Origin of the sequence: Streptomyces glomeratus (assembly GCF_021462825.1) — a bacterium.
Lineage (GTDB): Bacteria > Actinomycetota > Actinomycetes > Streptomycetales > Streptomycetaceae > Streptomyces > Streptomyces glomeratus.
In genome coordinates this window covers 115,344-173,014 of sequence record NZ_JAKEEB010000003.1, presented here as the reverse complement: position 1 = coordinate 173,014, position 57,671 = coordinate 115,344, and the positions used below count along the sequence as shown (strand labels likewise).

Annotated in this window: 44 protein-coding genes and 3 tRNA genes (1 of these 47 only partly in view); 25 read left to right on the top strand and 22 right to left on the bottom strand. The window is 71.8% G+C overall.

The features are described from left to right. Positions 1 to 115: 115 nt before the first annotated feature. A complete protein-coding gene (locus tag LZ604_RS04585) occupies positions 116 to 721 on the top strand; it encodes a hypothetical protein (protein ID WP_234512807.1) in 606 nt (201 codons plus the stop codon). A 9-nt stretch (positions 722 to 730) separates the two neighbouring features. Here the strand turns inward: LZ604_RS04585 and LZ604_RS04580 are convergent, their stop codons facing one another. Next, positions 731 to 1,597, bottom strand: a complete 867-nt coding sequence (locus tag LZ604_RS04580) for a GNAT family N-acetyltransferase (protein WP_234512806.1) — start codon at positions 1,595 to 1,597, stop codon at positions 731 to 733. Between the two features lie 140 nt (positions 1,598 to 1,737). Continuing rightward, positions 1,738 to 2,625: an ATP-grasp domain-containing protein gene (locus tag LZ604_RS04575; RefSeq protein ID WP_234512805.1), complete on the bottom strand. Its 888-nt coding sequence runs from the start codon at positions 2,623 to 2,625 to the stop codon at positions 1,738 to 1,740. Between the two features lie 193 nt (positions 2,626 to 2,818). Between LZ604_RS04575 and LZ604_RS04570 the strand changes: the two genes are divergently transcribed. From LZ604_RS04570 to LZ604_RS04555, 4 genes are all read left to right on the top strand, one after another. Beyond that, complete coding sequence (locus LZ604_RS04570; RefSeq protein WP_234512804.1) at positions 2,819 to 4,270, top strand: acyl-CoA synthetase; 1,452 nt, start codon at positions 2,819 to 2,821, stop codon at positions 4,268 to 4,270. Further along, complete coding sequence (locus tag LZ604_RS04565) at positions 4,263 to 5,621, top strand: carboxyl transferase domain-containing protein (protein WP_234512803.1); 1,359 nt, start codon at positions 4,263 to 4,265, stop codon at positions 5,619 to 5,621. The genes LZ604_RS04570 and LZ604_RS04565 overlap by 8 nt, the downstream gene beginning before the upstream one ends. A 233-nt stretch (positions 5,622 to 5,854) precedes the next feature. Then, entirely contained in the window at positions 5,855 to 6,889 is a 1,035-nt protein-coding gene (locus LZ604_RS04560) for a rod shape-determining protein (RefSeq protein WP_234512802.1), read from the top strand. A gap of 165 nt (positions 6,890 to 7,054) precedes the next feature. After that, the gene (locus LZ604_RS04555; protein WP_234512801.1) at positions 7,055 to 8,197 is read left to right on the top strand and encodes a sialidase family protein; all 1,143 of its coding nucleotides are present in this window, start codon (positions 7,055 to 7,057) and stop codon (positions 8,195 to 8,197) included. 253 nt (positions 8,198 to 8,450) lie between these two features. On the opposite strand, the gene LZ604_RS04550 is transcribed toward LZ604_RS04555, so the two are convergent. From LZ604_RS04550 to LZ604_RS04540, 3 genes are all read right to left on the bottom strand, one after another. Continuing rightward, a tRNA-Ile gene (locus LZ604_RS04550) sits at positions 8,451 to 8,524 on the bottom strand. A 167-nt stretch (positions 8,525 to 8,691) separates the two neighbouring features. After that, positions 8,692 to 8,764, bottom strand: a tRNA-Asn gene (locus LZ604_RS04545). A 5-nt stretch (positions 8,765 to 8,769) separates the two neighbouring features. Next, a tRNA-Asn gene (locus LZ604_RS04540) sits at positions 8,770 to 8,842 on the bottom strand. A 164-nt stretch (positions 8,843 to 9,006) separates the two neighbouring features. Here LZ604_RS04540 and LZ604_RS04535 point away from each other — a divergent pair. The 4 genes from LZ604_RS04535 to LZ604_RS04520 all read left to right on the top strand — a co-directional run bounded on the left by LZ604_RS04535 (position 9,007) and on the right by LZ604_RS04520 (position 14,713). After that, entirely contained in the window at positions 9,007 to 9,312 is a 306-nt protein-coding gene (locus LZ604_RS04535) for a YtxH domain-containing protein (RefSeq protein WP_234512800.1), read from the top strand. A 125-nt stretch (positions 9,313 to 9,437) separates the two neighbouring features. Then, complete coding sequence (locus LZ604_RS04530) at positions 9,438 to 10,892, top strand: xylulokinase (RefSeq protein WP_234512798.1); 1,455 nt, start codon at positions 9,438 to 9,440, stop codon at positions 10,890 to 10,892. A 159-nt stretch (positions 10,893 to 11,051) separates the two neighbouring features. Next, positions 11,052 to 12,785, top strand: coding sequence for an ABC transporter ATP-binding protein (locus LZ604_RS04525; protein WP_234512796.1), 1,734 nt, complete (start codon positions 11,052 to 11,054; stop codon positions 12,783 to 12,785). Further along, positions 12,785 to 14,713, top strand: coding sequence for an ABC transporter ATP-binding protein (locus LZ604_RS04520; RefSeq protein WP_234512794.1), 1,929 nt, complete (start codon positions 12,785 to 12,787; stop codon positions 14,711 to 14,713). Before LZ604_RS04525 ends, LZ604_RS04520 begins: the two co-directional genes overlap by 1 nt. 33 nt (positions 14,714 to 14,746) lie before the next feature. On the opposite strand, the gene LZ604_RS04515 is transcribed toward LZ604_RS04520, so the two are convergent. The 5 genes from LZ604_RS04515 to LZ604_RS04495 form a co-directional block, all read right to left on the bottom strand. Continuing rightward, positions 14,747 to 15,880: an RNA polymerase sigma factor gene (locus tag LZ604_RS04515; RefSeq protein ID WP_234512792.1), complete on the bottom strand. Its 1,134-nt coding sequence runs from the start codon at positions 15,878 to 15,880 to the stop codon at positions 14,747 to 14,749. A 314-nt stretch (positions 15,881 to 16,194) separates the two neighbouring features. Then, complete coding sequence (dnaG, locus tag LZ604_RS04510; protein ID WP_234512791.1) at positions 16,195 to 18,102, bottom strand: DNA primase; 1,908 nt, start codon at positions 18,100 to 18,102, stop codon at positions 16,195 to 16,197. Between the two features lie 47 nt (positions 18,103 to 18,149). Beyond that, on the bottom strand, positions 18,150 to 19,415 hold the full coding sequence (locus LZ604_RS04505; RefSeq protein ID WP_234512790.1) for an NAD(P)/FAD-dependent oxidoreductase: 1,266 nt from the start codon (positions 19,413 to 19,415) through the stop codon (positions 18,150 to 18,152). A 192-nt stretch (positions 19,416 to 19,607) separates the two neighbouring features. After that, positions 19,608 to 20,945 carry a deoxyguanosinetriphosphate triphosphohydrolase gene (locus tag LZ604_RS04500; RefSeq protein ID WP_234512789.1) on the bottom strand — a complete coding sequence of 446 codons (1,338 nt, stop codon included), beginning with the start codon at positions 20,943 to 20,945 and terminating at the stop codon, positions 19,608 to 19,610. 99 nt (positions 20,946 to 21,044) lie between these two features. Further along, positions 21,045 to 21,947, bottom strand: coding sequence for a sirohydrochlorin chelatase (locus LZ604_RS04495; RefSeq protein WP_234512788.1), 903 nt, complete (start codon positions 21,945 to 21,947; stop codon positions 21,045 to 21,047). 199 nt (positions 21,948 to 22,146) lie between these two features. Here LZ604_RS04495 and LZ604_RS04490 point away from each other — a divergent pair, with 199 nt between their 5' ends. Next, entirely contained in the window at positions 22,147 to 22,842 is a 696-nt protein-coding gene (locus tag LZ604_RS04490; RefSeq protein ID WP_234512787.1) for a SanA/YdcF family protein, read from the top strand. Between the two features lie 52 nt (positions 22,843 to 22,894). Here LZ604_RS04490 and LZ604_RS04485 read toward each other — a convergent pair whose 3' ends face one another. Together LZ604_RS04485 and LZ604_RS04480 are read right to left on the bottom strand one after the other, a co-directional pair. Beyond that, positions 22,895 to 23,797, bottom strand: a complete 903-nt coding sequence (locus LZ604_RS04485; RefSeq protein ID WP_234512786.1) for a peptidase associated/transthyretin-like domain-containing protein — start codon at positions 23,795 to 23,797, stop codon at positions 22,895 to 22,897. Positions 23,798 to 23,910: 113 nt separating this feature from the next. Beyond that, positions 23,911 to 24,378, bottom strand: coding sequence for a gamma-glutamylcyclotransferase family protein (locus tag LZ604_RS04480; RefSeq protein WP_234512785.1), 468 nt, complete (start codon positions 24,376 to 24,378; stop codon positions 23,911 to 23,913). A 178-nt stretch (positions 24,379 to 24,556) separates the two neighbouring features. Between LZ604_RS04480 and LZ604_RS04475 the strand changes: the two genes are divergently transcribed. From LZ604_RS04475 to LZ604_RS04465, 3 genes are all read left to right on the top strand, one after another. Next, the gene (locus LZ604_RS04475) at positions 24,557 to 26,206 is read left to right on the top strand and encodes a M4 family metallopeptidase (RefSeq protein WP_234512784.1); all 1,650 of its coding nucleotides are present in this window, start codon (positions 24,557 to 24,559) and stop codon (positions 26,204 to 26,206) included. 393 nt (positions 26,207 to 26,599) lie between these two features. Continuing rightward, on the top strand, positions 26,600 to 27,124 hold the full coding sequence (locus LZ604_RS04470) for a GVDTG sorting domain-containing protein (RefSeq protein ID WP_234512783.1): 525 nt from the start codon (positions 26,600 to 26,602) through the stop codon (positions 27,122 to 27,124). Between the two features lie 181 nt (positions 27,125 to 27,305). Further along, positions 27,306 to 27,893: a class F sortase gene (locus LZ604_RS04465; protein ID WP_234513099.1), complete on the top strand. Its 588-nt coding sequence runs from the start codon at positions 27,306 to 27,308 to the stop codon at positions 27,891 to 27,893. Positions 27,894 to 27,923: 30 nt separating this feature from the next. On the opposite strand, the gene nirD is transcribed toward LZ604_RS04465, so the two are convergent. The 4 genes from nirD to LZ604_RS04445 all read right to left on the bottom strand — a co-directional run bounded on the left by nirD (position 27,924) and on the right by LZ604_RS04445 (position 35,987). Beyond that, entirely contained in the window at positions 27,924 to 28,274 is a 351-nt protein-coding gene (gene nirD, locus LZ604_RS04460; RefSeq protein WP_234512782.1) for a nitrite reductase small subunit NirD, read from the bottom strand. Beyond that, entirely contained in the window at positions 28,271 to 30,880 is a 2,610-nt protein-coding gene (gene nirB, locus LZ604_RS04455) for a nitrite reductase large subunit NirB (RefSeq protein ID WP_234512781.1), read from the bottom strand. Before nirB ends, nirD begins: the two co-directional genes overlap by 4 nt. Positions 30,881 to 31,576: 696 nt before the next feature. Then, the gene (ppdK, locus tag LZ604_RS04450) at positions 31,577 to 34,318 is read right to left on the bottom strand and encodes a pyruvate, phosphate dikinase (protein WP_372482088.1); all 2,742 of its coding nucleotides are present in this window, start codon (positions 34,316 to 34,318) and stop codon (positions 31,577 to 31,579) included. Positions 34,319 to 34,766: 448 nt separating this feature from the next. Further along, complete coding sequence (locus tag LZ604_RS04445) at positions 34,767 to 35,987, bottom strand: ROK family protein (RefSeq protein ID WP_234512779.1); 1,221 nt, start codon at positions 35,985 to 35,987, stop codon at positions 34,767 to 34,769. A gap of 214 nt (positions 35,988 to 36,201) precedes the next feature. Here LZ604_RS04445 and LZ604_RS04440 point away from each other — a divergent pair, with 214 nt between their 5' ends. The 3 genes from LZ604_RS04440 (at position 36,202) to LZ604_RS04430 (ending at position 42,218) form a co-directional block, all read left to right on the top strand. Continuing rightward, positions 36,202 to 37,893 (top strand): MGH1-like glycoside hydrolase domain-containing protein, encoded by a 1,692-nt coding sequence (locus tag LZ604_RS04440; protein WP_372482093.1) that lies wholly within the window; start codon positions 36,202 to 36,204, stop codon positions 37,891 to 37,893. Continuing rightward, on the top strand, positions 37,890 to 39,827 hold the full coding sequence (locus tag LZ604_RS04435; protein ID WP_234512778.1) for an amylo-alpha-1,6-glucosidase: 1,938 nt from the start codon (positions 37,890 to 37,892) through the stop codon (positions 39,825 to 39,827). Before LZ604_RS04440 ends, LZ604_RS04435 begins: the two co-directional genes overlap by 4 nt. Positions 39,828 to 40,655: 828 nt before the next feature. Then, complete coding sequence (locus LZ604_RS04430; RefSeq protein WP_372482092.1) at positions 40,656 to 42,218, top strand: sulfatase-like hydrolase/transferase; 1,563 nt, start codon at positions 40,656 to 40,658, stop codon at positions 42,216 to 42,218. A gap of 51 nt (positions 42,219 to 42,269) precedes the next feature. Here the strand turns inward: LZ604_RS04430 and dusB are convergent, their stop codons facing one another. Further along, on the bottom strand, positions 42,270 to 43,427 hold the full coding sequence (gene dusB, locus LZ604_RS04425) for a tRNA dihydrouridine synthase DusB (protein WP_234513094.1): 1,158 nt from the start codon (positions 43,425 to 43,427) through the stop codon (positions 42,270 to 42,272). Between the two features lie 119 nt (positions 43,428 to 43,546). On the opposite strand from dusB, the gene LZ604_RS04420 reads away from it, so the two are divergent. Beyond that, on the top strand, positions 43,547 to 44,992 hold the full coding sequence (locus LZ604_RS04420; protein WP_234512777.1) for an MFS transporter: 1,446 nt from the start codon (positions 43,547 to 43,549) through the stop codon (positions 44,990 to 44,992). Positions 44,993 to 45,095: 103 nt separating this feature from the next. Here LZ604_RS04420 and LZ604_RS04415 read toward each other — a convergent pair whose 3' ends face one another. Further along, positions 45,096 to 46,070, bottom strand: a complete 975-nt coding sequence (locus tag LZ604_RS04415) for an MmyB family transcriptional regulator (protein ID WP_372482087.1) — start codon at positions 46,068 to 46,070, stop codon at positions 45,096 to 45,098. Positions 46,071 to 46,171: 101 nt separating this feature from the next. Between LZ604_RS04415 and LZ604_RS04410 the strand changes: the two genes are divergently transcribed. The 3 genes from LZ604_RS04410 to LZ604_RS04400 all read left to right on the top strand — a co-directional run bounded on the left by LZ604_RS04410 (position 46,172) and on the right by LZ604_RS04400 (position 48,359). Beyond that, positions 46,172 to 47,605 carry an MFS transporter gene (locus LZ604_RS04410; RefSeq protein WP_234512776.1) on the top strand — a complete coding sequence of 478 codons (1,434 nt, stop codon included), beginning with the start codon at positions 46,172 to 46,174 and terminating at the stop codon, positions 47,603 to 47,605. 84 nt (positions 47,606 to 47,689) lie between these two features. Then, complete coding sequence (locus LZ604_RS04405) at positions 47,690 to 47,890, top strand: hypothetical protein (protein ID WP_234512775.1); 201 nt, start codon at positions 47,690 to 47,692, stop codon at positions 47,888 to 47,890. A gap of 10 nt (positions 47,891 to 47,900) precedes the next feature. Beyond that, positions 47,901 to 48,359 carry a VOC family protein gene (locus tag LZ604_RS04400; RefSeq protein ID WP_234512773.1) on the top strand — a complete coding sequence of 153 codons (459 nt, stop codon included), beginning with the start codon at positions 47,901 to 47,903 and terminating at the stop codon, positions 48,357 to 48,359. A 173-nt stretch (positions 48,360 to 48,532) separates the two neighbouring features. On the opposite strand, the gene LZ604_RS04395 is transcribed toward LZ604_RS04400, so the two are convergent. After that, positions 48,533 to 49,141, bottom strand: coding sequence for a TetR/AcrR family transcriptional regulator (locus tag LZ604_RS04395; protein ID WP_234512771.1), 609 nt, complete (start codon positions 49,139 to 49,141; stop codon positions 48,533 to 48,535). Between the two features lie 26 nt (positions 49,142 to 49,167). Continuing rightward, complete coding sequence (locus LZ604_RS04390; RefSeq protein WP_234512769.1) at positions 49,168 to 50,172, bottom strand: aldo/keto reductase; 1,005 nt, start codon at positions 50,170 to 50,172, stop codon at positions 49,168 to 49,170. Between the two features lie 279 nt (positions 50,173 to 50,451). Here LZ604_RS04390 and LZ604_RS04385 point away from each other — a divergent pair, with 279 nt between their 5' ends. Next, on the top strand, positions 50,452 to 51,504 hold the full coding sequence (locus LZ604_RS04385) for a chitinase (RefSeq protein ID WP_234512767.1): 1,053 nt from the start codon (positions 50,452 to 50,454) through the stop codon (positions 51,502 to 51,504). A 118-nt stretch (positions 51,505 to 51,622) separates the two neighbouring features. Here the strand turns inward: LZ604_RS04385 and LZ604_RS04380 are convergent, their stop codons facing one another. Continuing rightward, on the bottom strand, positions 51,623 to 53,005 hold the full coding sequence (locus LZ604_RS04380) for a glycine--tRNA ligase (protein ID WP_234512766.1): 1,383 nt from the start codon (positions 53,003 to 53,005) through the stop codon (positions 51,623 to 51,625). A 197-nt stretch (positions 53,006 to 53,202) separates the two neighbouring features. On the opposite strand from LZ604_RS04380, the gene LZ604_RS04375 reads away from it, so the two are divergent. The 4 genes from LZ604_RS04375 to LZ604_RS04360 all read left to right on the top strand — a co-directional run bounded on the left by LZ604_RS04375 (position 53,203) and on the right by LZ604_RS04360 (position 56,359). Then, positions 53,203 to 54,159 (top strand): metal ABC transporter substrate-binding protein, encoded by a 957-nt coding sequence (locus tag LZ604_RS04375; RefSeq protein ID WP_234512765.1) that lies wholly within the window; start codon positions 53,203 to 53,205, stop codon positions 54,157 to 54,159. A 17-nt stretch (positions 54,160 to 54,176) separates the two neighbouring features. After that, positions 54,177 to 54,944, top strand: coding sequence for a metal ABC transporter ATP-binding protein (locus LZ604_RS04370; protein ID WP_234512764.1), 768 nt, complete (start codon positions 54,177 to 54,179; stop codon positions 54,942 to 54,944). Then, the gene (locus LZ604_RS04365) at positions 54,944 to 55,846 is read left to right on the top strand and encodes a metal ABC transporter permease (protein WP_234512763.1); all 903 of its coding nucleotides are present in this window, start codon (positions 54,944 to 54,946) and stop codon (positions 55,844 to 55,846) included. The genes LZ604_RS04370 and LZ604_RS04365 overlap by 1 nt, the downstream gene beginning before the upstream one ends. A 102-nt stretch (positions 55,847 to 55,948) precedes the next feature. Next, positions 55,949 to 56,359 carry a Fur family transcriptional regulator gene (locus LZ604_RS04360; RefSeq protein WP_234512762.1) on the top strand — a complete coding sequence of 137 codons (411 nt, stop codon included), beginning with the start codon at positions 55,949 to 55,951 and terminating at the stop codon, positions 56,357 to 56,359. Positions 56,360 to 56,485: 126 nt separating this feature from the next. On the opposite strand, the gene LZ604_RS04355 is transcribed toward LZ604_RS04360, so the two are convergent. After that, positions 56,486 to 57,671, bottom strand: the 3' portion of a protein-coding gene (locus tag LZ604_RS04355; protein ID WP_234512760.1) for a histidine-type phosphatase. Its footprint extends 140 nt past the window's final position; only the last 1,186 of its 1,326 coding nucleotides appear in the window; its start codon lies off the right edge, out of view — the gene reads right to left on this strand; it ends in the stop codon at positions 56,486 to 56,488.

Here is a 57,671-nt window from a genome sequence, read left to right as displayed (position 1 = left end):
CAACCCGAGAGCCGACACTTCCCTCAGTGTCCGCTGTTTCCGGCGTGACCGGCCGGCGGGCAGTACGGTGGGGCGCGCAGACCCCCGTCGAGACCCAAGGCTGTCGACAGCGCCCGTGAACCGGAACCCGCAACACCCCTTCCGCGCCCCGGACTTCCAGCTGGTCCTGCTGCGCCGTATGGCCGACCACAACCCTCACCTGGTGGAGGACGCCCGCCGCACACTGGGCGTGTCCGTCGCCGACATGCGCGAGGCCAACAAGCGGTGGCAGGCGATGCTCCGGTCGCCGCGCGCCCGGTCGGCCGCCTCCCTCTTCCGCTCGGTGCTCGGCGAGCCCGAGTCGACGGCCCCGCGCCGGATCGGCGATCTGGACTGTGAGGCCCGGCTGTGGCCCGTCCCGCTCTGGCCCGACCTGCGCTTCGAGGTGCTGGCCGGGCCGGACGGGCAGATCTGGAACGAGTGGCTGGTCCGCGCCCCCGGCGCGCCGGCCCCGAAGCTGGAGACCGTCGACGATCTGGCCCCTTGGTCCTGCACGGTCGACGAGGTGGCCCGCGCCTTCGCCCCGGCCCGCCCCCTGGAGGGCACGGCCCCCACCCGCTGGGGCCTCGCCTTCACCGCCCCCGACGCGAAGGGCGTACCGCGGGAGGTGGTCGCCGAGTTCACATGGGGGCTGTTGCAGCGGGTGGCCGTCCGCGACGCGCAGCCGCCACCTCGGGGTTGACGACACGCCCTACGCGTCCCGGCGCCGGTCCCGGATCTCAGGGCGTTGCCGGAAGCCGGCCGACCTGTAGGTGGCGACTGCGCCGGCATGGGAGCTCGGGGTGCAGACGATCGCGCTCGACGAGCCCAGCTCCCGGAGTGCGGCCGCCGCGGCGACGGTGATCGCCTTGCCGTAGCCGTGACCGCGATGTTCCCGGTCCACGCCCATCGGCTCCAGCAGCCCGGGCTTCCCCGGACCGGCCGACCACACCGTGACCGCCGCCACCGCGTTGCCCCGGTCGTCGTACGCGACCAGACACCGGGCGTCGGCGTACGGCAATCCGGCCGCCATCGCGTGCCAGCGCTCTTCCGTGAACGTCGACCTGTCGAACGATGCCCGCTGTACGGCGGTCCGCACATGCGCCTGGTCCGGCCCGATCACCTCGATCCGCACGCCCGGGTCCTCCACCGGCTCGGTGAGGTCGCGGCGCAGCGGCGTCCACGGCTCACCGGCGTTCCAGCCGTCCTCGAACAGCAGATCCTGGACCAGCGCGCCCGGGGGCGCCTCGACGTACACCTCCCCCTCCATCAGTACGCCGCGCGCCGGTTCGGTCACGTCCTCGGCCAGCTGCTGCGCCAGCTCCTCGTCCCGCCGGGCGTCCGGCGCGATCGTCAGCCGCAACAGCTCGGGACCGTCCAGCAGCCCGACGGCGAGAATCCGTCCGTCCCGGCTCCAGGTCCGGACCGCCGCGGCCGTCGTCTCTGCACCGAACCGCCAGAACCAGCCCAGGTCCCCCGGATGCAGCTGCATCGGCGCCCCGTCGTACTGCCACTCCCGCAGCACGCCCACAACCTCGCTCAACCCGTCGGCGCCCGGCGTGCCCAGCAGAATCGGCATCCCCCGATCACACACCATCGCGCCGACGGCCCGCACCCGGTTTCCGGCCGGCCGGCGTGATGGGGATCGGGGAAGGGAGCACGAGGCGGCCTGCCGGGCCGCCGGCGGTCTTCGTGAAGAAGCCCGGCGGACCGCCGGGGTCACCGGCCCGCGGCCGCCAGGACGGCGTCCACCACCTTCGGCACCGACCCGGGGTGCAGGGAGAGGAACAGGTTCGGCTCGACCAGCTCCAGTTCCATCACGCACGGCTGCCCGTCCGCGCCGTCCACGAGGTCGACACGGGCGTACAGCAGTTCCGGGGCCCCCGGTACGGCGGCCAGGGCGCGCTCGGCCACGGCCAGTTCGGCCGGGGTCGGCACCCAGGGCTCCAGGCCGGGGTGGGCCACCTTCGGCTCGTCGTAGGGAGTGCCGGGCGCGAGGACGGCCCCCTTCCGGCTGGCGTGCAGCAGCCGCCCGCCGAAGAACTGCAACGCCCGCTCGCCGGCCACCTCGACGCCCCGCACGTAGGGCTGCACCATCGCCGTGAACCCCTCCGCGTGCATCCGCGCGAGATGCCGTACGGCGGTGTCGCGCTCCCCGGGCGTGTACCGGGCGGCGAACCGGGCGCCCGCGCCCGAGGTGGGCTTGACGACGTACTCGTGGTCGCGGGGAAGGTCGACGGGGTCACCCGGGGCCAGATACCGGGTGGGGACGGCGGGGACGCCCGCCGAGGCCAGTTCCCCGAGGTAGCGCTTGTCGGTGTTCCAGCGCACGACGGGCGCCGGATTGGCCAGCCGCGTGGCCTTCCCGCACCGCTCCGCCCAGGCGGTGAACTCCGCGGCCCGCCAGCTGTAGTCCCAGGTGGAGCGGATCACGGCCAGGTCGTACGCGGCCCAGTCGACGTCCGGGTCGTCCCAGTGCACGGCATCGGCGTCGGCCCCGGCCGCCCGTACCTCCCGTACGAGGACCGGAAGGTCGCCGTCAGCCGCCACCTCGGGTCCGGGGCGGCAGGTGACCAGCGCGACGCGGACGGCGGGGGTGCGGAACACGTCTGAACTCCTGTTCGTGGGACAGCACGTGCGCGCAGGCTAACAACGGCCCGGGGAACAACGGGACCCGTGCACGTCGGCCCGGGAGGAGTGAGGTCTCCGTCACGGCGGAGGCGGGTTTCGCCGGCTCTGGTGTAGGAACGGATTCGATGTCCGTACTACGTCACGTCCGCTTCGACGCGAGGAGTCCCGCGTGTCCTCCCTCTTTCCGGCCCTGACCGATCCCGGGGCGGCGCGGCGGCCCGCGCTGCGGTTCGGGGAGCGGGCGCTGACCTATGGCGAGCTGGCCGCGGCGGCCGGAGCGCTCGCCGGACGACTGGGCGGGGCTCCGGGGCGGGTGGCCCTGTGGGCCACGCCCTCCCTGGAGACCGCCGTCGCGGTGGTGGCCGCGCTGACCGCCGGCGTGCCCGTCGTCCCGCTCAACCCGAAGTCCGGCGAGCGCGAGCTGGGGCACATCCTGGCGGACAGCGCGCCGTCACTGCTGCTGGTGGCCCCCGGCGACGAACTGCCCGAAGCCGTACGGGGGCTGGAGCGCGTCGACGTCGACGTGCGCGGCACGGGAGCGTACGCGCCCGCCGAGGTGGACGGCGAGAGCGCCGCCCTCGTCGTCTACACCTCCGGGACCACCGGCCCGCCCAAGGGCGCCCTCATCCCCCGACGGGCCGTGGCCGCCACACTCGACGCGCTCGCGGACGCCTGGCAGTGGACCGCGGACGACGTCCTGGTGCACGGCCTTCCGCTGTTCCATGTGCACGGGCTGGTGCTCGGCACCGTGGGGCCGCTGCGGCGCGGCGGCTCCGTGCGGCACCTGGGACGCTTCGGCACGGACGGCGTGGCCCGCGAACTGGGCGACGGGGCGACCATGCTGTTCGGGGTGCCCACGATGTACCACCGCATCGCGGAGGCGCTGCCCGGCGACCCGGAGCTGGCCAAGGCGCTGGGCGGGGCCCGGCTGCTGGTCTCCGGGTCCGCCGCGCTGCCGGTGCACGACCACGAGCGGATCGCCGCCGCCACCGGGCGCCGGGTCATCGAGCGGTACGGCATGACCGAGACGCTGATGAACACGAGCGTCCGCGCGGACGGGGAGCCGCGCGCGGGGACGGTGGGTGTGCCGCTGCCGGGTGTGGACCTGCGGCTCGTCGAGGAGGACGGCACCCCGATCGTGGCGTACGACGGGGAGACGGTCGGCGAGATCCAGGTGCGCGGCCCGAACCTGTTCACCGGGTACCTCAACCGGCCCGACGCCACCGCCGCCGCGTTCACCGCCGACGGCTGGTTCCGCACCGGGGACATGGCGGTGCGTGAGCCGGACGGTTATGTGCGCATCGTGGGCCGCAAGGCCACCGACCTCATCAAGAGCGGCGGGTACAAGATCGGGGCGGGTGAGATCGAGAACGCGCTGCTGGAACACCCGGGGGTGCGGGAGGCCGCCGTCACCGGCGAACCCGACGACGACCTGGGCGAGCGGATCGTCGCCTGGGTGGTGCCGGCCGACCCTGCGGCCCGGCCCGGCGCCGAAGAGCTGGCCGACCATGTGGCCCGGCGGCTCGCCCCGCACAAGCGGCCCCGCACGGTGCGGTACCTCGACGCCCTGCCCCGCAACGACATGGGGAAGATCATGAAGCGGGCCCTGGGCGATGCCTGAACGCCCGTCCGCACGGGAGGCGCTCGCCCTCGTCACCGACGACTTCACGGAACTGCCGGGCCCGCCACGGCGGTCCGTCCCGGACGGCCCGCTGGCCTGGGCGGGCTACGACGCCTCGCGCGCCCGCGCCGCCGCACGCACCGGCGAGGAGGAGTCCGTGGTCTGGGGGCGCGCGACCGTCGGCTCCACCCCGGCCGTGCTGATCGCCTTCGAGTTCGGCTTTCTGGGCGGCTCGCTCGGCGAACGCACCGGCGACCGGCTGGAGGCGGCGCACATCCACGCCCGCGCCCAGCGGCTGCCGGTCGTCTCGCTGGTCGCGACGGGCGGCAGCCGGATGCAGGAGGGCATGCTCGCGCTGACCCAGCTCCAACGGGTGGCCCGGCAGTCGGCGCTCACCCGCGCGGCCGGGCTGCCGCAGCTCGCGGTCCTGCGCGACCCGACCACCGGCGGCGGCTGGGCCACGCTGGGCGCCGGCGCCGACGTGGTGCTGGCCCTGCCGGGCGCCCAGGTGGGCTTCGCGGGCTCCCGGGTGCGACCGCCGGATGCGGACCCGGCGGCGTACACCGCGGAGGCGCAGCTGACGGCGGGCACGGTCGACGCGGTCGTACCGCCCACGGAGCTGCGGGCGGCGGTGGGCCTGTGGCTGGGGCTGCTGACGGCACCCTCGACGGAGCCGGCTCCGGTTCCCCGGCCGCTGGGCCCGGTGGATCTCCCGGCGACCGGCTGGGACGCCGTACAGCGCGCCCGCGACCCGGGGCGGCCGCGTGCCCGGGCCTACCTGGACGCATACTTCACCCGCCGGGCGGCGCTCGGCGGCGACCGCAGCGGTGGCAGGGACCCGGACGGCATGCTGTGCGGCTTCGGCACCCACGGCGGCCGTACGATCGCGTACGCCGCCCAGACCGGCACCGCGACCCGCCCCGCCGGATACCGGACGGCCGCCCGGCTGATCCGGCTGGCGGACGCCCTGTCCGTACCCGTGCTGACGCTGGTGGACACGCCGGGCGCCGCCAACGACGCGGAGGCCGAGAGGCAGGGGGTGGGCGCCGCCATCGCGGATCTGTTCACCGCCGTGGCGACGGCCCGTACGCCGCTGACCACGCTGGTGATCGGGGAGGGCGGATCGGGCGGGGCGCTGGCCCTGGCCGCCCCGGACAACACTTGGGTCACCCCGGACAGCTACTTCTCGGTGATCGCTCCGGAGCTCGCCGCCGCGATACTCAAGCGCCCGGCCGACCGGGTGCGGGCGACGGCGGGCCAGCTCCGCGTCCGTCCCCAGGACCTGGTGGCCCTGGGGGTGGTAAAGGGCATCGCGGGTGGTGAGGTCACCCAGGCCCCGCCATCCGGGTGAGCCGCGGAGCACCGGCGCGCGCGGGAACGCGGGGGCACCGCTGCGGGCGGGGGCGGGGCGCCGCGGGAAGGCGCGTGCCCGGTTCCCGGGACGCGACGCGCACCCGGTTCACCCGCCCGGGTGAACCCGCCCGGCCCTTCTCAAGGGGCGAGGTCCTTCGGTCCGGCGCACGATGCTGAAGGAGAGGCCCGCCGACCGGCGGCCGCCCGCGGTCCGTTCTCGGGAGGTACCGCATGACCGTCAGCCTGGACCAGCTGCGCCGTTGCCATTTCGCTGTCGACCTCGGCGCGGCCAGGACCCGTGTGTACGTCAAGGGCTCGGGGCTGGTGGTCGACCAGCCGAGCGCCGCGGCGGTGAACACGCGGACCGGTGCGCTGATAGCGGTCGGCGAGCTGGCCGAGAAGATGACGGGACGGACACCCTCCTACATCCGTGTGATGCGGCCGGTGTCCGGCGGCACCGTCATCGACATCGAGATGGCCCAGCGCATGCTGCGCCATCTGCTCGGCGAGAAACTGCGCCGCACCCTGCGCCGCAAGCCCCGGCTGCGGGCCGCCGCCTGCACCCCGCACGACGCCGACCCGCTGGCCCAGCGCGCGGCGGTCGAGACGCTCGTCGGCCTGGGGGCACGCAGGGTGGAGCTGGTCGACACGCTGGTCGCCGCGGCCGTGGGCTGCGGGCTGCCCGTCGAGCAGCCCGAGGCCTCCATGATCATGGTGTGCGGGTTCGCCGCCACCCAGATCGCCGTTCTGTCGCTGGGGAACATCGTGACCGCGGAACGGATCCCGGTGGGCGGTGAGGCCGTCGACCACGCGATCGTGCAGCACCTGCGCCACGAGCACGCGTTGATGCTGCCGAGCCAGTCCGTACGCCCCCTGCGGCTCGCCCTCTCCGGCAACGGGGCCACCCCGAACGGTCCCGCCACCGAGATCCTCGGACGGGACGTGGCGACCGGGCTGGCGCGCTCGGTGAAGGTCGACACGGCGGCGGTGCGGGAGGCGATCGAGACCCCGCTGATCGCCGTGCTCGACGGCATCGGCAAGGTGCTGCGGGACTGCCCGCCCGATCTGGTGGCCGACCTCGCCGACCGCGGCATCATGATGGTCGGCGGCAGCGCCCTGCTGCCGGGCCTCGACCAGATGCTGCGCCAGTGGACCGGCATGCCGGTACGCATCGCCGAACGCCCCGACATCTGCGCCGTGCAGGGCCTGGGCGCCATGATGGAGGGCCGGATCAAGCCCCTGACCTTCAACCCGCTGGCGGCGTGATCGGGAACCACCGTGCGACAGGCGCCCGCAGTCCACACGCGGACTCGGGCGCCCGCCGGTAGCTCCACGCTCCCCCGACCGGTCGCCGGTCGAGTGGTGCGCCTGATTGCCCGTCAGCATGGGTCGCTATGCTCCCGCCGAGTCACACTGACCACCGGGGGGAACATGCGCCACGTTCGCGTGCTCACCGCTGCCATGGCCACGCTCGCCGCAGCGCTCGCCGTCACCGTCCACCAGCAGGCCGCCACCGCCGCGCCGGGCTGCGTCTCCTCGACGCCCTTCACGTCCGGTACCGGCGGCTACCACACGGTCCGCATCCCGGCCCTGGTCTCCGCCCGCGGCGTCCTGGTGGCGTTCGCCGAGGGACGCAGGGCCGGCGGCGCCGACAACGGAGACATCGAGGTCGTCTCCCGCCGGTCCACCGACGGCGGCTGCACGTGGGGCCCGGTCCGGCGTGTCGCCGACAACGGGTACGACACCGTCGGCAACCCGGCGCCGGTGTTCGATCCCGAGACGGGCCGCATCGTGCTCCTGACGGTCCGCCAGTCCGGCAAGGTCACCCAGGCCGACATCCAGGCCGGCCGCGTCAGCGCGGCCGCCGGACGCCGCGTCTATGTGCAGACCAGCTCCGACAACGGCGCCACCTGGACCACACCGAGGGAGATCACCAGCGCCACCAAGAAGAGCTCCTGGCGGTGGTACGCCACCGGGCCCGGACACGGCATCGCCCTTGCCTCCGGCCGGCTTGTGATCCCCGCCGACCACACCGGCGCAGGACTTCTGCGCGGCTCCCACCTGCTGCTGTCCGACGACCACGGCCGGACCTGGCGCATCGGGGCCGTCGACGACCACACCGACGGCCGCGTCAACCCCGACGAGACCGCCGTGGCACAGCTGCCCGACGGCCGGCTCTACCTCAACGCCCGCGACGAGGGCGGCACCGATCCCGCCACGCGGGCCTTCACCTACAGCCTGACCAACGGCAGTACGTTCTCCGCCCCGTTCCGGCCGATCCCCGCCCTCGTCGCGCCCGTCGTCAAGGGCACCCTGCTGCAGGACACCGGCACCAGCTGCAAGCCGCTGCTGTTCTCCGCCCCGCAGGATCCGACGCAGCGGCGGAACCTGACCGTGCGCCGCAGCACGGACGCCGGCCGGACGTGGCGCACCGAGCTGGTCGTCACCCCGGGCCCGGCCGCCTACTCCGACCTCGCCAAGCTCGACCGGACCACGGCGGGAGTGCTCTACGAGACCGGCGCCGCCGGACCGTATGAGCAGATCCGGTTCCGGCCCTTCACGGTCGGCTGCTGACCGGGAACGGCCCACAGGCGTGGCCACCGGGCTCCCGCGGTGACCGCGGTGACCGTCCGCCCCCGGTCACCTACCGAGCGGGGGCGACATCGGCGATCACCGGCAACGTCCTCTGGTCCTTCCCGGTGGTCGCCCGGCATTCGGGCCGGCAGCGGCCCGGCCAACGATCTCCCAGTACGCAGAAGCCCCCTTCGTAGGAAGGGGGCTGGCCCTGCCCCGCAGGTGAAAACGTTCCTGCACCGACAGGCCCCGGTGGGGCGGGTGGGACTCGAACCCACGGCCGACGGATTATGAGTCCGCTGCTCTAACCGGCTGAGCTACCGCCCCGTCACGGCGCGTCGCGTACATCTGTGCGCGCCGTCTGCCGCAGCATAGCCGCTCATACGATCTCCTGCTTCGGATGGTCGGCTACACATGACCTCGAGGACTCCGCCGTGGGCGTGACGGTTCCGACGGACATGAAAAAGGACCCCTGAGGGGTCCTCGTTCAGACGCTCCCCCGACTGGACTCGAACCAGTAACCTGCCGGTTAACAGCCGGCTGCTCTGCCAATTGAGCTACGGAGGATCGAGCTCCCCCGACTGGACTCGAACCAGTAACCTGCCGGTTAACAGCCGGCTGCTCTGCCAATTGAGCTACGGAGGAATGCCTCGTTGCATCGAACGTACCTACCTGGGTATCCGCCAGGGGGCGCGCGCTCGCTGCGACACATACATTAGCGCAAGCAGGGGGGTGCTCCGCCAATCGGTACCCGCCGCGCCGAAAGCCCACCCGAGGGACGACGCAGACGCAAGGGAAGGATGGCCGTCATGCGCTATCGGCTCACATTCGTCGCCGGGCTTGTCCTGGGATATGTGCTCGGCACACGAGCCGGACGCGAGCGTTACGAGCAGCTGAAGAAATCCGCCCGCCAGGTCGCGCAGAACCCCGCCGTGCGCAACACCGCCGAGACGGCGGCCCAGCAGGGGCGCGAGATCGCGGGCAAGGCGTTCCACGCGGTGAGCGACAAGGTCGGCGACCACATGCCCGACTCCGTCGCCGGCCGGGTGCGCTCGCTGCGGGAGCGGAACGCCAACGGCAGCGGGGCGGACGACTGGGGCACCAGCAACACCTGAGCCCGGCCTCACCGGCAGGGCGCGATCGCAGCAGCGGCACCCGCCACTCCCGTCACGGGCGCCACTCTGCGAACAGCCTCCCAGGACGACACGCCCACCCCCCTCCGTACGGCAGAATTTCCGCCATGGGGATAGTCGCCGGGTTGGACAGTTCACCCGATTTCACTCGTATCGTCGTCTGCGACGCGGACACCGGAGCCGTGCTCCGGCAGGGATATGCGCCGCATCCGGTGGAAAGCCCCGAGGGTGGAGGCCGTCCCTCCGACGTCGATCCGCAGGCCTGGTTGCTGTCCCTCGGGGAGGCGGCCGGCGGCGGACTCCTGGAGGGCGTGCAGGCCATCGGTGTCTCCGCGCAGCAGAACGCGCTGATCCCGCTCGACGCCCAGGGCTCCACCGTGCGGCCCGCGCTGGTCGGCGGGGACAAGCGGGCGCAGGTCGCGGCGGCCGACCTCATCGACGCCCTCGGCGGACGGCAGGCCTGGGCAGAGGCGGTCGGCTGCGTTCCGCAGGCCGCACAGCCGGTGACCAAGCTGCGCTGGCTCACCAGGGCCGAACCCGACAACGCCCGGCGCACCGCCGTGCTGCTCCAGGCCCACGACTGGCTCGTATGGCAGCTGCTCGGGCGACCCCTGAGAAGAACCACCGACCGCGGCGGGGCCTCCGGGACCGGGTACTGGTCGGCGGCGACCGGCGCCTACCGCACCGACCTCGTCGAGCTGGCGCTCGGCCACCAGGCCGCGCTCCCGGAGGTGCTCGGCCCCTCGGAGGCGGCGGGTACGACACCGGAGGGGCTGCTGATCTCCGCGGGCACCGGCGAGACCATGGCCGCCGCCCTCGGCCTCGGCATCGGGCTCGGGGACGCGGTCGTCTCGCTCGGCGCGTCCGGATCCGTGATGGCCGTGCACCCCGAGGCGCTCGTCGACTCCGCCGGGATGATCACCTCGCTCGCGGACGCGACGGGCATGCACCTGCCCGTGGTGACCACGCTCAACGCGGTACGCACCCTGCGCGGCACCGCCGAACTCCTCGGCCTGCCCGACCTGGAGTCGCTGTCCGATCTGGCCATGAAGTCGACGCCCGGCTCCCACGGACTGGTGCTCCTGCCCTATCTGGAGGGCGAGCGGACCCCGAACCTGCCGCACACCGCGGGCACCCTGGCCGGGCTGCGGCGCGAGTCGATGAAGGCCGAGCACCTGGCGCGGGCCGCGTTCGAGGGGATGCTGTGCGGGCTCGCGGACGCGCTGGACGTGCTGCGCGGACGAGGGGTCGAGGTGCGGCGGATCTTCCTGCTCGGTGCCGCCGCGGAGCTGCCCGCCGTACAGGCGGCGGCTCCCGCGCTGTTCGGTGTGCAGGTCGTGGTGCCCCAGCCCGCCGACTACGCGGCGATCGGCGCGGCCCGGCAGGCGGCCTGGTCGCTCGGCGTGTCGCAGGGCACCCTCGACCCCCGTACCCCGCCCGCCTGGCAGGGCGCGGTGGCGCAGGTCCTGGAGCCCGGCGACGAACTGGCCGTAGGCCAGGCCGTACGCCAGCAGTACGTGTCCGTACGCGAGCAGACGCATCCGGGGGCGTTCCGGTCGTAGGCAGGCACGCGAACTGACTCGTCCTCAGCCTGGGAGCGAGCGCACCGGCGCCGCCGACGGCTTAATCGGTTGAGGTAACACGGGTGGAGTGCCCGACGATAGGGGGATGGTGCATCACCGCCCGCCCCGCCGTCCGTCTGCGACTCCGAGAGACCTCGCGTGCTCATACGACTTCTGAGGGCCCATTTGGCCCCGTACAGGAAACCGATCGCCCTGCTGGTGCTGCTGCAGTTCCTGCAGACCTGCGCCACGCTCTACCTGCCCACCCTCAACGCGCACATCATCGACCACGGCGTCGTGAAGGGGGACACGGGCTACATCCTCACCTTCGGCGGCCTGATGATCGCGGTCTCGCTCGGTCAGGTCGTCTGCAACATGGGCGCCGTCTACTTCGGCGCCCGTACCGCGTCGGCCGTCGGCCGGGACATGCGGGCCGCCGTCTTCGGCCGGGTGCAGTCGTTCTCCTCGCGTGAGATGGCCCACTTCGGGGCGCCTTCGCTGATCACCCGCACCACGAACGACGTGCAGCAGGTGCAGATGCTCACCCTGATGACGTTCACCCTGATGGTGTCGGCGCCGATCATGTGCGTGGGCGGCATCGTCATGGCGCTCGGTCTGGACGTGCCGCTGTCCGGCGTCCTGGTGGCCGTGGTGCCCGTGCTCGGCATCTCCGTGACGCTGATCGTGCGCCGGCTGCGGCCGCTGTTCCGCAGCATGCAGGTCCGCCTCGACACGGTGAACCGGGTGCTGCGCGAGCAGATCTCGGGCAACCGGGTGATCCGCGCCTTCGTCCGCGACGACTACGAGAAGGACCGCTTCCGGGGCGCCAACACGGAGCTGACCGAGGTGTCCCTGGGCACCGGCCGCACGCTGGCGCTGATGTTCCCCCTGGTGATGACCGTGGTGAACCTCTCGTCGATCGCCGTGGTCTGGTTCGGCGCGCACCGCATCGCCAGCGGCGGTATGCAGATCGGCGACCTGACCGCGTTCCTCGCCTACCTGATGCAGATCGTGATGTCCGTGATGATGGCGACCTTCATGTTCATGATGGTGCCCCGCGCGGAGGTGTGCGCCGAGCGCATCCAGGAGGTGCTCGGCACCGAGTCGAGCGTCGTGCCGCCCACCGCGCCGGTGGTCGAGCTCCGGCGCCACGGACATCTGGAGATCCGCAGCGCCGGTTTCCGCTACCCGGGTGCCGAGGAGCCGGTCCTCAAGGGCATCGACCTGGTGGCGCGGCCGGGTGAGGTGACGGCCGTCATCGGGTCCACCGGCAGCGGCAAGTCCACCCTGCTCGGGCTGATCCCCCGCCTGTTCGACGCCACCGAGGGCGAGGTGCTCGTGGACGGCGTGGACGTCCAGGAGGTCGAGCCGGCGCTGCTCGCGAAGACGGTCGGACTCGTCCCGCAGAAGCCGTATCTGTTCGCCGGAACGGTCGCCACCAACCTGCGGTACGGCAACCCCGACGCCACCGACGAGGAACTGTGGCACGCGCTGGAGGTGGCACAGGCCAAGGAGTTCGTGTCCAAGCTGGAGAACGGCCTGGACTCCCCCATCGCACAGGGCGGGACGAATGTCTCGGGCGGCCAGCGGCAGCGCCTCGCCATCGCCCGCACCCTGGTGCAGCGCCCCGAGATCTACCTCTTCGACGACTCGTTCTCCGCGCTCGACTACGCGACCGACGCGGCCCTGCGCGCGGCGCTCGCGCGGGAGACCGCCGAGGCGACCGTCGTCATCGTCGCCCAGCGTGTGGCGACCATCCGGGACGCCGACCGGATCGTGGTCCTCGACGAGGGCCGGGTCGTCGGCACCGGTCGCCACCACGAGCTGATGGCGGACAACGAGACCTACCGGGAGATCGTGCTCTCCCAGCTGACGGAAGCGGAGGCTGCCTGATGGCCGGGCCCATGGGACGCATGATGGGCGGGGGCGGCCCCGATCAGCGCTCGATGGACTTCAAGGGGTCCGGAAAACGGCTCCTCGCCCAGTTCAAACCCGAACGCGCCACCATGGTCGCAATGCTGGCCTGCGGTGTGCTGAGCGTAGGGCTGTCCGTGGTCGGGCCGAAGATCCTCGGCAAGGCCACCGACCTGGTCTTCGCCGGGATCATCGGCCGTCAGATGCCCTCCGGGCCGAGCAAGGAACAGGTGCTCGCGTCCATGCGCAAGCGGGGCGAGGGCGGCATCGCGGACATGCTCTCCGGCACGGACTTCACCCCGGGCAAGGGCATCGACTTCGGTGCCGTCGGAAACGTCCTGCTGCTCGCGCTGGGGACGTTCCTGGTGGCCGGCCTGTTGATGGCGGTCTCCACCCGGCTGTCCAACCGGGCCATCAACAAGACCGTCTACCGTCTGCGTGAGGAGGTGCAGGCGAAGCTGTCGCGTCTTCCGCTGTCGTACTTCGACAAGCGGCAGCGCGGTGAGGTGCTCAGCCGCGCCACCAACGACATCGACAACATCGGGCAGACGCTCCAGCAGTCGATGGGTCAGCTCATCAACTCGCTGCTGACGATCGTGGGCGTGCTCGCGATGATGTTCTGGGTGTCGTGGCTGCTGGCGCTGGTCGCGCTGGCGACCGTGCCGCTCTCCTTCGTGGTGGCCACGCGGGTCGGCAAGCGGTCCCAGCCGCACTTCGTGCAGCAGTGGCGCACCACCGGCATGCTGAACGCGCACATCGAGGAGATGTACACCGGGCACACCCTGGTGAAGGTGTTCGGGCGCCAGGAGGAGTCGGCGCGGCAGTTCGCCGAGCAGAACGAGCAGCTGTACGAGGCCGGGTTCAGGGCGCAGTTCAACAGCGGCGTCATGCAGCCGCTGATGATGTTCGTGTCGAACCTCAACTATGTGCTGGTGGCCGTGGTGGGCGGTCTGCGGGTGGCGTCCGGTTCGCTGTCCATCGGTGACGTGCAGGCGTTCATCCAGTACTCGCGGCAGTTCTCGATGCCGCTGACGCAGGTCGCGTCGATGGCGAACCTCGTGCAGTCCGGCGTTGCCTCGGCGGAGCGGATCTTCGAGCTGCTGGACGCGGAGGAGCAGGGGTCGGACCCGGTGCCCGGTGTGCGTCCCGAGGAGCTGCGCGGACGGGTCGCGCTGGAGAACGTGTCGTTCCGCTACGACCCGGAGAAGCCGCTCATCGAGAACCTGTCGCTGGCGGTGGAGCCGGGGCACACGGTCGCGATCGTCGGCCCGACGGGAGCCGGGAAGACGACGCTCGTGAACCTGCTGATGCGGTTCTACGACGTCACCGGCGGCCGGATCACCCTCGACGGGGTCGACATCGCGAAGATGTCCCGCGACGAACTGCGGGCCGGGATCGGGATGGTGCTCCAGGACACCTGGCTGTTCGGGGGGACCATCGCGGAGAACATCGCGTACGGGGCCGCACGCAAGGTGACGCGCGGGGAGATCGAGGATGCGGCGCGGGCGGCGCACGCGGACCGGTTCATCCGGACGCTGCCGGACGGCTACGACACCGTGATCGACGACGAGGGCACGGGCGTCAGCGCGGGCGAGAAACAGCTCATCACCATCGCGCGGGCGTTCCTGTCGGACCCGGTGATCCTCGTCCTCGACGAGGCGACGAGTTCCGTCGACACCCGGACCGAGGTGCTGATCCAGAAGGCCATGGCGAAGCTGGCGCACGGACGGACGTCCTTCGTCATCGCGCACCGGCTGTCGACGATCCGGGACGCGGACACGATCCTCGTGATGGAGAACGGCTCCATCGTGGAACAGGGCTCACACCAGGAGCTGCTGGAGGCCGACGGGGCCTACGCGCGGCTGTACAAGGCGCAGTTCGCGCAGGCGGTGGCGGAGGTCGACTGAGTCCCGGGGGCCGCTCCTCGTGAGCGGCCCCTCTCAGTCGAGGTAGCCCCTCAACTGGTCCGCGAACGCGTGGTCCCGGAGCTTGTTCAGAGTCTTGGACTCGATCTGGCGGATGCGTTCGCGGGTCACGCCGAAGATGCGGCCTATCTCCTCGAGGGTACGGGGACGGCCGTCGACGAGACCGTAGCGCAGCTGTACGACCTTGCGTTCGCGCTCGCCGAGGGTGGAGAGCACCGCCTCCAGGTGCTCCCGCAGCAGCATGAACGCGGCGGACTCGACCGGGCTCGCGGCGTCCCCGTCCTCGATGAGGTCGCCGAGGGCCACGTCGTCCTCCTCGCCGACGGGGGCGTGCAGCGAGACGGGCTCCTGGGCCAGCCGCAGCACCTCGACGACCCGTTCGGCGGACAGCTCCAGGTGCGCGGCGACCTCTTCCGGTGTCGGTTCGTAGCCGCGTTCCTGGAGCATACGGCGCTGGACGCGGACGACACGGTTGATGAGTTCGACGACGTGCACCGGGACGCGGATGGTGCGGGCCTGGTCGGCCAGGGCGCGGGACATGGCCTGGCGGATCCACCAGGTCGCATACGTCGAGAACTTGTAGCCGCGGGCGTAGTCGAACTTCTCGACGGCCCTGATCAGGCCGAGGTTTCCCTCCTGGACGAGGTCCAGCATGGTCAGCCCGCGGCCGACGTACCGCTTGGCGACGGAGACGACGAGCCGGAGGTTGGCCTCGATCAGCCGCCGCTTGGCCATCCGTCCCAGGACCACCAGCCGGTCCAGGTCCAGGGCGAGTTGGGTGTCGAGGTCGGGGGTGTGGACGAGCTTCTCCTCGGCGAACAGGCCGGCCTCGACGCGGCGGGCGAGTTCGACCTCCTCGGCGGCCGTGAGCAGGGGGATGCGGCCGATCTCGCGGAGGTACTGGCGGAACAGGTCCGAGGAGGGGCCGCCGGTGTCGGTGTGCCCGCGAAGCGGTTCGACGGGCTCGGTGGCCGCGAGGGCGTCGGAGGGCTCCGGGGGTTCCTCCGTCTCGGGCGGGCCCGGCGGTTCGGTATCCGTCCCGGGGTGGTGGGCGAGCCGGCTCTGCGAAGGCACCGCCGGGAGGCCGTCGCTGTCGGCGTCCGGCTCGTCGTGGGCGATCTCGGTCTCTACCAGGGTCTGGGTCTGCACGGGGGGCGACCTCCAGGAATGTCGCTGCCGAGCGGTGCGGCAGCGGTACGTCGGGGATGGGACCGGTGGTCGCCCGCCGGCCATCCCGAAGTCGTTGAGCGGAACGGCGGGGGTGTCGGACCCGTCGTGGACGGGCCGGCCGCGCTCCGGGGACTCAGGCACCGCACCCCAGTGTGGAGTACGACACATCCCTGCCACGAGGGGCGTGCGACCACTTTTTGAGTCCGGTGCGTGACCGGGCGGTTACTCGGCTCGATTGACCTCGGGATCGCGCCGCCCGGGGAGCCCTGGCGAGGCGTAGCCCCCGGCACCGCTCAGAGCGCCGCCGCCCCCCGCTCCCGCAACGCCTGGTCGTACTGCTGCAGGACCCACAGTTCGTTCTGCACGGCGGCGAGTTGAGCCGGGTCTGCGTGGGCGCCGAGGCGGGTCAGGGTGCTCTGGACGTCACGGACGCGGCGTTCGACCGCCCGGCGGCGGACCGTGACCAGCTGGGCGCCCGCATAGGCCTCGTCCACCTCCTTGCGGAGCATGATCGCCTCGACCGCCAGCTCTGTGACCATGGCGCGGACCGTGTCGTCGGGCGCCGCCTCGCGGACGCGGACCAGATACTCCTGCGGGTCCTGCCCCCCGTACTCCACGCCCCCCGCATCCATGATCGCCTGGCGGACGGCCGCGTACGGCGCCGCCGTGAACTCGTCGATCCCGTAGGCGTCGAACGCCGGGGAGACCAGCTCCGGCCGCTGGAGCGCCAGTTTGAGCAGCTCCCGCTCGGTCGCGTAGACCGGGTTGCGGAGGTTGAGCGCCGGTCCGGAGGCGGTCGGGCGGGGAGCCGCCTGGTACGGCCCCGGGGTGCGCTGCCCGGCCGGCGCCGGTCCCCTGCCGCCCCGGTCACGTGCCCAGCGGGCCAGCTGGGCCACCCTCTTGACCACGAACTGGGTGTCGAGGATGCCGAGCATGCCCGCGAGCTGGACCGCCACCTCGTGCTGGGCGCCGCTGTTCTTGATCCGGGCGACCACCGGCGCCGCCTCGTCCAGCGCGGCGGCGCGGCCCGCCGGGGTGTCCAGGTCGTAGCGGCCGACGATCTGGCGGAGCGCGAACTCGAAGAGCGGCGTGCGGGGTTCGACCAGATCGGCGACCGCCTCATCGCCCTTGGCGAGCCGCAGCTCGCAGGGGTCCATACCGTCCGGCGCGATCGCGATGTAGGTCTCGGCGGCGAACTTCTGGTCGTCCTCGAAGGCCCGCAGGGCCGCCTTCTGACCGGCCGCGTCACCGTCGAAGGTGAAGATCACCCGCGCCGAGCCGTTGTCCATCAGCAGCCGCCGCAGGATCTTGATGTGCTCGCCGCCGAAGGCCGTGCCGCAGGTCGCGATGGCCGTGGTGACGCCCGCGAGGTGGCAGGCCATGACGTCGGTGTAGCCCTCGACCACGACGGCCCGGCTCGCCTTGGCGATCTCCTTCTTGGCCAGGTCGATGCCGTAGAGCACCTGCGACTTCCTGTAGATGGCCGTGTCGGGCGTGTTCAGGTACTTGGGTCCGGTGTCCGCCTCGTAGAGCTTCCTCGCGCCGAAGCCGACCACGTCCCCGCCGATGTCGCGGATCGGCCACATCAGCCGGCCGCGGAAGCGGTCGATGGGGCCGCGGCGGCCTTCCTGGGAGAGACCGGAGAGGATCAGTTCCTTGTCGCTGAAGCCCTTGCCGCGCAGATAGCGGGTGAGGTGGTCCCATCCCTGGGGGCTGTAGCCCACGCCGAAGTGGACGGCTGCGGCCTGGTCGAAGCCCCGCTCGGCCAGGAACGAGCGTCCGGCGCCGGCTTCGGGGCTGGTGTCGAGCTGCCCGGCGTACCACTCGGCGGCGAGCCGGTGGGCCTCGACCAGGCGGATGCGCTCGCCGCGCTGGTGGGTGGGGTTGTACCCGCCCTCCTCGTAGCGCAGTGTGATGCCCGCGCGGGCGGCCAGGCGCTCGACCGCCTCGGAGAACGAGAGGTGGTCGACCTTCATCACGAATGTGAGGGTGTCGCCGCCCTCCTGGCAGCCGAAGCAGTGGAACAGGCCCTTGCTCGGGCTGACCTGGAAGGACGGGGACTTCTCGTCGTGGAACGGGCACAGGCCCTTGAGGTTGCCGCCGCCCGCGTTGCGCAGCTGGAGGTACTCGGACACGACGGAGTCGATCGGGACCGCGTCCCTGACCGCCTTCACGTCCTCGTCGTTGATCCGTCCTGCCACGAGGAGATTCTACGGTGAGGCTGTGACAGCGGACGGCGCGCGTGACGTCATGAGAGCAGGCTCTCCAGCGGCACGCCGGGGTCCGCCAGCGCCTCCTGGTCCACCACCGTCCGGGCCCGGATCAGGGACTGGATCCGCTCTGTGACGTCCCACACGTTCACATTCATCCCGGCCAGCACCCTGCCCTCCTTCAGCCAGAACGCGATGAAGTGCCGCTTGCCCACGTCGCCGCGCAGCACCACCTCGTCGTACGACCCGGGCGGCGCCCACCCCGAGTACTCCATGCCCACGTCGTACTGGTCCGAGAAGAAGTACGGCACCCGGTCGTACGTCACCTCGCGCCCGAGCATCGCGCGGGCGGCCGCCGGACCGCCGTTCAGCGCGTTCGCCCAGTGCTCCACACGCAGCCGGGTGCCGAAGAGCGGGTGATGGGAGGAGGCGATGTCGCCCGCCGCGTAGATGTCGGGGTCGGATGTCCGCAGCCGCTCGTCGACCACCACGCCGCCGCCGTGCGCACGGTCGGCGATCTCCAGGCCGGCGGCCTCGGCCAGCCCGGTGCGCGGCGCCGCGCCGATCGCGGCGAGCACGTCGTGCGCGGGGTGCTCCTCGCCGTCGTCGGTGCGGGCGGCCAGCACCACTCCGTCCTGGCCGACGATCTCGGTGAGCCGCACCCCGAAGCGGAAGCGGACGCCGTGCTCGCTGTGCAGTTCGGCGAAGAGGCTGCCCAGCTCGGGGCCGAGGATCGCGTGCAGCGGCGTCGGCTCGGGTTCGATGACGGTGACCTCCGCGCCGTACTCGCGGGCCGCGGCGGCGACCTCCAGGCCGATCCAGCCGGCGCCCGCGATCACGAGGTGGCCGTTGTCCCGGCCGAGGGAGGCGAGGACGCCCTTGAGGCGCTCGGCGTGCGCGAGACGGCGCAGATGGTGGACGCCGACGAGGTCGGTGCCGGGGACGGCGAGGCGGCGGGGCTCGGCGCCGGTGACCAGCAGCAGCTTGTCGTAGCGCACGAGGGTGCCGTCGTCGCCGAAGCGGACCGTCCTCGCCTCGCGGTCGATGGCGTCGACGGTCTGGCCGAGGTGCAGCTCGATGTCGTTGCGCGCGTACCAGGACGGTTCGTGGACGAAGATGCTGTCGCGTTCCTCCTTGCCGAGCAGGAAGCCCTTGGAGAGGGGAGGCCGCTCGTAGGGGTGGTCGCGTTCGTCGCAGATCAGTATGACGCGGCCGGTGAAGCCCTCCGCGCGGAGCGTCTCGGCCGCCTTCGCGCCCGCGAGACCCCCTCCGACGATGACGAATGTCTGATCCGCGTCGACCACTTGATGCCTCCTCGTAAGGATGTCGCCACATGGGAGCGTCCCGCACACCGTGTGCCGCGGGAAGAGGGGGTGGCCCGATCAGGCCACTCAGGGTCACCACCAGACCCGTGTGTCCCGGCCGTCTCGGTGTGTCCGGATCTCGCGGTCGCGATCACGCAGTCGCGTCACGGAGTCCGGGTCACGATGTCCGGATCAGCCGTGCCCCGTCAGCCGCACGTGCAGGGACCCCGCCGAGGCGTCGGTGAGCGAGGCGATCTGGTCCACGATCACCCGCTTGCGGGCGCGGTCGTCGGGCGCCTCCCGGAACAGCGCGCGGAACTGCGGATCCAGCCCCTCGGGCGCGCGGGCGGTGAGCGCCTCGGCCAGTTCGGCCACGACGATCCGCTGGTCGGCGCGGAGCCGCTCCTGCTCGGCTCGCTGCATCACATACCGGTCGGCGACCGCCTTGAGGACCGCGCACTCCATGCGGGTGCTTCTCGGGACGACGAGTTCGGCGGCGTACCGCGTGAGGGGGCCGCTGCCCCATGCCGCCCTGGTCGCGCCCTCCGCGGCCAGACAGAAGCGGCCGATGAGCTGGCTGGTGGCGTCCTTCAGACGGCCCTGGGCGACCGCGGAGCCGTCGTAGCCGCGCGGCCACCACTCCTGGCCCAGCAGCCGGTCGAGGGCCTCCGCCAGTTCCTGGGGGTCGGTGTCCGCGGGGACATACCGCCCGAGGGCCACGGCGAAGACCGCCTGCCGCTCGGGGTCGGAGTGCAGGCAGCCCGGGTCGATGTGGCCGGCGTGCAGACCGTCCTCGAAGTCGTGAACCGAGTAGGCCACGTCGTCGGACCAGTCCATGACCTGGGCCTCGAAGCAGGTGCGGTCGTCGGGGGCGCCCTTGCGGAACCAGTCGAAGACGGGGCGGTCGTCCTCGTAGACCCCGAATTTCGGGGACGTGGGGTCGGTGGGGTGGGAGCCGCGCGGCCAGGGGTACTTGGTGGCGGCGTCGAGGGCGGCGCGGGTGAGGTTCAGCCCCACGCTGACGAATTCGCCGGTCGCCGCGCTCCGCACGAACCGCTTGGGCTCGATACGGGCGAGCAGGCGCAGGGACTGGGCGTTGCCCTCGAAGCCGCCGCAGTCCTCGGCGAACTCGTTGAGCGCCTGTTCGCCGTTGTGCCCGAAGGGCGGGTGGCCGAGGTCGTGGGAGAGGCAGGCGGCCTCGACGAGGTCCGGGTCGCAGCCGAGGGCCGCGCCCAGCTCCCGGCCGACCTGGGCGCACTCCAGGGAGTGGGTGAGCCGGGTGCGGGGGCTCGCGTCCCAGGCGGCGCTTGCGGTACCCGGGGTGACGACCTGGGTCTTGCCCGCCAGACGGCGCAGTGCGGCCGAGTGCAGCACGCGGGCGCGGTCGCGCTGGAAGGCGGTGCGGCCCGGGCGCTTGTCCGGCTCGGCCGCCCAGCGCTCGGCGTCCGTGTCGTCGTAGGGGGTGCCGGTCGCCGGGCCGTTGTCATACCGCGTCGAGGTCTCGTGGGCCTTGGGTGCAGTCCCGTCCATGACCCGACAGTAAACGCAGCCGGTGACAATCGGGGTGTCGGCGTCCGCTTCACGCCGGGCCGTGACCCGCGCGGGCCCGTCGGCGCAGGGCGTGTCCGGTCAGGCCGATGCCAGCGTGTGCGCGGCGGACGGCTCGGGAGCCGCGACGGCCTGGTCGTACCGGTGCAGGACCAGACGGGCCACGGCCGGGTGCGCGCCCAGGGGGTCCGCCGCGATCCACGGGGCCGCCGCGGCGCACTCGGCGGCGAAACGGCCCGGCGCGGCGAAGTACGAGGCGACGGCGATCCGGTGGTGGCCGCGGGCGGTGAGCGTGCGTATGGCCGCGGACACGGTGGGCGTGGCGGCGGAGGCGTAGGCGGGAACGACGGTCACGCCGAGGCGCTCGGCGAGCAGCTGGGCGGCGCGGCGGGTGTCGGCGGCGGAGTCGGGGTCCCGGGAACCGGCGGCGGCGAGCACGACCGCGCTCGCCCGGCGCCGCGCGTCGCTCATCCGGGAGGGCCAGCCGGCCTCGACGAGCCGGGCGTAGAGCGTCTCCACGAGCAGGGGGTGCGGGCCCAGCGGGGCGGCCACACGGGTGTCGGCGCGGGCCGCGCCGGCCGTCTCGGGGATGTCCCGCTTGACGTGGTGGCCGCGGCTGAGGAGCAGCGGTACGAGCACGGCCCGGTCCTCGCCGAGGGAGGCGAGTGTGTCGGGGAGCAGGGGCTCGTTCAGCTCGATGTGGCCGAGACGCACCGGCAGCCGTGGGCGCAGATCGCGCACCCGTTCCATAAGGGCGCGCACGGTGGACAGGGCTTCCGGGTCGCGGCTGCCGTGCGCGACGAGTACGAGCGCGGGCGGGGCCGGGTGCAGGGTGCCGTTCTGGGAGACAACGCTGAGCCGGCTTCCGAGCCGGCTGCCGATGCGGGTCAGGAGCTGCGCCGCGCTGCCGAGGTCGGCATCGTGCGGCGGCCGGCCGGCGGGGCGGGGGTGGGACTCGTCGTGGGAGGGGTTCGACGCCGTCATGGACCGATCCTGGCGGCAGCAGATTGCCACGCCGTTGCGTGACCGTGACGGGTGTTTTCCGGTGTTTCACAAGGGAGGGCCAGGTGGTGTGAGGGGGCACGCCGGCTCTGGACGCGCCCGGCGCGTCCGCGCGCGAACCGGATCACCGTCCGCTGCGTCCCCCCTGACGACGACCACCGACCCCGGGGGACACATTTCGATGGGCCTGCCACGCCTGAGGATCCGCAGACCGAGGCTGCCGCGTACCCGCGCCGGGCAGCGGCGCACCGTGCAGGGCCTGATGCTGCTGTGCGTCCTCGCACTGCTGCCCATGACATGGCTGTTCCTCTCCACGGGCGACCGGCTGCGCACGACCGCGGACGTGCCGCGCACGGAGGTCGCCGTCGTCTTCGGCGCGGGCCTGTGGGACGGCGAGCCGTCGCCGTACCTCGCCCGCCGTCTGGACGCGGCGGCGCAGCTGTACCGGGCGGGCCGTGTCAGGGTCGTGCTCGTCACCGGTGACAACAGCCGTACGGACTACGACGAGCCGGACGCGATGCGCTCCTACCTGACGCGGCACGGCGTGCCGGACGAACGGATCGTCAGCGACTACGCGGGTTTCGACACCTGGGACTCCTGCGTCCGTACCCGGAAGATCTTCGGCGTGGACCGGGCGGTCCTGATCAGCCAGGGCTTCCACATCCGCCGCGCGGTCGCCCTGTGCCAGGCGGCGGGCGTCACCTCGTACGGCGTCGGCGTCGACGACAAGCACGACATGACGTGGTACTACGGCGGCACCCGGGAGGTCTTCGCCGCGGGCAAGGCGGCCCTGGACGCACTGTTCCGCCCGGACCCGCGGTTCCTCGGCCCGCGGGAGCCCGGGGTTGCGATGGCCCTGGCGGCGGCACGGAGATGAGGACCCCGGCGCTTCGGCCTCGAGGAGGCGCCGGACGGAAGGCGCGGCGGTCTCAGGGAGTCGGGGGGTTCGCCGGGCGGGAGGCGCTCGCGGCGCTGTCCGGTGCCGGTGTCCTCCCGGCGCGCGGAACGCCCGTCGCGGCCTGCGAGGGCTCCCGCGCCGGGTCGATGCCGATGGTCAGGACCCCGACGAGCCCCGTGTCCACGCCCCCCGTGACGCTCAGCAGTCCGTCCCTCCCGCCGCCCGCGCGGTACACCGGGTCCTGCGCGAGCGGTGTGCGGTCGCCCTTGTGCCGTGCGTACGGGGACTTCGCGTACACCGCGTCGGTGTACCGGTCGGGGAAGAACAGCTGTCCGGTCCAGTTCACCCTGCCGCCCTGGTAGCCCCGGCCGGTCCTGGTGCCGCCGGTGCGGACCCTGACGTTGATGTGCGGGGCCCGCTTTGCGCTCCGGCCGGGGAAGACCGTGGCGAACTCGGCGAGGCCCGCGGCGTCGGTCGTCTGGCAGCCGCGAAGGAACGTCGCGGAGCCGGCGCGCCCGCCCGCGGCGGGCCCGCCGCCCGCAGGCGCGTCGGGATGGCCGGAGTAGTGGCCCGAGGCGTCGCAGTGCCAGATCTCCACGTCGGCGCCCGCAAGGAGGGCGCAGGCGTGCGTATGGTCGCGCACGGTCAGCCGCAGCCTCAGCAAGACGCCCTGCCTGTCCTCGGTGACGTCCTTGCGCAGGGGTGCGCCGTCCAGGGGGTAAGGGCCCGGCGCCACACTCCGGTTGAGCACGCACAGCTCGGCATCCGGTGCGGTGCCGGGTACCCCGTCGCGACCGGATCCGGCCCCCTCCCGTCCCGGCACAGGGGGGTCGTCGTCCGGGAAGAAGGAGAAGAGCCCGAATCCGAGGACGGCACCCGCGGCGGCGCCGCCCAGCGTGAGCGCCCGCCGCCGGGTGAGGTCGCTATCGGTCATGGGCCGGACCCTAGGGCCGGGCGGGGCTGCGGCGGGAGGGGACGCACAGTGCGGTCGCCCGCACGAGCGACGTGCGCGAGGAGGGACGGGGCGACGCCGGGCCGGGCGCGGGTTCAGGGTCGCCGGGCGCGCCAGTCCCCGCCCCGGACCGGACTGCCGTGCGCCCGCAGCCGTGCCGCGACGGCGGGTGCGGCGACGTACACCCAGGCCCGTACGGTCCTGCCGTCCCGCGCCGTCACCTCCCGCGCCACCCGCTCGTAGAGGCTGCGCGGGTCCCCCGGCACACAGTCCTCGAGCCGGTCGAGGGCGACGAGGAGCGCGCCGTACTCCCCGGGCAGCGCGGTGACAATGTCGCCGCTGACCGTGCCGCCGTCCGCCTCGACGGCGTACGGGTATCCGGGGCCGTGGTACAGCACGGCCCCGGACAGCAGCCCCGGTTCCTCGGACCGGGTGCGGCCGCGCAGGAAGAGGTCGTGGTTGCGCTCACCGGGGCGCAGGGTCCCGTACACGAAGAACGGCAGTCTCACGTGCCCGGCGGCCTCCCGGGTGCCCCCGCGGGCCGGCCCGTCGGCCGCGACCATGGCCGGTCTCCTTCCGTGCTTCTACCGAAGCGTTGCAGGAACGATTCTGACCCCTCACACACCTCCGCGAACAAGCTATGGACATGACATGTCATGAACCTTTAAATCGGAGCACACGTCAGGGCTCCCCGCCCCTGGCCCCCCACATGCGCCCCCAGGCGCCTTCCCTAGGAGACCGATGAGTCGGATACGGCACATCCGAGGTTCCCGTATCGCCGCGGCCGGCACCGCCGCGACCACCGCGGCCCTGCTGGCCGCCGCCCTCGCACCCGCGCCCGCCGCCGGCGCGGCCGGCAGACCCAGCCGCGCCACCGCGATCGACCACGCCACGGCGGCGCTGGTGCGCCAGGCCTCGCGCCTGGGCCTCACCGACGCGGAGGGTACCAGCGTCCGGGACGTCGTGGTCGACGCGGACGGCAGCCAGCATGTGCGCTACGACCGGACGTACCGTCACCTCCCCGTCCTCGGCGGCGACTTCGTGGTCCACCTCGCGCCCAACGGCTCGTACCGCGGTGCGGACCAGGCCACACGGCGCACCGTCTCGCTGCCCACCGTCACCCCCTCGGTGCAGGCCCCCAAGGCCGCCGACCTGGCCGCCGCCGCACTGCGCGCCGCCAACGCCGGGGAGCTGCTGAAGAACGTGAAGGCCAAGCCGCAGCTCGTCGTCGACGCGCTGCACGGCGCGCCCCGGCTGGCCTGGCGCACCAACGCGATCGGCCAGGACTCGCTCGGCAACCCGGTCGCCCGTACGGTCCTCACGGACGCCCGCACCGGCAGGCAGATCGACGCGTGGGACAGCATCGAGACCGCGAGCGGCGACGGCAAGTCCCTCTACAGCGGCACGGTCGCGCTGGAGACGACGCAGTCCGGGTCGACGTACCAGCTCAAGGACCCCACGCGCGGCAACACCTACACGGGTGACGCCGCGAACAAGACGGACCTGTGCTTCTTCGGGATCTGCTTCAGCCGCGCCCCCGCCACGCTGTTCACCGACGCCGACAACCACTGGGGCACGGGCACGACGTCCGACCGCTCCTCGGCGGCGGTGGACGCGCAGTACGGCACCAACGAGACCTGGGACTACTACAAGAACGTCCACGGACGGACCGGCATCGCGGGCGACGGCAAGGGCTCGTACAACCGCGTGCACTACGGCAACAACTACAACAACGCGTTCTGGGACGACAGCTGCTTCTGCATGACGTACGGCGACGGCGACGGGACGACCTTCGGGCCGCTGGTGGCGCTGGACGTGGCGGGCCACGAGATGTCGCACGGCGTGACGTCGAAGACGGCGGCGCTGACGTACTCCGGCGAGTCGGGCGGCCTGAACGAGGCGACCTCGGACATCTTCGGGACGCTGGTGGAGTGGTACGCGAACAACGCCTCGGACCCCGGTGACTACCTCATCGGCGAGAAGATCGTCCGCTCGGGCTTCGGCAAGCCGGCGCTGCGCTACATGGACCAGCCCTCCAAGGACGGCAACTCGGCGGACTGCTGGAGCTCGTCGGTCGGCAACCTCGACGTGCACTACTCCTCGGGCGTCGCGAACCACTTCGCGTACCTCCTCGCGGAGGGCAGCGGCGCGAAGTCCGTGGGCGGCGTCTCCTACAACTCCCCCACCTGCAACGGCTCGACGGTGACCGGGATCGGCCGGGACAAGCTCGGCAAGATCTGGTACCGGGCCCTGACGGTCTACATGACGTCCTCCACGAACTACGCGGGCGCGCGCACGGCGACGCTGAACGCTGCGAAGGACCTCTACGGGGCCGGCAGTACGGAGTACAACGCGGTCGCGGCGGCGTGGAGCGCCGTGAACGTGGGCTGACCGCCACGCCCCGGGCCGCCGGGAAGCCGGGAAGCCGGCGGCGAGCCGGGTGCCGGTAGGTCCGCGCTCCGGCACCCGGCCTCACACCCTGCCGGCCGCCCGAAGCCCGACGGCTTCGGGCGGCCGCTTCTTCGTTCACCCGCCCACCGCCGCCCTTGCGCCCTTCGGGTTCTCTTTCTCCAGGGACCGGCCACACCCCCGGTGACCTGCTGAAACGTCGGCCGTAAGGGCCCGTGTGAGGACCCCGGAGGCACCCGTTCGCCGCATTTCTGACGGTCCGTCAGCAAGCGGCCGCGGCCGGGTGCCCTTTTCCTCGAAAGGGCAGGGGCACGACCTGACACAGCGGCACGCTGGGGATGCCGCGGGCCGTGCCCTGTCCAAGGAGCACACACGATGCGACGTACCGCCCGTCTGCTGACCGGCACCGCCCTCGCCCTCGGCGCCGCGGGGCTCGTCGCCGTGCCCACGTACGCGGGGGACAGCGGGATCCTGGAGGTCTATCCCTCCGCCGTCGTCCCCGGCTCGCAGGTCACCGTCAACACGGCGGCGTGCGGCGCGGCAGGCGCGGCGTCGGGTGACGCCAGCGCGGTCGGGGCCGGCGTGTTCGTCCTGGCGCCCGGCACCCACCAGCAGGACGTGACCGGGCGGTTCCGGGTCCCGCCGGGCGCCCAGCCGGGAACGTACGAGATCGTCGCCCAGTGCTCCGGCGGCCGGCACACCACCGTGACCGGCGATCTGACGGTCACCCTCACCGCGGCCGGCGACCAGGCACAGCCGCGGGGAAGCGTGAAGACGGGGGTCGGCGGCGCACTGGGCCCCGACCCCGTGAAGAGCGCGGCCGGTGTGGCGGCTCTGGCCGTCGCCGCCGCGGGCGGTACCTGGCTCCTGCATCGCCGGCTCAGAGGCGACGGGATGTGACGGACAGCCCGCGCTGTCCGTCGGCCGGTACCGCCGTCCCCCATCCCCCTCCGGGTCCGACTGCCCCTCGCGGCCCGGAGGGGGTCCCCGAGGCCCCGGGCCCCGGTCCCGGAAGGAGCACCACGTGCGCAAGGTCGGCAGGCCCGGCACGGTCGGCGACATCGCCATAGCGACCGTCACGATGGCCGCCCTGTGCTCCGGAGTGTGGCTGCTGCGCGGCGCCGCCGAGACGCAGGCACCGCCGCAGCCCTCGGTCGCCCAGGCGGTCGCGGACACCGGCCCAGGGCGCTTTGTCGCGTCCGCGCTGCCGCCCTCGCCTCCCGACCGGATACGCATCCCCTCGATACGCGTGGACGCCCCGCTGATGGGACTCGGGCTGACGCGGACCGGCAGCCTCGACGTCCCGCCCGCCCGCTACAAGAACCTCGCCGGCTGGTACCAGGCGGGCACCATGCCCGGCGAGACGGGCACCGCGATCGTCGCCGGGCACGTCGACAACACCGAGGGCCCGGCGGTCTTCTACGACCTCGGCGCGGTGCGCAGGGGCAGCACGATCGAGGTCGACCGGCGCGACGGGTCGACGGCCGTCTTCACGGTCGACGCGGTCGAGGTGTACGCGGCGAGGGACTTCCCCGACCAGAAGGTCTACGGTGCGGCGGCCCGCCCCGAACTTCGGGTGATCACCTGCGGCGGCGGCTACTCGAGCACGACGGGCTACCAGGGGAACGTGGTCGTCTTCGCGCATCTCACCGGCAGCCGGGGCCGCTGACGGCCTCCTCCACGGGGCCGGCCGCCGCGTTCAGGCCGCCCGCACCTCGTACGTCTCCAGCCGCACGGTCTCGTCGTCCAGGCACTGCCCGGACACCAGGTCGAAACGCTGCTTCAGCAGCGGTGAGGACACGAACGGCCGGCCCTCCTGGGTGCCGGTCAGACCGCGGGAGAGCACCGCGGCACCGCCGAACGGGTCGCGGTTGTCGATGCCGTACAGCCTGCCCGCCCGGTCCAGGAAGAGGGCGACCTGACGGCCGTCCGGCAACAGCGCCGCCACCCCGCGGCCGGGTGTCAGCCGCGCGAGGTCGCAGATGGTCAACCAGTCCTCGCCAAGGCGCACTTGGACGCTCAGACTGGTCCTCTCGGGTGCCAGGGTCATCGCTGGGCACTTCCTTCCAGGGGTCGCGTACCGATGGACAGCAGCGGCAGGTCGGGCTTGATCTGGTCGCGCTCCGAGACGAAGCCGACGACCGGGTCGGGGGTGTCGGGGGCGTTGACGAAGGACACGAACCGGGCCAGCTTCTCGGGGTCGTCGAGGGTCGCCGCCCACTCGTCGCGGTAGTTCGTCACGTGGTCGGCCATCAGCGACTCCAGCTCCTCGCCGATGCCGAGGGAGTCCTCCACCACCACCTCCCGGACGTGGTCCAGGCCGCCCGGGATCCGCTCCAGCCAGGTCGAGGTGCGTTCCAGGCGGTCGGCGGTGCGCATGTAGAACATCAGGAACCGGTCGATGAGGCGGATCAGTTCCGCGTCGGACAGGTCCTGCGCCAGCAGATCCCCGTGGCGCGGGGTGGCGCCTCCGTTGCCGCCGACGTACAGGTTCCAGCCGTTGGAGGTGGCGATCACGCCGAAGTCCTTCGACTGGGCCTCCGCGCACTCGCGGGCGCAGCCCGACACCGCCGACTTCAGCTTGTGCGGGGACCTCAGCCCCCGGTAGCGCAGCTCCAGTTCGATCGCCATCCGGACGGAGTCCTGGACGCCGTATCGGCACCAGGTCTGCCCCACGCAGGACTTCACCGTGCGCAGGGCCTTGCCGTACGCGTGCCCGGACTCGAAGCCGGCGTCCACCAGCCGGGCCCAGATCAGCGGGAGCTGTTCGACGCGTGCGCCGAGCATGTCGATCCGCTGGGCGCCGGTGATCTTCGTGTAGAGACCGAAGTCCCGGGCGATCTCGCCGATCACGATCAGGCCCTCGGGAGTGATCTCGCCGCCGGGGATGCGCGGGACGACCGAGTAGGAGCCGTTCTTCTGGAGGTTGGCGAGGAAGTGGTCGTTGCTGTCCTGGAGCGCGGCCTGCTCGCCGTCGAGGACGTAGCCGCTCGCGCCGATCGTCGGGGCGAGCGAGGCGATGATCGAGGCGATGGTCGGCTTGCAGATCTCGCAGCCGTCGCCGCCCCGGGCGCCGTCGCGGCCGTGCCGGTCGAGGAGGTCCTGGTAGGTGTTGATGCGCAGCGCGAGGACGATCTCGTACAGCTCCTCGCGGGTCTGCGCGAAACAGCCGCAGAGGCCCTTGTCCACCTCGACGCCGGACGCCTCCAGCTCGGCGGTGACCAGCTGGCCGAGCACCTTCACACAACTGCCGCAGCCGGTACCGGCCTTGGTGCACTTCTTCACCTCGGGCACGGTCGTGCAGGAGTGATCCGTCACCGCAGCCCGGATCGTGCCCTTCGACACGTTGTGGCAGGAGCAGATGATCGCCTCGTCCGGCAGCGCCGACGGGCCGAGCTGGGCGGACCCCCCGGAGCCGGCCGGCAGGACCAGCGACTCGGGGGCGATCGGCGGGACCGAGCCGGTGAAGGCGCGCAGCGTGCCGTACGCCTCCGCGTCGCCGACCAGGATGCCGCCGAGCAGTGTGCCGTCCCGGCCGATGACCAGCTTCTTGTACAGGCCCGAGCGGGCGTCGGAGTAGACGACGTCCAGGCAGTCCTCGGTGGTGCCGTGCGCATCGCCGAAGGACGCCACGTCGACGCCGAGCAGCTTCAGCTTGGTGGAGAGGTCGGCGCCGGTGAAGGACGCCTCGTCGGCGGCGATCGTGGCCGCCGCGGTCTCCGCCTGCTCGTACCCGGGGGCCACCAGGCCGTACACCCGGCCGTCCGCCGCCAGCGCGCACTCGCCGATCGCGAAGACATGCGGGTCGCTGACGGTACGGCACTGCTCGTCGACGGTGATGCCGCCGCGCTCGCCGACCGCCAGGCCCGCGTCACGGGCCAGCTGGTCGCGGGGGCGGACACCGGCGCTGAACACCACCATGTCGGTGGCGAGTTCGGAACCGTCGGACAGCTTCATGCCGGTGACCGAGCCGTCCTCGCCGGTCACGATCTCCTGGGTGCCCACGCCGGTGTGCACGGACAGTCCCATGTCCTCGATGGTGCGCAGGAGTGCGGCGCCGCCGCCCTCGTCGACCTGGACGGGCATCAGCCGGGGCGCGAACTCCACGATGTGGGTGTCGAGTCCCAGGCCCTTGAGGGCGCCCGCGGCCTCGAGCCCGAGGAGACCGCCGCCCACCACCGCACCGGTCGTCGCCCTCGACTTCGCGTACTCCTCGATCGCGAGCAGGTCCTCGATCGTGCGGTAGACGAAGCAGCCCTCGGCGTCCCTCCGGGGAACCGGGGGCACGAACGGGTAGGAGCCGGTGGCCAGTACGAGGACGTCGTAGCCGACGGTCAGGCCCGAGCGCGCGGTGACCTTGCGCGCCCCGCGGTCGATCGTCTCCACCGGGTCGCCCATGTGCAGTTCGATGCCGTGTGCGGCGATGAACTCCATGTCGGTCACGGAGAGGTCCTCGGGCGTCCGGCCCGAGAAGTACGAGGTCAGCTGAACGCGGTCGTACGCCGGACGCGGCTCCTCGCCCAGCACGACCACGCGGTGGGTGGCGGTCAGGCCGCGCTCGGCCAGCGCTTCGAGGAAGCGCTGGCCGACCATGCCATGGCCGACCAGCACGATCGTGGGGCGGGGCCGGTCCCCAACAAATGCGGTCGTGGACATCAGGAGCCTCCATCGGGGGTGGGCAGGTGCGGCAGCGAGGCGTCGAGGGGCACGGGCCGATCCGGGCGGGGGGCCTCCTGGGCCGCGCGGTCGGGCGGGGTGATCCGGGGGCGGACGGGGTGCTGTCCCGGGGGCGGGACGGGCCTGTGCGGCCCGCCGCGACCGCCGGGCACGGCGCCCGTGCGGCTTCGCCCGACGGTGCGGCTCAGCCCGCCGGTACGGCATCGCACGGCAGCGCGGCTCAGCACGCCGGTACGGCTTCGCACGGCAGCGCGGCTCAGCCCGCCGGTACGGCTTCGCACGGCAGCGCGGCTCAGCCCGCCGGTACGGCTTCGCACGGCAGCGCGGCTCAGCACGCCGGTACGGCTTCGCACGGCAGCGCGGCATCGCGCGCCCGTGGGTGCGGCGCCGGCCGTCGCGGCACGCAGGTCCGAGTCCGAAGTCATGCACCGCAGCGTGCGGCGCCGACGTTACCCGGCCGCATCACCCCTGTTTCCCGGGCGGAACGCTGCGCTCAGCAGCGGCCGGACGCTGGTGTGAGGGGCGGACGCCGGGGCGCGGCACGGCGTCCGGGTACGACGAGAGGGCGGCACCCCCCGCACAGGGATGCCGCCCTCTCTGGATGGTCCGGAGCCGCCTTCGTGAGTCGGTGAGGGTCGGGTACCGACGACGGCTCCGGAGGTCTTGCGGTGTGCGTCAGCGGTGGTCGCTGCCCTCCGACTGCGAGGCCGCCCGGCCCGCTTCCAGACGGGCCACCGGGATACGGAACGGCGAGCAGGACACGTAGTCCAGCCCCACCTCGTGGAAGAAGTGCACCGACTCGGGGTCGCCGCCGTGCTCGCCGCACACACCGAGCTTCAGGTCGGGCCGGGTCTCCCGGCCCGCCTTGGCCGCGTCGCGGACCAGCTTGCCCACGCCGTCCTTGTCGATCGTCTCGAACGGGGAGACGCCGAAGATGCCCTTCTCCAGGTAGGCCGTGAAGAAGCTCGCCTCCACGTCGTCCCGGCTGAAGCCCCAGACCGTCTGGGTGAGGTCGTTGGTGCCGAAGGAGAAGAACTCGGCGGCCTCGGCGATCTGTCCGGCCGTCAGCGCGGCGCGCGGCAGCTCGATCATCGTGCCGATCGCCAGCTTCAGCTGCGTCCCCGTGGCCTCCTCCACCTCGGCGACGACCCGGTCCGCCTCCTCACGCACGATCTCCAGCTCCTGGACGGTACCGACGAGCGGGATCATGATCTCCGCGCGCGGGTCGCCCTTGGCGGCCTTGCGCTCGGCCGCCGCCTCGGCGATCGCACGTACCTGCATGGTGAACAGGCCCGGGATGACCAGTCCGAGGCGCACACCCCGCAGGCCCAGCATCGGGTTCTGCTCGTGCAGCCGGTGCACGGCCTGGAGCAGGCGCAGCTCGTTCTCGTGCGGCTCCTGGCGGGACTCCGCCAGCGCCACGCGCACCGACAGCTCGGTGATGTCGGGCAGGAACTCGTGCAGCGGCGGGTCGAGGAGGCGGATGGTGACCGGCAGGCCGTCCATCGCCTCGAACAGCTCCACGAAGTCCCGCTTCTGCAGGGGCAGAAGCTCCTTCAGGGAGTCCTCGCGCTCGACCTCGGTGTCCGCCAGGATCAGGCGCTCCACCAGCTCACGGCGGTCACCGAGGAACATGTGCTCGGTGCGGCACAGGCCGATGCCCTGGGCGCCGAAGCGCCGTGCGCGCAGCGCGTCCTCCGCGTTGTCCGCGTTCGCCCGCACCCGCAGCCGCCGCTTGCGGTCCGCGAACGCCATGATCCGGTGCACGGCCTCCACCAGTTCGTCGGCGTCGTCCGCGCCGGCGTGCATCCGGCCCTCGAAGTACTCGACGACCGGGGACGGAACGACCGGGACCTCACCGAGGTACACCTTGCCCGACGAGCCGTCGATGGAGATCACGTCGCCCTCCTCGACGACGTGCCCGCCCGGCACCGTCATCCGGCGCCGCTTGGTGTCGACCTCCAGCTCCTCCGCGCCACAGACACAGGTCTTGCCCATGCCGCGCGCGACGACGGCCGCGTGAGAGGTCTTGCCGCCGCGGGAGGTGAGGATGCCCTCGGCCGCGATCATGCCGTCCAGGTCGTCGGGGTTGGTCTCGCGGCGGACCAGGATGACCTTCTCGCCGGAGCGCGACCACTTGACCGCCGTGTACGAGTCGAAGACCGCCTTGCCGACCGCCGCGCCCGGTGAGGCCGCGATGCCCCGGCCCACCTGCTCGACCTTCGCGCCTTCGTCGAACCGGGGGAACATCAGCTGCGCGAGCTGCGCGCCGGTGACACGCTGGAGCGCCTCGGCCTCGTCGATCAGGCCCTGGTCCACCAGCTGCGTGGCGATGCGGAAGGCCGCGCCCGCGGTGCGCTTGCCCACGCGGGTCTGGAGCATCCACAGCCGGCCGCGCTCGATGGTGAACTCGATGTCGCAGAGATCCTTGTAGTGGTTCTCCAGGGTCTCCATGATCTGCATCAGCTGGTCGTACGACTTCTTGTCGATCCGCTCCAGCTCGGCGAGCGGGACCGTGTTGCGGATGCCCGCCACCACGTCCTCGCCCTGCGCGTTCTGAAGGTAGTCGCCGTACACGCCCTGGTGGCCGGAGGCGGGGTCGCGGGTAAAGGCGACGCCCGTGCCGGAGTCGGGGCCCAGGTTGCCGAAGACCATCGAGCAGACGTTCACGGCCGTGCCGAGGTCGTGCGGGATGCGCTCCTGACGGCGGTAGAGCTTGGCGCGGTCGCCGTTCCAGGAGTCGAAGACCGCCTTGATGGCGAGGTCCATCTGCTCACGCGGGTCCTGCGGGAAGTCGCGTCCGGCCTCGGTCTTGACGATCTTCTTGTACCTGGTGACCAGCTTCTTCAGGTCGGCCGCGTCCAGCTGGGTGTCGTCGGTGACCTTCTTGGTCTCCTTGGCCTTCTCCAGTGCGTCCTCGAAGAGGTCGCCGTCGACGCCGAGGACCGTCTTGCCGAACATCTGGATGAGACGGCGGTAGGAGTCCCAGGCGAAGCGGTCGTCGCCGGCCTGCTGGGCCAGACCCTGCACGGACTTGTCGGAGAGACCGATGTTCAGGACGGTGTCCATCATGCCGGGCATGGAGAACTTCGCGCCGGAACGGACCGAGACCAGCAGAGGGTTGTCGGCCTGGCCGAGCTTCTTGCCCATCCGCTCCTCGAGGGCGGCGAGGTGCGCACTCACCTCGTCACGCAGTGCCGCGGGCTCCTCACCACTGTCCAGGTAGACCTTGCAGGCTTCGGTGGTGATGGTGAAGCCCGGAGGAACGGGCAGACCGAGGTTGGTCATTTCGGCGAGGTTCGCACCCTTACCGCCGAGGAGGTCCTTGAGGTCCTTGTTGCCCTCGGTGAAGTCGTAAACGAACTTCACGCCCTCCACGCCGTTTTCAGTTACGTGGGGATCTTTGTTTTCCGACACGGTCTCGACTCCTCGAGGACGCGATGGCTGCCCTGACGGCGAGGAACATACCCAGATCAAAGGAGCCTGGGTACGTCCACTTGCGCGTCATGCGCCTGTAACCACTCGTCCGCCACTGGATCGAAAGTCAAAGCTTCGCAAGCGTCGACCGGGGGATGTTTTCACTTCTTGAACACACCCAGGGCCCCCACGCCCGGTTCCCCGCTCATATGAGCGACTCATGGCACGCATGATTTCGATCGATGAACGATCAAGAGATGGCACTCAGTGCCACCCTTTGAGAAGTGCAGCCGCGCATGATCCGCTCATCTGAGCGTAACCCCTATCAGGGGTGGCGAGAATCACGCTATGCGAGACGGTCCGATTTCTCCATGCGGACGTGGATACGGACGGAAACGCACCGGTCATGCCCGGGACCCCGGAACGCCCGGCGAACCGGCCGGGCACGTCACACCCCGAGAGCGAGCAGCCGCTCCTCCACCCGGTCCGCCGCGTAGAGGTGCTCGACGACCAGGGCACCCGCCCCGACCAGCCCCGCCCGCTCCCCGAGCCGCGAGGTCACCACGTCCAGGCGCGCGGTGGAGCGCGGCAGCGCCCGCTGGTACAGCAGTTCCCGCACGCCCGTCAGGAACGGTGTTCCCGCCAGATCTCCGGCGATCATCAGCACGCCGGGGTTCATCAGGGTCACGACCGTCGCCAGGACGTCCCCGACCCGCCGTCCCGCGTCCCGGGCGAGTGCGGCGGCCCCCGGGTGCCCCGCGGTCAGCAGGTCCCGCACGTCCGAGCCGGAGGCGGCCGGCACCCCCGCCTCGGCGAGCCGGCGCGCGACGGCACCTCCGCTCGCCACGGCGGCGAGACAGCCGTACGAACCGCACCGGCACAGCGCGTCCGCGCCCTCCGGGACCCGGATGTGCCCGATGTCCCCGGCACCCCCGTCCACACCGCGGTAGACACGGCCGTCGACGACCATCCCCGCGCCTATGCCGGTGGACACCTTGACCAATACGAACGCCGAGCAGTCCGGGTACCCGGTGCGCTGTTCCCCGTACGCCATCAGGTTCGCGTCGTTGTCCACGAACACGGGCACCTCCGCGGCGCCGTGCGCATGCTCGGCGAAGGCGCGGCCCAGGCGCCCCCTGATGTCGAATCCGTCCCAGCCCGGCATGATCGGTGGCTGCACGACCCGTCCGGTGTCGCTGTCCACGGGCCCGGGGACGGCGAGCCCGATCCCGCAGACCTCATGCGCCCGGTGGCCCGCCTTCTCCAGCAACCGGCCGAACCAGCGGCCCAGTTCCCCGAGCACGGCGTCCGGGCCCTCCTCCACGACCAGAGTCCCGGCGTGCTCGGCCAGGATCTCGCCGGCCAGCGACAGGACGGCGGCACGGGCGTGACGGGTGTCGAGGTCGGCGGCCAGCACCACGGCGTGAGCGTCGTCGAACTCCAGGGTGATCGAGGGGCGCCCGCCGAGCGGGGAGTCGACCGGTCCGCCCGCACCCTCGCGCAGCCACCCGGCCCGGAAGAGGCGGTCCAGGCGCTGCCCCACCGTGGCCCGGGACAGGCCCGTGGCCTGCTGGAGGGCACCCCGGGTCGTGGCACGGCCACTGCGCACCAACTCGAGCAGATCTCCGGCGCTGGCCTGGCTGCCCGGCTTTCCGGCCCTTCCACTCATGCGCACCCCCTTGCGTTCACCAACCCTGCCTTACATAGTGAGTTTTGCGTGTTAAATAGACGTAACCCCACGGTAGCTACTACCGAACCCGCGCGACAGGACGTCTTCCGGGGAGACCTGAGTGGACCGCTCGACCCAACTCGCCGCCCGCCGTACGGGGCCTGCCGGCCCCGGGCGCGCCCCCGGCACGCCGCCGACGTCCGGCCCGCACCGGATCCCCCGATCCGGACCTGCTGTATACGATCCCGCCGAACCCTCGCGGACGCTGCACGCCAGGGCCGCACAGGTGCTCGACGACAACTGGACGGGAGCCTCCACGGTGCCCTCGCGCGGCCTGTACCCGCACCAGTGGTCCTGGGACTCGGCGTTCATCGCGATCGGCCTGCGCCATCTGTCCCCGCTGAGGGCACAGACCGAACTGGAGACGCTGCTCGACGCCCAGTGGGCGGACGGGCGCATCCCGCACATCGTCTTCAACCCCTCCGTACCGCTCGACGCGTACTTCCCGAGCCCCGACTTCTGGCGCTCCTCGACCGCGGGGCGTGCTGCGGGCGCCCCGCGCACCGTACAGACCTCGGGCATCGTGCAGCCACCGGTGCACGCGCTGGCGGCCTGGCTGGTGCACCGAGCCGATCCGGTGCTCTCCAGGGCCCGCGGGTTCCTGCCCCGCGTCTACCCGCGGCTCGCCGCCTGGCACCGCTATCTGCTGCATCGCCGGGACCTGGGCGGCGGCGGGCTCGTCTCGGTGGTGCACCCGTGGGAGCAGGGCATGGACAACAGCCCCGCCTGGGACGCGCCGCTGTCCCGGATCACCCCGGCCCCGGCCCGCTCCTTCCGCCGCGCCGACCTGGACCACGGCGCACCCGAGGACCGGCCGACGGATCTGGACTACGGGCGGTACGTGCGGCTGGCGACGGACTACCGGGATCGTGGATACGCCGACGGCGCGGGCGAGTTCGCGGTGGAGGATCCGGCGTTCAACGCGCTGCTGATCGTGTCGGAACACGCGCTGGCCCGGATAGCGCGGGAGTTGGGTGCGACGGGCACCGCCCGCCACGCCCGCGCACAGCGCCTGACGACCGCCCTCGTCGACCGCCTCTGGGACCCGGCCGAGGAGATGTTCTTCTGCCGGGACCTGCGGGGCGGGACGGGAGCGGGAGGGAGCGGTGCTCTCGAATCGGAGCGGCGCTCTCGAGGCCCTCGGGAAGCGGATCGGCGCGCTCGGAGCGGCGCTCTTGAGCCGGAGCGGCGCTCTCGAGGCGGGCGGCCCGACGCCGAGCGGCGCGATGGGAGCAGCGCTCACAGTCGCGAGCGGCGCTCTCGGAGCGGCGCTCGCGAGACAGAGCAGTGCTCGCGGAGCAGTGCTCTCGCATCGGAGCGGCGCTCTCCCGCCGGCGCGCTCGTCCCCGAACGCAGTGTCTCCGGGCTCATCCCGTTGCTCCTGCCCACGCTTCCCCGTGATGTCGCGGCGGCGCTCGTGCGCACGCTGTCCGGCCCGCACTTCGGGCTGGGCGGCGCCACCCGGCTGGTGCCGAGCTATGACCTGCTCGGCGAGGCGTTCGACCCGCACCGGTACTGGCGCGGCCCCGCCTGGTTCAACACCGGCTGGCTGCTGGAGCACGGCCTCAGGACACACACGGAGCATGCGGCGGCCGACGCCCTGCGCGAGGCCCTGCTGGAGACGGCGGACTCCTCGGACTTCGCCGAATACGTCGACCCGTACACCGGCGAGGCGTGCGGGGCACTGGGCTTCGGCTGGACCGCCGCGCTCACGCTGGATCTGCTGCACAACCCCCCACACCCACGGGTGAATCCGAACAAAGGGGACCCTCATGCCGGACACGGCGTGACCCCCATGGGCACCGGCACGTTCGACAGAAGTGACAAGGGAGGGGACCGGGGATGACGGACCGGCATCACCTGCTCGTGCACGGCGGTACGTTCGCCGCCCTGGGCGACGGCGGGGACATCAGCGGGGTGCGGGGCGGCAACTCCCCGGCCGGGTTATTCGTACGGGACGCACGGCACCTGAGCCGGTGGCAGCTCACCGTCGACGGCGCCGTGCCCGAGACGCTCACGCAGATCGCCGACGGGGACACGGCACGCTGCGTCCTCGTACCGCGAGGCGGCAGGCAGGAGCCGCCCGCGCACACCTTCTTCCGTGAACAGGCCGTGGTGGACGGCGCGTTCGTGGAGTCGCTGCGGGTCACCAGCAATCGCCCGGTGCCCACCACCGTGCGTGTGGCGGTGACCGCGGACGCCGACTTCACCGACCAGTTCGAACTGCGCTCCGACCACCGTACCTACGCCAAGACGGGCGCCGTCCGCTCCCGTGACATCCTCGACGACGGCGTGGAGTTCAGTTACCGGCGCGGCGAGTGGCGGTCCTGTACCACCGTCACGGCCGAGCCCGCACCGGACGGTGTGGAGGAGACCGGCACGGGCGCCCGCCGCCTGGTCTGGATCCTGGAGCTTCAGCCGCACGGCTCTGCGGAGCTGCTGCTGCGCGTCGCCGCCCGCCCGCACGGGACCACGCAGGACCCGGTGGTCCCGGCGTCCCCCGCCGCCGCCGGCGAGCGACTGCTCGCGCTGGAAGGCGAGTTCATGGAGGGCGTGGCGTTCCCCACCGGCTGGCCGGAACTGGCCACGGCGTGTGCGCGGGGCCTGTCCGACCTGGCCTCGCTCCAGGTCCCGGCGACCGGCCCCGACGGCGAGGAGCTGCTCGTCCCCGCCGCGGGCGCGCCCTGGTTCCTCGCGCTGCTGGGCCGCGACGCTCTTCTCACCTCCCTCTTCGCGCTGCCCTACCGCCCCCGGCTGGCCGCGGCCACCCTGCCCGCGCTCGCCGCGACGCAGGCGACCGAGGTCAACACCCGTTCGGTGGCCCAGCCGGGGAAGATCGTGCACGAGGTGCGGCACGGGGAGCTGGCGCACTTCGGGCAGGTGCCGTACGGGCGCTACTACGGCTCGGTCGACGCGACCCCTCTGTTCCTGGTGCTGCTGGGGGCGTATGTCGAGCAGACCGGTGACGTGGCCCCGGCCCGCCGCCTGGAGCCCAACGCCCGGGCGGCGATCGGCTGGATGCTGGACCACGGCGGGCTCACCTCCCGCGGCTACCTCGTCTACCGCGCCGACCAGGGCGGCCTCGCCAACCAGAACTGGAAGGACTCCCCCGGCGCGATCTGCTCCGCCGACGGCAGCCGTCCGCACGGGCCGGTGATGGCGGCGGGGGCGCAAGGCTACGCGTACGACGCGCTGCGCCGCACCGCGCACCTGGCGCGCACGGTGTGGGACGACGAGGTGTACGCGGCGCTCCTCGAACAGACGGCCGGAGACCTGCGGGACCGCTTCCAGCGCGACTTCTGGATGGAGGAGCACGCCTTCCCCGCGCTCGCGCTGGACGGCGAGGGCCGCCAGGTCAACGCGCTCGCGTCGGACGCCGGGCATCTGCTCTGGTCGGGTCTGCTGGACAAGGAGTACGGCGAACTGGTCGGCCGGCGTCTCCTGGAGCCCGACTTCTTCTCCGGCTGGGGCGTGCGCACGCTGGCCGCGGGCCAGGCGGCGTACCACCCGATGTCGTACCACCGAGGCTCGGTCTGGCCGCACGACAACGCGCTGATCACGCTGGGCCTGGCGCGCTACGGGCTGCATGACGAGGCCCGTGCGGTGGCGCACGCGCTGGTGGAGGCGGCGACGGCGACGGGCCACCGGCTGCCGGAGGTGCTCGCGGGCTACGGCCGCGACACGCATCCGGAGCCGGTGCCGTACCCGCACGCCTGCACCCGCGAGTCCCGTTCGGCAGCGACACCGCTCGCGTTGCTCACCGCGGTGGGAGGCGCCTAGCCGGGGCCCGTGGACCCGTTCCGGGCCGGTTGACCTCCGGTTTGCCGGGTGTTTGCCGGGCGCTGGGGCGATCGGCTTGAACGTAGCCCCGTGGCTGCCCGTACGGGATGACGGCGGGCCCAGCCTCCCCAGCGTGGCCCGCCCCCTCCACCACGGGCTTCGCACGGAAGGACCCTCGGGTTGCCTCTCAACACACGCCAACGACAGAAGACGGACAAGGCTGGGGCGGTCACCGAAGGGGTCCTGCCAGCGGAGGAGGAGCGGCCGGAGACGGAGGAACGGCCGGAGACGGAGGACCGGCCGCAGGCGGAGAACCGGCCGCAGGAGAAGAACCAGCCGCAGGCGGAGGAGATACCGGCAGCCCCCGAACCGGCGCCGGAGCAACCGGCGCCGGCGGAACCGGCGTCGGCGGAACCGGCGTCGGCGGAACCGGCGTCGCGGGAACAGGCGTCGGCGGAACCGGCGGCGCGGGAACAGCCGGCGGAGAAGCAGCCTGCGCAGCAACCCTCGGCGCGGGAACAGCCTGCGGAGCAACCGTCAGCGGAGAAGCAGCCCGCGGAGATACCGAGGCACCCGCCCACGGACGAGCCGGACACACCCGCACCCGAGCAGACCGACGCCTCGGCATCCTCGGCTCCCGGCGAGCCGGCGGCGGACACCCCCACCGAGAAGTCCGCCCCTGCCGAGACCGTCCCTGCCGCCGCCCCCGCCCGCTCCGGGTGGAGGCGGCGGCTGCGGGCCTGGCAGCACGGTCACCCCACGGCCGCCCGTGTCATCGGCATCACCGTCACCGTGCTCGCCGGTCTGCTGGTCGTCGTCTCCCTCGTGATGCCCAACCGGCCGGAGAACGTCCGGATCGCCGGGTTCATCGGGCTCCCGGTGGAGGCACTCATCGGCGCCGTCGTGCTGACCGCGCTGCCCCGGCGGCCCCGGCTGATCGTGGCCTGGCTCGGCGGCGTCGTGCTCGGCGTGATGACCGTGCTCAACCTGCTGGACATCGGCTTCTACCAGTACCTCGGCCGCGGCTTCAACGTCATCCTCGACTGGCCGCTGTTCAGCGACGCCTACTCCTATCTCCAGGACACACTGGGCGGTTCGGGCGCCCTGGGCGTGCTGCTCGCGGCAATCGCCATTCCCGCCGTCATCCTCGGCGTCACGGCGCTCGCGGTCGTCCGGCTCAGCAATCTGATGGCCCGGCACCGTGCCACCACCACCCGTACCGTCCTGGTCCTGAGCATGGTGTGGATGACCTGCCAGGCCCTCAGCCTCCAGGTCGGCGACGTGCCGCTGGCCGCCGAGCACACGGTCACGATGCTCCAGTACCGCTCGGACCGGATCCGGGAGACCATCCGCGACGAGCGGGAGTTCTCCAGGACCGCGAAGGTCGACGCCTTCGGCGACACTCCGGGCTCCCAGCTGGTGCCCGATCTGCGCGGCAAGGACATGATCTTCACGTTCATCGAGAGCTACGGCCGCAGCGCCGTCGAGGACCCGATCATGGCCCCCGGTGTCGACAAGACCCTCGACGTCAGCACCCAGGCTCTGGCCAAGGCCGGCTTCCACGCCAAGAGCGGCTGGCTGACCTCCGCGACGTACGGCGGCAGCAGCTGGCTCGGGCACTCCACCTTCATGTCGGGCCTGTGGGTCAACAACCAGAACCGCTACCGCACGGTCACCGCGAGCGACCACCTGACCCTCACCGAGGCGTTCAAGAAGACCGGCGCCTGGGACACGGTCGGCGTGATGCCGGGTGTGCAGAAGGGCTGGCCGGAGGCGAAGTGGTACGGCCTCGACAAGGTCTACAACGCCTTCCAGCTCGGATATCGGGGCCCGAAGTTCAGCTGGTCGACCATGCCGGACCAGTACGCACTGGAGCAGTTCCAGCAGCGGGTGCACGGCAAGAAGCACGACAAGCCGCTGATGTCGTTCGTCATCCTGACCTCCAGCCACCAGCCCTGGGCGCCGATTCCGAAGATGGTCGGCTGGGACCAGCTGGGCAACGGGTCGATCTTCGACGCCATCCAGAAGGCGGGCAACAACCCGGCGGACATCATCGCGGACTCCACCCGGTCGAAGGAGGAGTATGGCAAGACCGTCCAGTACTCGGTGACCGCCCTGACCCAGTGGCTCGAGCGCTACGGCAACGACGACACGGTCCTGGTCTTCCTCGGCGACCACCAGCCGATCTCCCGGGTCAGCGGCAACCATGCCAGCCGTGATGTGCCGTGCGCGATCGTCGCGAAGGACCCGAAGGTGTTCGACAAGATCGCCGACTGGGGCTGGTCGGACGGCCTGCGGCCCGCGCACAACGCGCCGGTGTGGAAGATGAGCGCCTTCCGCGACCGCTTCCTGACGGCATACGGCTCCACCCCGCACCCGTCCAAGGGCTGACAGGTCCGTTCCGGGCAACGGGCCGTCAGGGCCGTTCCCCGGAACGGGTCATCAGCCCCCGGAGGTGTCCAGTTCCGCGTCCTCGCCGATGCCCGCGCAGTCGTACGGGTCCTTCAGCCAACCGTCCGGCAGCACCACCCGGTTGTTGCCGGACGTCCGGCCGCGCGGCCCGTCGGCACCGGACGGCCAGGGCTGGTCGAGGTCCAGTTCGTCGAGGCCGGCCCGCAGTTCCTCCAGCGAGGAGGTGATCGCGAGCCGTTTGCGCATCTCCGAGCCGACCGAGAAGCCCTTCAGATACCAGGCCACGTGCTTACGGAAGTCGATGACTCCGCGCGACTCGTCGCCGATCCACTCGCCGAGCAGGGTGGCGTGCCGGACCATGACGTCGGCGACCTCGCGCAGGGCCGGCCGCGCGAGATCGCCCGTCCGTCCCTCGAAGGCCGCCACCAGGTCCGCGAACAGCCACGGACGCCCCAGGCAGCCGCGGCCGACCACGACGCCGTCGCAGCCCGTCTCGCGCACCATGCGCAGCGCGTCCTCGGCCGACCAGATGTCGCCGTTGCCGAGCACGGGGATCTCCGGCACGTGCTCCTTCAGCCGCGCGATCGCGTCCCAGTCCGCGGTGCCGCCGTAGTGCTGAGCGGTGGTGCGGCCGTGCAGCGCGATGGCGGTGACGCCCTCCTCGACCGCGATCCGGCCGGCGTCGAGGTAGGTGAGGTGGTCGTCGTCGATGCCCTTGCGCATCTTCATCGTGACCGGCAGGTCACCCGCTCCGCTCACGGCCTCGCCCAGAATCGCCCGCAACAGGTTCCGCTTGTACGGGAGCGCCGACCCGCCGCCCTTGCGGGTCACCTTCGGCACCGGGCAGCCGAAGTTCAGGTCGATGTGGTCGGCCAGGTCCTCCTCGGCGATCATGCGGACGGCCTTGCCGACGGTCGCCGGGTCGACGCCGTACAGCTGGATCGAGCGGGGCTGCTCGCTCGGATCGAACTTGATCAGCTGCATGGTCTTGTCGTTGCGCTCGACCAGTGCCCGGGTCGTGATCATCTCGCTCACGAAGAGGCCCTTGCCGCCGGTGAACTCCCGGCACAGCGTTCGGAAGGGGGCGTTCGTGATCCCGGCCATGGGCGCGAGCACGACGGGCGGCCGGACGGCGTGCGGACCGATCTGCAACGCCGGGTTCGTCGGGGTCGTCGTGGGCGTGGGCATGGGCGTCGGCATTCCCCCATTGTCACGCACGCCATGGGGTACTCGGCACCGGTCGCGCCGATGACCGTGCATCGGTCATTAGTTAACCGCACTATCGAAATCGGCGTACGATGGGTCGCATGCCCGAGCTCAGTCACCGCCGGCGTCTGCTGGTGCTCGCGATCTGCTGTATGAGCCTGCTGATCGTCAGTCTCGACAACACCGTCCTGAACGTCGCCCTGCCCTCGATGCAGCGCGAGCTCCACGCGACGACGTCGGGGCTGCAGTGGACCATCGACGCCTACACGCTGGTACTGGCCTCCCTGCTGATGCTCGCGGGCTCCACGGCCGACCGGATCGGCCGCAAACGGGTCTTCATGGCGGGCCTCGTCGTCTTCGGCATCGGCTCGCTGCTGTGCTCCCTCGCCCCGAGCCTGGAACTGCTGGTGGTGTTCCGCATGGTGCAGGCGGTGGGCGGCTCGATGCTCAACCCCGTCGCCATGTCGATCATCACCAACACCTTCACCGACGCCCGGGAGCGGGCCCGCGCGATCGGCGCCTGGGGTGCCGTGGTCGGCATATCGATGGCCGCGGGCCCGCTGGTCGGCGGGCTGCTGGTGGAGTCGGTCGGCTGGCGCTCGATCTTCTGGGTCAACCTCCCGGTGGGCCTCGCCGCGCTCCTGCTCACCCTGCGCTTCGTCCCCGAGTCCCGGGCACCCAAGGCCCGCCGCCCCGATCCCGTCGGCCAGCTGCTGGTGATCGCCCTGTTCGGCTCCCTGACATACGCGATCATCGAGGCCCCGGACTCCGGCCTCGGCAGGATCCTGCCCTTCGCGGCCCTGGCGTTCGTGGCCCTGGCCGGCCTGTTGTGGTACGAGCCCCGGCGCACCGAACCCCTGATCGACCTGCGCTTCTTCCACTCGGCGCCGTTCAGCGGGGCCACCGTGATCGCGATCAGCGCGTTCGCGGCTCTGGGCGGCTTCCTCTTCCTGTCCACCCTGTACCTGCAGAACGTGCGCGGCCTGGACGCGTTGCACGCGGGCCTGTGGATGCTCCCGATGGCGGTGCCGACGTTCCTGTGCGCGCCCCTGTCCGGCCGTCTGGTGGGCAGCCGCGGTCCGCGTCTGCCGCTGCTGATCGCGGGCTGCGCGATGACCGCGAGCGCCGTGCTGTTCGCCGCGTTCGAGGCGGAGACGTCCAACGCCACGCTGCTCGTCGGCTACGTTCTGTTCGGGATCGGCTTCGGCTTCGTCAACGCTCCCATCACCAACACCGCCGTCTCCGGCATGCCGCGCGCCCAGGCCGGTGTCGCCGCCGCCATCGCCTCCACGAGCCGCCAGCTCGGCCAGACCCTCGGCGTCGCGGTGGTCGGCGCGGTGCTTGCCTCGGGTGTGGGCTCCGGGCCGTACAAGGACACCTTCGTCTCGGCCGCCCGCCCCGGCTGGTGGATCCTCACCGTGTGCGGTCTCGCGGTGCTGTCCCTGGGCGCGCTCACCTCGGGCCGGTGGGCCAGGAGGACGGCCGAGCGCACGGCCGAGCGGCTCCAGGAGCGTGAGGTACGGGACGCGGCGGGCGTGGGCGCATAGCGAGGCGCCGGATCAGGGGCGCGGGGCTGCGCCGCCTCCGCCCCGCGGGCCCACGGCCATCCACGACGCACGCGCGGCCCCTCCAGGCACCGCGCCGCCCGTACTAGACCGCCACCCGCCCGCCCTCGCGGTCCGCGCCTCGCCCCTGTTCCTGTTCCCGCTCCTGTTCCCGCTCCCGCTCCAAGGCGACCGCAAGCAACCGCTCCAGTCCCGCACGGGACCCCGCGTCGGCCGGCGCGTACGTCACCATCCGCGGCCCGTTGTGCGGCCCCAGCCACAGATCCGTGTGGTCCAGTGTCAGCGGACCGACGTGGGCGTTGCGGAACTGCTTGCGCTTGCTGCTGCGGGCGGTCACCACCTCGTGCCGCTCCCACGCCTCGCGGAATTCGGCGGACTCGGCCGACAGCCGTTTGAGCAGCATCTTCCAGGCGGGTTCGCCGAGGTGGCCGGCCATGGCGGCGCGGAACTTCGCGGCCATCATCCGCATGGCCTCCTCGAGCAGGACGATCGACGCCTGCCAGTCGGGGTTGGTGTAGCAGAGCAGCATGCAGTTGCGGTCGGCCGGCGGGACGGCGTCGAGGTCGCACAGCAGCAGCCCGTACGTGCGGTTGTAGGCGAGGATGTCGTACCGGCTGTTCTGGATGCAGGCCGGAATCGGCTCCAGCTGCTCCAGCAGGGCCCGCTGGGCCTCGGTGACGGACGGGCAGTGCGCGCCGGGCGCGGGGTCGACGGCCCCGGCCAGGTTGAACAGGTGCGCCCGCTCGCTCCCGTCGAGCAGCAGCGCACGGGCGAGGGCGTCGAGGACCTGGACGGAGACCTGGATGTCCCGGGCCTGTTCCAGCCAGGTGTACCAGGTGACGCCGACCGCGGAGAGCTGGGCGACCTCCTCGCGGCGCAGCCCCGGGGTGCGGCGGCGCCGGCCGCGGGGCAGCCCGACCTGCTCGGGGGTGAGGTGCTCGCGGCGATGGCGCAGGAACGCCGCCAGTTCATGCCGCCGGATCTCGGACGCGGGCACCGCGCGTACCTCCTGCCCGGTCGTCTCCCGGCCCGTCGCCCTCTCCTGCACCATGGTCGCCATGCCCCCAGCCTGCCGCCCCCCGGACCCTGTTGCCAGGTAGCACTTGTACCAGGATAAGAAGACTCTGGTACCACCCTGAGGGACGGTGGAGGCTCGATGCCGTGACCGAGACTCTTTCTTCCCGCACCGTCCGCTCCCCGATGACGACACCATCGCTGGGCGGGCTCGGACTGTTCACGGTGCTGCTGGGCGCGGCACTGCCTCTGATCGACTTCTTCATCGTCAACGTCGCCCTCCCCACGATCGGCGCGGACCTGCACGCGAGCGAGCCCGTCCTCGAACTCGTCGTCTCCGGGTACGGGCTGTCGTACGCCGTCCTGCTCGTCCTCGGCGGCAGGCTCGGCGACCTCTTCGGCCGACGCGAGTTCTTCCTCGGCGGCATGGCGGCTTTCGGGATCACCTCGCTGGCCTGCGGGCTCGCCCCGAACGCCTGGCTGCTGGTCGTGGCGCGCGCCGCCCAGGGCGCGGCGGCCGCGGCGATGCTGCCGCAGGTGCTGGCCACCATCCAGGCGGCGACCAGCGGGCAGCGCCGCGCCAGGGCGATGGGCCTGTACGGCGCGACCGCCGGTCTCTCCATGGTCGCCGGGCAGATCCTCGGCGGTGTGCTGGTGGCCGCGGACATCGCGGGCACCGGCTGGCGCTCGGTGTTCCTCGTCAACGTCCCGGTCGTGGCCCTCGGCCTGGTCCTGGCCGCGCGGGCGGTCCCCGAGACCCGCTCGCAGCGCCCCGAGCCGGTGGACGGCCCCGGTACCGTTCTGCTCGCCGTCTCGCTGCTGGCGCTGCTCGCCCCGCTCACGGAGGGCCGTGCGGCGGGCTGGCCGCTGTGGACCTGGCTCTCGCTGGCCGCGTTCCCGTTCGCGGCGTGGGGGTTCTACGCCGTGGAGCGCCGGGCGGACCGGCAGGGCCGTACGCCGCTGGTGCCGCCGAGCCTGCTCGCGCTCACCTCGCTGCGGCGCGGGCTGGTCCTGCTGGTGCCCTTCTCGATCGGCTTCAGCGGCTTCATGTTCGTGATCGCGGTGGCGTTGCAGCGGGGCGCCGGGCTCGGTCCGGTCCCGGCGGGTCTCGCGCTCACGCCGATGGCGCTGGCGTTCTTCGTGGTGTCGCTGTGCGGGCCGCGGCTGGTGGGCCGCTTCGGCACCCGCGTGGTGACGGCCGGCGGGCTGATCCAGGCGGTCGGCGTGGCACTGATGGCCTTCGCCGCCTGGCGTTCCTGGCCCCATCTGGGCGCGTTGGAGCTGCTGCCGGGCGCGGCGGTGGCCGGTGCGGGCCAGGCGCTCCAGCTCCCGATCCTGCTGCGGATCATCCTGTCCGAGGTGCCGCCGGCGCGGGCGGGCGTCGGCAGCGGTGTCATGATCACCACTCAGCAGTCGGCGCTGGCGCTGGGCGTGGCGACGCTCGGCTCCCTCTTCCTGTCGCTGGTGCCCGGCTCGGGCATGCGGGACGCGCTGGTGACCACGCTCCTGGTGCAACTCGCCGGAATCGCCCTGACTGTGGCCCTGAGCCTGCGGCTGCCGCGCACGATCAGCCAGCACTGAAGCATCCGTGGAAAACCACCGTCGATCTTCGGTTTGCTGCACACTCCTTGCTGCGCGAGCGGACGGGTACTCCCTGGAGGCGTCATGCTGCAGATCAACATGAGCAAGGTCAGTCGCTGGGACCAGCACGGGCGCGAACACGTGGTGCGGGTGCGGCGGACCGGAGTGCAGCGCACGATCAGCTGCGACACATGCGGCTGGCGCAGGAACGCACAGTTCCTGCCGTGGCTGAAGGCGGAGGAACATCTCGCGGAGACCCACCAGGCGACCGTGGACCCGGGGTAGAAATGCCCGTATGGCAGCGACACTTGACTGGAAACTCGTCGTCGACACCTGCGACGCCCCCGCCCTCGCCGACTTCTGGGCGGCGGTGCTGGGATACGCGGTCGAGGACAACAGCGCGCTGATCGACCGCCTGTTGACGGCCGGTGCGCTGCCGGAGGCGGCGGTCGCGGAGCACAACGGCATCCGGGTCTTCCGGGGCTTCGCCGCGATCCGGCATCCCGAGGACCCCTACGACGAGGAGACGGGCATCGGCCGGGGCCGCCGCATCCTGTTCCAGGACGTCCCCGAGCCCAAGAGCACGAAGAACCGCCTGCACCTGGACGTGCACGCGGGTCCGGGGGCCCGGGAGGCGACGGTGACGCGTCTGGAGTCGCTGGGCGCCACCCGCGTCGAGGAGGTGGACAAGGGCCCGGCCGGCCACTGGTGGGTCATGCGGGACCCGGAGGGCAACGAGTTCTGTGTGGCCTGACGACCTCGCTGCCACGGCCCAGCGGGCGCGACGTCGAGGGCCGGGACCGTAGGCCGCGAGGGCGGAGCGGGCGGCTTGCACGCCCCGGGGAGGGCGCCGACCGCGATGCAGGACGGTGTTCCGGGAACAGTTCCCGAACAACGGAACGGCCGGTTCGGGAACCGCGAGGGGCGCTACGCGCCGGAACGGCCCGCCGCCCGCAGCCCGCGCAGCAGGAGATCCACCACGGCCTCGAACTCCGCCTCGATCCCGGGCCGCCCCCACTCCCCCGCGTAGGCGGGGTCGTGGAACCGTCCCGTCGCATGGAAGACCGCTCGGGCCGTGACCACCGGGTCGAGGGCCGGCGTGAACGCGCCGCGTACGGCGCCGTCCCGGAGGATCTCCGTGAGCTGGGCGGTGAGGTCCTCGATGTGCTGGTCCACCACACGGCTGTTCTCCCCGGTCAGCACGCTGAAGGTGGCGAACAGTTCCGGGTCGTCGCCCGCCTTGTGCCGCTTGGCCTCGAACAGGGCCGACAGCCACTCGCGCAGCCGTGCCTCCGGGTCGCGGTCCTGCGCGACGATCGCGGACAGAGCGCCGGATGTGCGGTCCAGCCACCGCTGGGTGACCGCCTCGCGCAGCGCCGCCTTCGTACGGAAGTGGCGGTACACGCTGCCATGGCTGACGCCGAGCGCACGGGCCACGTCCACCACGGTGGCCTTGGCCGGGCCGTGGCGGCGCAGCACCTCCTCGGTCGCTTCGAGGATGCGCTCGGCGGTCAGTGTCTCGGTGGTCGGTGACATGACTCAGACCGTACCCGGCGGCACGGTCAGTGCTCGCTGTCGAGGTGCGCCATCTGCATCGCGGGGTAGCGGTCGCCGGCCGCCGCGTCCGCCGGCACGGCCGCCTCTACGGCCGCCAGATCCGCCTCGTCCAGGGTCACGTCGAGGGCGCCGAGCGCCTCGGACAGCCGCTCCCGGGTGCGGGCGCCGACCAGCGGCACGATGTCCTCACCGCGCGAGAGCACCCAGGCGATCGCGAGCTGCGCCACGCTCACGCCCTTCTGCTCGGCGATCTTGCGCAGTGCGTCGACCAGGCCGAGGTTGTGGTCGAGGTTGTCCCCCTGGAAGCGGGGCGAGAAGGAGCGGAAGTCGTTCGCGGCCAGCTGCCGGTCGCGGGTGAAGTGCCCGGAGATCAGACCGCGGGAGAGCACCCCGTACGCCGTGATGCCGATGCCCAGTTCGCGGGTGGTGGGCAGGATGCGGTCCTCGATACCGCGCGAGATCAGCGAGTACTCGATCTGGAGGTCCGCGATCGGGGCGGTGGCGGCGGCCCGGCGGACGGTCTCGGCGCCGACCTCGCTGAGGCCGATGTGGCGGACGTACCCCTTCTCGACGAGTTCGGCGATCGCGCCGACCGTCTCCTCGATCGGGACGTCGGGGTCGAGGCGGGCGATGCGGTAGACGTCGATGTGGTCGACGCCGAGGCGCTGGAGCGAGTACGCGGCGAAGTTCTTCACGGCGGCAGGGCGGCCGTCGTACCCGGCCCAGTCCCCGTCGGGGCCGCGGAGGGCACCGAACTTGACGCTGACCCGCGCCTGTTCGCGGCGGGCGGCGGGCGCGGCGCGCAGGGCCTCGCCGATCAGCATCTCGTTGTGACCCATGGCGTAGAAGTCGCCGGTGTCGAGCAGGGTCACGCCCGCCTCGAGGGCGGCGTGGACGGTGGCGATGGACTCGGCCCGGTCGGCGTCGCCGTAGAGGGCGGACATGCCCATGCAGCCGAGGCCGAGGGCGGAGACCTGGGGGCCGGTGGTGCCGAGCTTACGGGTGCGCATGAGGACTCCTGGGTTCCGGTGAGCGTCGTGGGGTGTGACTCCACCATGGCATGACAGCTGACAGTTTTCAATATCTGTCAGCTGTCATTCGTCACCGCAGTCGCAGGCCGCATATCCGGAGCCTGGAACTCGGAACTTGGTCCAGACCTATTGACGAAAGGTCTGGACCAGCGCACCGTCATGGTCATACCTGTCATGACCGCCATGACTGTCATGACTGCCATCCCTGTCATCGCCGTCATGCCCACGGCACCTCACCGACCCCACCGGGAGGCCCGCATGCTCCGCCAACGGCTCCGCCTGCTCGCCGCCGCCCTGGCCGCGGCCGTCCTCGCCCCGCTCTCCGTCGCCGCAGCCCCCGCCGCGTCCGCGGCCGACACCTGCGCCGTGAAGTCCCGCCCGTCCGGCAAGGTCCTGCAGGGCTACTGGGAGAACTGGGACGGCTCCTCGAACGGGGTCCACCCGCCCTTCGGCTGGACCCCGATCACCGACTCCCGTATCGCGGCACACGGCTACAACGTGATCAACGCGGCCTTCCCGGTCATCCGCTCCGACGGCACCGCGCTGTGGGAGGACGGCATGGACGCGGGGGTGAAGGTGGCGACCCCGGCGGAGATGTGCGCGGCGAAGGCGGCGGGACGGACGATCCTGCTGTCGATCGGCGGGGCGACGGCGGGCATCGACCTCGGCTCGACGGCCGTCGCGGACAGGTTCGTCGCCACGATCGTGCCGATCCTGAAGCGGTACAACTTCGACGGCATCGACATCGACATCGAGACGGGCCTCATCGGCAGCGGGAACATCTCCCTGCTCTCCACGTCCCAGGCCAATCTGATCCGCATCATCGACGGAGTGCTGGCCCGTATGCCGTCGGACTTCGGCCTCACGATGGCCCCCGAGACGGCCTACGTCACCGGCGGGAGCGTCACCTACGGCTCGATCTGGGGCGCCTACCTGCCGATCATCAAGAAGTACGCGGACAACGGCCGGCTGTGGTGGCTGAACATGCAGTACTACAACGGCAGCATGTACGGCTGCTCCGGCGACTCGTACGGGGCGGGCACCGTGGCGGGCTTCGTGGCGCAGACGGACTGCCTGAACAAGGGCCTGACCGTCCAGGGCACGACGATCAGGGTGCCGTACGACAAGCAGGTCCCGGGCCTGCCGGCCCAGTCGGGCGCGGGCGGCGGCTATATGTCACCGTCCCTGGTCTCCCAGGCGTGGAGGCACTACGGAACGAGCCTGAAGGGCCTGATGACCTGGTCGATCAACTGGGACGGCTCGAAGAACTGGACGTTCGGCGACAACGTCAGGGCCCTCCAGGGCCGCTGACCGAGGCCGGCGCCCCGACAGGGGCGCGGGGAGGCGACCGGGGAACGCCGGGCACGGAAAACGCCGGGCGAGCCGGATCGTTCCGGCTCGCCCGGCGTTCGCTCGGCTCGTGCCGCGACTAGCAGCCCAGGAGGCGGCCCGCGAGGTAGCCCTCGATCCGGTCCAGCGACACGCGCTCCTGCTTCATCGAGTCACGCTCACGCACCGTCACGGCGTTGTCCTCGAGCGTGTCGAAGTCGACCGTCACGCAGTACGGCGTGCCGATCTCGTCCTGGCGGCGGTAGCGGCGGCCGATGGCACCCGCGTCGTCGAACTCGATGTTCCAGTGCTTGCGCAGCGCCTGGGCGAGCCCCTTGGCCTTCGGGGACAGCTCCGGGTTGCGCGACAGCGGCAGGACCGCGACCTTCACCGGCGCCAGACGGTGGTCCAGGCGCAGCACCGTGCGCTTCTCCATCTTGCCCTTGGCGTTGGGGGCCTCGTCCTCGACGTAGGCGTCCAGCAGGAACGCCAGCATCGTGCGGCCGACGCCCGCCGCGGGCTCGATGACGTACGGGGTCCAGCGCTCGCCGGCCTCCTGGTCGAAGTACGACAGGTCCTGGCCGGACGCCTTCGAGTGCGCACCCAGGTCGTAGTCCGTGCGGTTGGCGACACCCTCCAGCTCGCCCCACTCGTTGCCGCCGAACTGGAAGCGGTACTCGATGTCGGCGGTGCGCTTGGAGTAGTGGGAGAGCTTCTCCTTCGGGTGCTCGTACCAGCGCATGTTCTCTTCACGCAGGCCGAGGCCCGTGTACCAGTTCCAGCGCTCCTGCATCCAGTACTCGTGCCACTTCTCGTCCTCGCCCGGCTTGACGAAGAACTCCATCTCCATCTGCTCGAACTCGCGGGTGCGGAAGATGAAGTTGCCCGGCGTGATCTCGTTGCGGAACGACTTGCCCATCTGCGCGATGCCGAAGGGCGGCTTGCGGCGCGAGGTCTGCTGGACCTGGGCGAAGTTGGTGAAGATGCCCTGCGCGGTCTCGGGGCGCAGATAGGCGATCGAGCCGCTGTCCTGCGTGGGGCCGAGGTGGGTGGAGAGCAGACCCGAGAACTGCTTGGGCTCGGTGAACATGCCCTTGTTGCCGCAGTTCGGGCAGTTGATGTCCGAGAGACCGTTCTCCGGCAGACGGCCGTGCTTGGCCTCGTAAGCCTCCTCCAGGTGGTCGGCGCGGAAGCGCTTGTGACAGGAGGTGCACTCGGTGAGCGGGTCGGTGAAGGTGGCTACGTGACCGGAGGCCACCCAGACCTCGGTCGCCAGGATCACCGACGAGTCGATACCGACGACGTCCTCGCGGGACGTGACCATGTAGCGCCACCACTGGCGCTTGATGTTCTCCTTGAGCTCGACACCCAGCGGTCCGTAGTCCCAGGCGGCGCGCTGACCGCCGTAGATCTCGCTGCAAGGGAATACGAAGCCACGGCGCTTGCTCAGGCTGACGATGGTGTCGATCTTGTCGGCGGCCACGGTGCTCTCTTCATTACGACGACGGGCGACGAAGCGACTGCTTCAGAGCATTGCTTCAGAGCGAATGCTTCAGGTTACCGGCGGGGGCTCCCCTCCAATCAAATCGGTATGGCACCTGGAGCGGGTCCCCGGGGACGCCGAGACGCCCCGCCCGGGATTGTTGACAACGGTTTCCATGTTTGTTGAAAATGACTGTCATGAACATACGCCGACGCCTCATACCCGGGACCGCGGTCGCCGCGGCCACCGCACTGGGACTCGGAGCCCTCTCCGCCTGCTCCCTCACCAGTGCGGCCGGCAACACCGGGAAGTTCGACGTCGTCGCGTCGTTCTATCCGATGGCCTTCCTCGCCGAGCAGATCGGCGGGAGCCACGTCCATGTCACCAGTCTCACCCAGCCCGGCCAGGAGCCGCACGACCTGGAGATCAGCGCCCGGCAGACCGCTCAGCTCGAGGAGTCCGACGCGGTGCTCTACCTGAAGAACCTCCAGCCCTCCGTCGACGACGCGGTCGCCCAGTCCGAGATCAAGACGAAGATCGACGCCGCCTCCCTGACCACGCTGGAGAGACACGGCAACGAGGTCGGCGGCCACGCGGCCGCGCACGACACCCACCATGGCGAGGAGTCCGGCGGCAGGGACCCCCACATCTGGCTCGACCCGGTCCGCTATGCCCAGGTCGCCCAGGGCGTCGGCAAGGCCTTCGAAAAGGCGGACCCCAAGCACGCGGCCGACTACAGGAAGAACACCGCGGCCCTGGTCAGGAAGCTCGACGACCTCGACGCGCAATACACGAGCGGCCTGAAGACCGCCAAGGGCAAGGTCTTCGTCACCACACACGCCGCCTTCGGCTACCTCGCCGAGCGCTACGGCCTCACCGAGGAGGCGGTCAACGGCCTGGACCCGGAGTCCGAGCCCAGCGCGGCACGGGTGCGTGACCTGGAGAGGACGGCGAAGGCCGACGGCGTCTCCACGGTCTTCTACGAAACGCTCGTGAGCGACAAGACCGCGAAGACCATCGCCAAGGACGCGAACCTGACGACGGACGTCCTCGACCCGATCGAGGGCATCACCTCCAAGTCCCACGGCGGCGACTACATCCAGGTCATGCAGTCCAACCTCAAGGCCCTCCAGACGGCCCTGGGAACCAAGTGACACCGGAGGAAGCGGCAATGAGCGAGCCGGTCATACGCCTGCGCGGCATCCGTGCCGACCTGGGCTCACGCCCCGTCCTGCGCGGCATCGACCTCACCGTCCACCGCGGAGAGGTCGTCGCGCTGCTCGGCGCGAACGGGTCGGGCAAGTCGACGGCCGTGCGCAGCATCATCGGCCAGGTGCCGCCCAGCGCCGGCGAGATAGAGCTGTTCGGCACCCCGCGCCGCGACTTCCGCGACTGGCGGCGCATCGGCTACGTGCCACAGCGCACGACGGCCGCGGGCGGCGTGCCCGCCACCGTGACCGAGGTGGTCTCCTCCGGCCGGCTCTCCCGCGCCCGCTTCGGTCTCCTGCGCAAGGCCGACCACGAGGCCGTACGACGCGCGCTGGAACTGGTCGGCATGGCGGACCGGGCCAAGGACTCCGTCAACGCGCTCTCCGGCGGCCAGCACCAGCGTGTGCTGATCGCCCGTGCCCTTGCCTCCGAGCCCGAACTGCTGATCATGGACGAGCCGATGGCGGGCGTCGACCTCGCGAGCCAGGAGGTGCTCGCACGGACACTGAAGCAACAGGTGGCCTCCGGCGTGACCGTGCTGCTGGTGCTGCACGAACTGGGCCCTCTCGAGCCGCTGATCGACCGGGCGGTGGTCCTGCGCGACGGCTGCGTCCTGCACGACGGACCGCCCCCGAAGGCCGTGGGCCAGCACGCCCTGCCCGGCCACGACCACGTACACCCGCACGACGCGGCGGGCGCCGAACCGATCCGTACGGGACTGCTGAGCTGATGGACCTCCTGAACTACGCCTTCATGCAGCGGGCCCTGCTCGCGGCCGTCCTGGTCGGCATCACCGCGCCGGCCGTCGGCATCTACCTCGTGCAGCGCCGCCAGGCCCTGATGGGCGACGGCATCGGCCATGTGGCGATGACGGGTGTCGGCCTCGGCTTCCTCCTCTCCGCCTCCCCGGTGTGGATGGCGACGGCCGTCTCGGTCCTCGGCGCCGTGCTGATGGAGCTGATCCGCTGGTACGGCAGGACACGCGGCGACATCGCCCTCGCGATGCTGTTCTACGGCGGCATGGCAGGCGGCGTGATGTTCATCAACCTCGCGCCGGGCGGCTCCAACGCCAATCTGACGTCGTACCTGTTCGGATCGCTGTCCACGGTCTCGCCGTCGGACGTCCTGGCGATCTGCCTGCTCGCCGCCTTCGTCGTCCTGGTCACCCTCGGTCTGCGCCGCCAGCTCTTCGCGGTCAGCCAGGACGAGGAGTTCGCCCGGGTCACAGGCCTGCCGGTGCGGGCGCTGAACCTGCTGACCGCGGTCACGGCTGCGGTCACGGTGACGGTCGCCATGCGCGTGGTGGGTCTGCTGCTGGTGTCCGCCCTGATGGTGGTCCCGGTGGCGGCGGCGCAGCAGCTCGGCCGCAGCTTCGCGGCGACCTTCGCGATCGCGGTCGCCATCGGCGTGACCGTGACCCTCGGCGGCACGATCACCTCCTACTACCAGGACGTGCCGCCCGGCGCGACGATCGTGCTGCTGACCATCGCCGCGTTCATCGCGCTGACCGCGCTGGCGACTCCGCTGGCCCGGCGACGCGCGCGGGCACTCGCCGCGGCGCGCGCCAACGGTCACCCGCTGGAGTGCGCAATTCCGGCCAACCGGGAGGCGACCGACGAGGTCGGAGTCTGACCGCGCCCGATCCGGGCTGGCACAATGGCCCGGCAAGGCCCAGACGTGAGCCGTGAAAGAGCCGAAGGGGCGCGCGAGCAAGCCATCGAGAAGGAGGCAACGGTGACGACCGCCGGCCAACCCGTACGGGGACGATCCACCCGCCAGCGTGCCGCCGTGGCGGCGGCGCTCGACGAGGTCGACGAGTTCCGCAGCGCCCAGGAACTCCACGACATGCTCAAGCACAAGGGCGACTCGGTCGGGCTCACCACGGTCTACCGCACCCTGCAGTCCCTCGCCGAGGCCGGCGAGGTCGACGTCCTGCGCACCTCCGAGGGCGAGTCTGTGTACCGCCGCTGCTCGACGGGCGAGCACCATCACCACCTCGTGTGCCGACTCTGCGGCAAGGCCGTCGAGGTCGAGGGCCCCGCGGTGGAGAAGTGGGCCGAGGCGATCGCCGCGGAGCACGGCTACGTCAACGTCGCCCACACGGTGGAGATCTTCGGCACGTGTTCCGACTGCGCGGCGGGCTGAGCGCCGCCGCAACTCGCCCTGCGGTCGGCCGATGCGCCGGCTCGACCGCCTCCTCGACCGCTTTCCGCCCCATGTCCATGGCCACGAGGCGGGATCCTGCATAAGCCGATCTTCAGGCGCCCGTGCTCATGAGCGCCCGAAGCAGCGCTCGAGCTCGTCCAGGTCGTAGAAGGCGCTGCGCTGGGCGATGGGGCGGCAGCCGGCCTTGAAGGGGGTCTCCTTCTCGTTGTAGAGCATGCGGACCAGGTAGCGGTCGCCCTTCTTGAAGACGTCCCACTGGATGTTGGCGCCCAGCGGGGCGACCGAGGCGCCGCGCCACGGGTTGTCCGCGTACGTGTACGGCTCCCCCGGCGTCGCCGGCTCCGTGCTGCCCGGCAGTCCCATCAGCGCGGCCAGCGGGATGATCTCCTCTGCGTGGGTGAAGCGCAGCTCGGCGCCGAGGTCGCTGGTGCCGGCGCGCTTGGCCTCGACCTGCTTGAAGAGGTCGTCGAGCAGAACGCCCGCCATCTTGTAGGTGATGTCGCTGTCGGCGAAGCCGGGGCCCTTCTCGTAGAAGTCCTCGACGTCACCGAGGTAGCCGAACCATGCCGCGTCCGTACGGGAGACGAAGCGCTCCATGCGCCGGCCGGCGCCCTCGGGGCTCTCCTCGCTCATCGCCGGGGCGATGGCGTACAGGTTGTAGACGGCCTGTGCGGCGCCGACCTGGTCGGTGATCTGCTCGACGAAGGACTCCTTGAAGATCCTCCGCAGGACGCGGCGGGCGACCTGCCGGGTCCTGGGCTGGTCGGCGATGGCCTTCAGGGTGTCCTTGAGGCGCTGGTCGTTCTCGATGTAGTCCCGGTACGCCGCGCCGCCCGCCGCCTTGTGGAAGTACAGCAGGTCCTTGTCGGTACGGGTCGGCCCGATCAGCGGCCGCAGTTTCGGGTCGGCCGCAGCCAGGGAGTCGGTGTACTCCTTCGCGCTGCCCACCGCCCGCCCCTGCCCGGAGCTGACGACGTCGATCCGCTCGCCCTGGTCGGCGATCCTCGCGAAGAGGGACGGCAGCCGGTGCTCCATGCGCGCGGCCGTGTCCCGCATCTCCCGCCGCCCGCGCCCGCTGAGGTCGCCGTAGCCGACCTTCGCCATGGCGGCCTGAAGGGCACGGACCGTCGGCCCGAACTCCTCGCCTCCGCGGGTCAGTTGCCCGTCGGCCTCGGCCTTGTCCCACAGCGCGAGGACGAGGTCGGCGTCCTCGCCGTCGGTCGCGGCACGGGAGCCGTGGCGGGAGACGTTCTCGGTGAAGACGGGCTCGAAGCCCGCCGGGGGCCGCTGG

Excerpts from the sequence above, each read along its gene's own strand:
- LZ604_RS04580 (WP_234512806.1), bottom strand. The coding sequence starts at position 1,597 with ATGCCGATTCTGCTGGGCACGCCGGGCGCCGACGGGTTGAGCGAGGTT.
- LZ604_RS04565 (WP_234512803.1), top strand. The coding sequence starts at position 4,263 with ATGCCTGAACGCCCGTCCGCACGGGAGGCGCTCGCCCTCGTCACCGAC.
- LZ604_RS04560 (WP_234512802.1), top strand. The coding sequence starts at position 5,855 with ATGACCGTCAGCCTGGACCAGCTGCGCCGTTGCCATTTCGCTGTCGAC.
- LZ604_RS04555 (WP_234512801.1), top strand. The coding sequence starts at position 7,055 with ATGCGCCACGTTCGCGTGCTCACCGCTGCCATGGCCACGCTCGCCGCA.
- LZ604_RS04535 (WP_234512800.1), top strand. The coding sequence starts at position 9,007 with ATGCGCTATCGGCTCACATTCGTCGCCGGGCTTGTCCTGGGATATGTG.
- LZ604_RS04530 (WP_234512798.1), top strand. The coding sequence starts at position 9,438 with ATGGGGATAGTCGCCGGGTTGGACAGTTCACCCGATTTCACTCGTATC.
- LZ604_RS04520 (WP_234512794.1), top strand. The coding sequence starts at position 12,785 with ATGGCCGGGCCCATGGGACGCATGATGGGCGGGGGCGGCCCCGATCAG.
- LZ604_RS04500 (WP_234512789.1), bottom strand. The coding sequence starts at position 20,945 with ATGGACGGGACTGCACCCAAGGCCCACGAGACCTCGACGCGGTATGAC.
- LZ604_RS04495 (WP_234512788.1), bottom strand. The coding sequence starts at position 21,947 with ATGACGGCGTCGAACCCCTCCCACGACGAGTCCCACCCCCGCCCCGCC.
- LZ604_RS04490 (WP_234512787.1), top strand. The coding sequence starts at position 22,147 with ATGGGCCTGCCACGCCTGAGGATCCGCAGACCGAGGCTGCCGCGTACC.
- LZ604_RS04485 (WP_234512786.1), bottom strand. The coding sequence starts at position 23,797 with ATGACCGATAGCGACCTCACCCGGCGGCGGGCGCTCACGCTGGGCGGC.
- LZ604_RS04480 (WP_234512785.1), bottom strand. The coding sequence starts at position 24,378 with ATGGTCGCGGCCGACGGGCCGGCCCGCGGGGGCACCCGGGAGGCCGCC.
- LZ604_RS04475 (WP_234512784.1), top strand. The coding sequence starts at position 24,557 with ATGAGTCGGATACGGCACATCCGAGGTTCCCGTATCGCCGCGGCCGGC.
- LZ604_RS04470 (WP_234512783.1), top strand. The coding sequence starts at position 26,600 with ATGCGACGTACCGCCCGTCTGCTGACCGGCACCGCCCTCGCCCTCGGC.
- LZ604_RS04465 (WP_234513099.1), top strand. The coding sequence starts at position 27,306 with ATGGCCGCCCTGTGCTCCGGAGTGTGGCTGCTGCGCGGCGCCGCCGAG.
- nirD (WP_234512782.1), bottom strand. The coding sequence starts at position 28,274 with ATGACCCTGGCACCCGAGAGGACCAGTCTGAGCGTCCAAGTGCGCCTT.
- nirB (WP_234512781.1), bottom strand. The coding sequence starts at position 30,880 with ATGTCCACGACCGCATTTGTTGGGGACCGGCCCCGCCCCACGATCGTG.
- LZ604_RS04445 (WP_234512779.1), bottom strand. The coding sequence starts at position 35,987 with ATGAGTGGAAGGGCCGGAAAGCCGGGCAGCCAGGCCAGCGCCGGAGAT.
- LZ604_RS04435 (WP_234512778.1), top strand. The coding sequence starts at position 37,890 with ATGACGGACCGGCATCACCTGCTCGTGCACGGCGGTACGTTCGCCGCC.
- LZ604_RS04430 (WP_372482092.1), top strand. The coding sequence starts at position 40,656 with ATGCCCAACCGGCCGGAGAACGTCCGGATCGCCGGGTTCATCGGGCTC.
- dusB (WP_234513094.1), bottom strand. The coding sequence starts at position 43,427 with ATGCCCACGCCCACGACGACCCCGACGAACCCGGCGTTGCAGATCGGT.
- LZ604_RS04420 (WP_234512777.1), top strand. The coding sequence starts at position 43,547 with ATGCCCGAGCTCAGTCACCGCCGGCGTCTGCTGGTGCTCGCGATCTGC.
- LZ604_RS04415 (WP_372482087.1), bottom strand. The coding sequence starts at position 46,070 with ATGGCGACCATGGTGCAGGAGAGGGCGACGGGCCGGGAGACGACCGGG.
- LZ604_RS04405 (WP_234512775.1), top strand. The coding sequence starts at position 47,690 with ATGCTGCAGATCAACATGAGCAAGGTCAGTCGCTGGGACCAGCACGGG.
- LZ604_RS04400 (WP_234512773.1), top strand. The coding sequence starts at position 47,901 with ATGGCAGCGACACTTGACTGGAAACTCGTCGTCGACACCTGCGACGCC.
- LZ604_RS04395 (WP_234512771.1), bottom strand. The coding sequence starts at position 49,141 with ATGTCACCGACCACCGAGACACTGACCGCCGAGCGCATCCTCGAAGCG.
- LZ604_RS04390 (WP_234512769.1), bottom strand. The coding sequence starts at position 50,172 with ATGCGCACCCGTAAGCTCGGCACCACCGGCCCCCAGGTCTCCGCCCTC.
- LZ604_RS04385 (WP_234512767.1), top strand. The coding sequence starts at position 50,452 with ATGCTCCGCCAACGGCTCCGCCTGCTCGCCGCCGCCCTGGCCGCGGCC.
- LZ604_RS04375 (WP_234512765.1), top strand. The coding sequence starts at position 53,203 with ATGAACATACGCCGACGCCTCATACCCGGGACCGCGGTCGCCGCGGCC.
- LZ604_RS04370 (WP_234512764.1), top strand. The coding sequence starts at position 54,177 with ATGAGCGAGCCGGTCATACGCCTGCGCGGCATCCGTGCCGACCTGGGC.
- LZ604_RS04365 (WP_234512763.1), top strand. The coding sequence starts at position 54,944 with ATGGACCTCCTGAACTACGCCTTCATGCAGCGGGCCCTGCTCGCGGCC.